Here is a 56,626-nt window from a genome sequence, read left to right as displayed (position 1 = left end):
GGAGGCATTCTGCTCATGGTCGGCGTGCAGGATGAAGATGCGGTCCATGGCCTTGGCCAGCACCGGGTTCACCTTCTTCTCCTCGCACGGGGTGTTGAACATCATGTGCAGGAAGTTTTCCGCGTAGCTCAGGTCGTTGCGCGGGTACATGATCGGCTGGCCGACCGAGTACTTGTAGGCCATGGCGGCCATGGTCGGCATCTTGGCGATCAGGCGGATCGCGGAGATCTCGCGGTGCTTCGGATCGTTATTGTCCAGCGAGTCGTGGTAGAAGGCGGACAGGGCGCCGACCAGGCCGCACATCACCGCCATCGGGTGTGCGTCGCGGCGGAAGCCGTTGAGGAACGACTTCATCTGCTCGTGAACCATGGTGTGGTTCTTCACCAGGCCGGTGAACTCGGCCTTCTGCGCAGCGGTCGGCAGCTCGCCGTAGAGCAGGGCGTAGCAGGTTTCGAGGTAGTCGGATTTCTCGGCCAGCTGCTCGATCGGGTAGCCGCGGTGCAGCAGGACGCCCTTGTCGCCGTCGATGAAGGTGATCTTCGACTCGCAAGCGGCGGTCGACATGAAGCCAGGATCATAGGTGAACACCCCCTGGCTGGTCAGGCTGCGAACGTCGATGACGTCCGGGCCCATGGAGCCAGAGAGAATGGGCAGCTCGACGGGGGCGGCGCCCTCGATGATCAACTGTGCTTTCTTGTCAGCCATAACCGGCCTCCTAAAATTGTGCTTGGCTTGAAATCATCTTTCTATACACGGCCCCCCAGGCAGGGCCCGTGCCACTATAGAGCGATAAAGGCGAAAGTCAATTTGTCCGAAAGTCGGTCGACACGCCTTCTGCGCGCGCATGTTCGCTCAAGTTCACGGCTATTTACTCCTTTCGGACGGGTGCGACAATCAGTCCTTTAGGCTAAGGCCGCGCGTTGTCAGGCCTGACCTAACTGTCTATACTGCGTGGCCGACCGCCAGAGGCTATGCCAGGCCTAGGTTCTGGCTGTTGTCACTACCTGGTGATGGGTACCTGACAAGTGCACTTCCCGACAACTTGCCCTGCTGGTTGGGGCTCTCAGTGTGAAAAAAGCCGTGAATAGCAAACGACCCGTAAACCTAGACCTTAGGACCATCCAACTCCCAGTCACTGCTTACACGTCCATCGCTCACCGTATCTCCGGCGTCATTCTGTTCCTGGGCATCGCTGTGCTGCTGTACGCACTCGACCTGTCCCTGGCGTCCGAGGAAGGCTTCGAGCAGGTGAAGGCGTGTCTGGCCAGCCCCCTGGCCAAGCTCGTGATGTGGGGTCTGTTGTCCGCGCTCCTGTACCACCTGGTAGCCGGCATTCGCCATCTGATTATGGATATGGGCATTGGCGAAACGCTGGAAGGCGGCAAGCTGGGCTCCAAAATCGTCATCGCCATTTCCGCGGTGCTGATCGTTCTTGCAGGGGTGTGGGTATGGTAACCAACGTCACTAACTTCTCCCGGTCGGGCCTCTACGACTGGATGGCCCAGCGGGTCTCCGCTGTGGTGCTCGCGGCTTACTTCCTCTTCCTGCTGGGCTACCTGGTCGCCAATCCGGGGCTGGGTTATGCCGACTGGCACGGTCTGTTCGCCCAGGGCTGGATGCGCATCTTCAGCCTGCTGGCCGTCGTCGCCCTGAGCGTGCACGCCTGGGTCGGCATGTGGACCATCTCCACTGACTACCTGACGCCGATGGCGCTGGGCAAGTCGGCCACCGCTGTGCGTTTCCTCTTCCAGGCAGTCTGCGGCATCGCCATGTTCGCGTTCTTCGTCTGGGGTGTGCAGATTCTTTGGGGTATCTGATCCATGGCTAGCATTCCTACTCTTTCCTTCGACGCCATCATCATCGGTGGTGGCGGTGCCGGCATGCGCGCCGCGCTGCAGCTGTCCCAGTCCGGTCACAAGACCGCCTGCGTGACCAAGGTCTTCCCGACCCGTTCGCATACCGTGTCCGCCCAGGGCGGCATCACCTGCGCCATCGCTTCGGCCGACCCGAACGACGACTGGCGCTGGCACATGTACGACACCGTCAAGGGCTCCGACTACATCGGTGACCAGGACGCCATCGAGTACATGTGTTCCGTAGGTCCGGAAGCCGTGTTCGAGCTCGAGCACATGGGTCTGCCGTTCTCCCGCACCGAGCAGGGCCGCATCTACCAGCGTCCGTTCGGTGGTCAGTCCAAGGACTACGGCAACGGTGGCCAGGCTGCCCGTACCTGCGCCGCGGCCGACCGTACCGGTCACGCCCTGCTGCACACCCTGTACCAGGCCAACCTGAAGAACGGCACCACCTTCCTCAACGAGTGGTTCGCCGTCGACCTGGTGAAGAACCAGGACGGTGCCATCGTCGGCATCATCGCCATCCGCATCGAGACCGGCGAGACCGTCTACATCCGCTCCAAGGCCACCGTGCTGGCTACCGGCGGTGCCGGCCGTATCTACGCCTCCACCACCAACGCCCTGATCAACACCGGCGACGGCGTGGGCATGGCCCTGCGTGCCGGCGTGCCGGTGCAGGACATCGAGATGTGGCAGTTCCACCCGACCGGCATCGCCGGCGCCGGCGTGCTGGTGACCGAAGGTTGCCGCGGCGAGGGTGGCTATCTGATCAACGCCCACGGCGAGCGCTTCATGGAGCGTTACGCTCCGAACGCCAAGGACCTGGCCGGCCGCGACGTGGTCGCCCGTTCCATGGTCAAGGAAGTGATCGCCGGCAACGGCTGTGGTCCGGACAAGGATCACGTGCTGCTGAAGCTCGATCACCTCGGCGAGGAAGTGCTGCACAGCCGCCTGCCGGGCATCTGCGAACTGTCCAAGACCTTCGCCCACGTCGACCCGGTGGTCGCGCCGATTCCGGTGATCCCGACCTGCCACTACATGATGGGTGGTGTGGCCACCAACATCCATGGCCAGGCCATCACCCAGGACGCCAACGGCAACGACAAGATCATCGAAGGCCTGTTCGCCGTGGGCGAAGTGGCTTGCGTGTCGGTGCACGGCGCCAACCGTCTGGGCGGCAACTCGCTGCTCGACCTGGTGGTGTTCGGCCGTGCTGCCGGTCTGCACCTGGAGAAGGCCCTCAAGGAGGGCATCGAGCACCGCGGCGCCACCGAGAGCGACCTCGAGGCTTCCCTCAAGCGCCTGTCCGGCGTCAACGAGCGCACCACCGGTGAAGACGTTGCCCCGCTGCGCAAAGAGCTGCAGCAGTGCATGCAGAACTACTTCGGTGTGTTCCGTACCGGCGAATACATGCAGAAGGGCATCGCCCAGCTGGCAGAGCTGCGCGAGCGCATCGCCAACGTCAAGATCGCCGACAAGAGCCAGGCCTTCAACACCGCGCGTACCGAAGCGCTGGAGCTGCAGAACCTCCTCGAAGTGGCCGAAGCCACTGCGATCGCCGCCGAGGTCCGCAAGGAGTCCCGTGGTGCCCACGCCCGCGAAGACTTCGAAGAGCGCGACGACGAGAACTGGCTGTGCCACACCCTGTACTTCCCGGGTGAGAAGCGCGTGGCCAAGCGCGGCGTGAACTTCTCGCCGAAGACCGTTCCGGCGTTCGAGCCCAAAGTGCGTACTTATTAAGGGAGGCTGATATGTCGCTTGGTAAAACTCTGCAAGTCAGCGTCTACCGCTACAACCCGGAGAAAGACGCTGCTCCGTTCATGCAGGATTTCAACGTCGAGATCGACGGCAAGGACCTGATGGTCCTGGATGTCCTGGCGCTGATCAAGGAGCAGGACGTGACCTTCTCCTACCGTCGCTCCTGCCGCGAAGGCGTTTGCGGCTCCGACGGCATGAACATCAGTGGCAAGAACGGCCTGGCCTGCATCACCCCGATCTCGCAGGTGATCAAGAACGGCAAGCTGGTGATCCGCCCGCTGCCGGGCCTGCCGGTCATCCGTGACCTGGTGGTCGACATGAGCATCTTCTACAAGCAGTACGAGAAGGTGCAGCCGTTCCTGCAGAACGACACTCCGGCTCCGGCCATCGAGCGTCTGCAGTCCCCGGAACAGCGCGAGAAGCTGGACGGTCTGTACGAGTGCATCCTGTGCGCCTGCTGCTCGACCTCCTGCCCGTCGTTCTGGTGGAACCCGGACAAGTTTCTCGGTCCGGCCGCCCTGCTGCAGGCCTATCGTTTCCTGGCCGACAGCCGCGACACCAAGACCGAAGAGCGTCTGGCGTCGCTGGACGACCCGTTCAGTGTGTTCCGTTGCCGCGGGATCATGAACTGCGTGAACGTTTGCCCGAAGGGTCTGAACCCGACCAAGGCGATCGGCCACGTGCGTAACATGCTGCTGCAAAGCGGTACCTGATGAGCCGCCGTGTGCGGTGAGTCAAAAGAATCTGCGCGGAGTGGCGGCTTGCCGGCACTCCGCGCAGTTGCAGAACCAGCCGTAGCCCACAAAGCCGCGGTTCTTGATTAAAAAACGACCAGCAGGGGCAACCGGGCTGGAGCCCGGACCATCAGCGGGATCCCAAGTGGCTTTGCCGAAGTCGCTGCTCTGGACTTTAAGCCACGGCGGTCTCCACGCCAGATGGTGTCCCCTTACCGAGGGTGACCTAGCATGCATGAAAGCGTAATGCAGCGGATGTGGAACAGTGCCCACCTGTCCGGTGGAAACGCTGCCTACGTCGAAGAGCTCTACGAGCTCTTCCTGCACGATCCCAACGCTGTGCCCGAAGAGTGGCGCACCTACTTCCAGAAGCTGCCGGCCGACGGCAGCCAGTCCCCCGACGTCTCCCATGCCACGGTCCGCGATCATTTCGTGCTGCTGGCCAAGAACCAGCGTCGCGCCCAGCCGGTGTCCGCCGGCACCGTCAGCAGTGAGCATGAGAAGAAGCAGGTCGAAGTGCTGCGTCTGATTCAGGCCTTCCGCATGCGTGGCCATCAGGCATCCAAGCTCGACCCGCTCGGCCTGTGGGAGCGCAAGGCGCCGGCAGACCTGTCGATCCATCACTACGGCCTGACCGACGCCGACCTGGATACCGTGTTCCAGACCGGCGAGCTGTTCATCGGCAAGCCGGAAGCGACCCTGCGCGAGATCCGCGACGCCCTGCAGGCGACCTACTGCGGCACCATCGGCGCCGAGTTCACCCACATCGTCGATTCCGAGCAGCGCAAGTGGTTCCAGCAGCGTCTGGAGAGCGTGCGTGGCCGTCCGCAGTACAGCAAGGAAGTCAAGGCGCACGTCCTCGAGCGTCTGACCGCCGGCGAAGGCCTGGAGAAGTACCTGGGCACCAAGTACCCGGGCACCAAGCGTTTCGGTCTGGAAGGCGGCGAGAGCCTGGTGCCGATGGTCGACGAGATCATCCAGCGCTCCGGCTCCTACGGCGCCAAGGAAATCGTCATCGGCATGGCCCACCGCGGCCGTCTGAACCTGCTGGTCAACGCCCTCGGCAAGAACCCGCGCGACCTGTTCGACGAGTTCGAGGGCAAGAAGCTGGTCGAGCTGGGCTCCGGTGACGTGAAGTACCACCAGGGCTTCTCCTCCAACGTCATGACCTCCGGTGGCGAAGTGCACCTGGCCATGGCGTTCAACCCGTCCCACCTGGAAATCGTTTCCCCGGTGGTCGAGGGTTCCGTGCGCGCCCGTCAGGACCGTCGCGGCGATGTCGCCGGCGACAAGGTGGTGCCGATCTCCCTCCACGGCGACTCGGCCTTCGCCGGTCAGGGCGTGGTGATGGAAACCTTCCAGATGTCGCAGATCCGCGGCTACAAGACTGGCGGCACCATCCACATCGTCATCAACAACCAGGTCGGCTTCACCACCAGCAACCCGGAAGACACCCGTTCCACCGAGTACTGCACCGATCCGGCGAAGATGATCCAGGCGCCGATCCTGCACGTGAACGGCGACGATCCGGAAGCCGTGCTGTTCGTCACCCAGCTGGCCGTCGACTACCGCATGCAGTTCAAGCGTGACGTGGTCATCGACCTGGTCTGCTACCGCCGTCGCGGCCACAACGAGGCCGACGAGCCGAGCGGCACCCAGCCGCTGATGTACCAGAAGATCGCCAAGCAGCGCACCACCCGCGAGCTGTACGCCGATGCCCTGGTCAAGGAAGGCAGCCTGAGCCAGGAAGAGGTGCAGGCCAAGGTCGACGAATACCGCACCGCGCTGGACAACGGCCTGCACGTGCTGAAGAGCCTGGTCAAGGAGCCGAACCCCGAGCTGTTCGTCGACTGGCGCCCCTACCTGGGCCATGCCTGGACCGCCAAGCACGACACCAGCTTCGACCTGAAGACCCTGCAGGAGCTGAACGCCAAGCTGCTGCAGATTCCGGAAGGTTTCGTGGTCCAGCGCCAGGTTGCCAAGATCCTCGAGGATCGCGGCCGCATGGGCGTCGGCGCCATGCCGATCAACTGGGGCTGCGCCGAGACCCTGGCCTACGCCACCCTGCTGGTGGAAGGTCACCCGGTGCGCATCACCGGCCAGGACGTCGGCCGTGGCACCTTCTCGCATCGCCATGCCGTGCTGCACAGCCAGAAGGACGCCAACCGCTACATCCCGCTGCAGAACCTCTACGAGGGCCAGCCGAAGTTCGACCTGTACGACTCCTTCCTCTCCGAGGAAGCCGTGCTGGCCTTCGAATACGGCTACGCCACCACCACGCCGAACGCGCTGGTGATCTGGGAAGCCCAGTTCGGCGACTTCGCCAACGGCGCCCAGGTGGTGATCGACCAGTTCATCAGCAGTGGCGAGACCAAGTGGGGCCGTCTGTGCGGTCTGACCATGCTGCTGCCGCATGGCTACGAAGGCCAGGGTCCGGAGCACTCCTCCGCCCGTCTGGAGCGCTACCTGCAGCTGTGCGCCGAGCACAACATCCAGGTCTGCATGCCGACCACCCCGGCGCAGGTCTACCACATGCTGCGCCGCCAGGTGATCCGCCCGCTGCGCAAGCCGCTGGTGGCCCTGACTCCGAAGTCGCTGCTGCGCCACAAGCTGGCCATCTCCACCCTGGAAGACCTGTCCCAGGGCTCCTTCCATCCGGTGCTGCCGGAGATCGACAGCCTCGATCCGAAGAAGGTCGAGCGTCTGGTCCTGTGCAGCGGCAAGGTCTACTACGACCTGCTGGAGAAGCGTCGCGCCGAGGGTCGCGAGGACACCGCCATCGTCCGCATCGAGCAGCTCTATCCGTTCCCGGAAGAGGAGCTGGCCGAGATCATGGCGCCGTACAAGCACCTCAAGCACGTGGTCTGGTGCCAGGAAGAGCCGATGAACCAGGGTGCCTGGTACTGCAGCCAGCATCACATGCGCCGCGTCATCGCCGCACACAAGAAGACCCTCGGCCTGGCCTACGCCGGTCGCGAGGCTTCCGCTGCGCCGGCCTGTGGCTACGCGTCGATGCACGCCGAGCAGCAGGAAAAGCTGCTGCAGGATGCTTTCACCATTTAATGCCTTCACACTGCGCTGCCGGACCCCGGGTCCGGCAGTCGCATGCCTGAAGAACCCGAATCCATAGGAAATGCACAGAATGGCTATTGAGATCAAAGCCCCGACTTTCCCGGAATCCGTCGCTGACGGTACCGTTGCCACCTGGCACAAGAAGCCGGGCGAAGCCGTCAAGCGTGACGAGCTGATCGTCGACATCGAAACCGACAAGGTGGTGATGGAAGTCCTGGCCGAAGCCGATGGCGTGCTGGCCGAAATCGTCAAGAACGAAGGCGACACCGTGCTGAGCGGCGAACTGCTCGGCACCCTGACCGAAGGCGCTGCCGCCGCTGCCCCGGCTGCAGCTCCGGCCGCTGCCGCTGCTCCGGCTGCCGCCCCGGCCGCCGCTGCCGAGGAAGCCATCCTGTCGCCGGCCGCGCGCAAGATCGCTGCCGAGAACGACCTGGATCGCAACGCGATTCCGGGCACCGGCAAGGGCGGTCGCGTCACCAAGGAAGACGCCGTCGCTGCCGTCGAGGCCAAGAAGGCTCCGGCTCCGGCTGCCAAGCCGGCCGCTCCGGCTGCCGATGCGCCGATCTTCGCCGTCGGCGACCGCGTCGAGAAGCGCGTGCCGATGACCCGCCTGCGCGCCAAGATCGCCGAGCGTCTGGTCGAAGCCCAGTCCACCATGGCCATGCTGACTACCTACAACGAAGTCAACATGAAGCCGATCATGGATCTGCGCAACAAGTACAAGGACCTGTTCGAGAAGAAGCACAACGGCGTGCGCCTGGGCTTCATGTCCTTCTTCGTCAAGGCCGCCACCGAGGCGCTGAAGCGCTTCCCGGGCGTCAACGCCTCGATCGACGGCAACGACATCGTCTACCACGGCTACTCGGACATCGGCGTTGCCGTCTCCAGCGACCGCGGTCTGGTGGTTCCGGTGCTGCGCAATGCCGAGCTGATGAGCCTGGCCGAGATCGAAGGCACCATCGCCGGTTACGGCCGCAAGGCGAAGGAAGGCAAGCTGACCATCGAGGAGATGACCGGCGGCACCTTCACCATCTCCAACGGCGGCGTGTTCGGCTCCCTGCTGTCCAGCCCGATCGTCAACCCGCCGCAGACCGCCATCCTCGGCATGCACAAGATCCAGGAGCGCCCGATGGCCGTCAACGGCCAGGTGGTGATCCTGCCGATGATGTACCTGGCGCTGTCCTACGACCACCGTCTGATCGATGGCAAGGAAGCGGTCAGCTTCCTGGTGACCATCAAGGACCTGCTGGAAGATCCGGCCCGTCTGCTGCTGGACGTCTGATCCCGCGCTTCTCCCACGACGGCCCCTGACAGAGGGGCCGTCCGGTTCATCCCAAAAGGATCGAGAGTTATGACCCAGAAATTCGACGTAGTGGTGATTGGCGGTGGCCCGGGCGGCTACGTGGCGGCCATTCGCGCAGCCCAGCTGGGCTTCAAGACCGCCTGCATCGAGAAGTACAAGGGCAAGGATGGCAAGACTGCCCTGGGCGGCACCTGCCTGAACGTCGGCTGCATTCCCTCCAAGGCGCTGCTGGACAGCTCCTGGAAGTACCACGAGGCCAAGGAAAGCTTCGGCGTCCACGGTATCGAGGTGAAGGACGTCAAGATGGACGTCCCGGCGATGATCGACCGCAAGGCGAACATCGTGAAGAACCTGACTGGCGGCATCGCCAGCCTGTTCAAGATGAACGGCGTGACCCTTATCGAAGGCCACGGCAAGCTGCTGGCCGGCAAGCAGGTCGAAGTCACCGGCGAAGACGGCAAGGTCGAGGTGCTGGAAGCCAGCAACGTGATCATCGCCTCCGGCTCCAAGCCGATCGACATCCCGCCGGCACCGGTCAACCAGGACACCATCGTCGATTCCACTGGCGCCCTGGAGTTCCAGAGCGTGCCGAAGAAGCTGGGCGTGATCGGCGCCGGCGTCATCGGCCTGGAGCTGGGCTCGGTGTGGGCCCGCCTGGGTGCCGAAGTCACCGTGATCGAGGCCCAGGACAAGTTCCTGCCGGCCATCGACGAGCAGGTCGCCAAGGAAGCCCAGAAGCTGCTGACCAAGCAGGGCCTGGACATCCGCCTGAACGCCCGCGTCACCGGTTCGGAAGTCAAGAAGAAGCAGGTCACCGTGTTCTTCACCGACGCCAACGGCGAGCAGCAGCTGACCTTCGACAAGCTGATCGTCTCCGTCGGCCGCCGTCCGGTGACCCAGGACGTGCTGGCTGCCGACAGCGGCGTGACCCTGGACGAGCGCGGCTTCATCTTCGTCGACGACCAGTGCGCCACCAGCGTGCCGGGCGTGTACGCCATCGGCGACGTGGTGCGCGGCCCGATGCTGGCCCACAAGGCCTCGGAAGAGGGCGTGATGGTCGCCGAGCGCATCGCCGGCCACAAGGCCCAGGTCAACTACGACCTGATCCCGTCGGTCATCTACACCCACCCGGAAATCGCCGCCGTCGGCAAGACCGAGCAGCAGCTGAAGGCCGAGGGCGTCGCCGTCAACGTCGGCGTGTTCCCGTTCGCCGCCAGCGGCCGCGCCATGGCTGCCAACGACACCCACGGTCTGATCAAGGTCATCGCCGATGCCAAGACCGACCGCGTGCTGGGCGTCCACGTGATCGGCCCGAGCGCCGCCGAGCTGGTCCAGCAGGGCGCCATCGCCATGGAATTCGGCTCCAGCGCCGAAGACCTGGGCATGATGGTGTTCTCGCACCCGACCCTGTCGGAAGGCCTTCACGAGGCCGCTCTGGCGGTGAATGGCCACGCCATCCACATCGCCAACCGCAAGAAGCGCTGACGCGCCTGGCGCCGGCTGACCCCTTCGTCAGCCGGCCCCGCAGCGGCCCCTGGCGGCGGAAGTCCGGTACTTCCGCTGCCAGGGGCCGTTGTCGTTTCGGGCGGTTGCGCGGAGCGGAAAGCCCATTCCAGAGCTCTAGCCACTGAAGTGCATTCCCGGTTAGGATTCGGTCGCCAATACTTACAACTAAAGTGGTATGGAAAGATGAATCTTCACGAATATCAGGGTAAGCAGTTGTTTGCCGAGTATGGGCTGCCGGTGTCCCGGGGCTACGCAGTCGATACTCCGAAGGAAGCAGCCGAGGCCTGTGACAAGATCGGCGGCAGCGAGTGGGTGGTGAAAGCCCAGGTGCATGCCGGCGGTCGCGGCAAGGCAGGCGGCGTCAAGCTGGTTCGTAGCAAGGATGAGGCCCGCGCGTTCGCCCAGCAGTGGCTGGACCAGCGCCTGGTGACCTACCAGACCGATGCCAACGGGCAGCCGGTCAGCAAGATTCTGGTCGAGGCCTGCACCGATATCGCCAAGGAGCTGTATCTGGGTGCGGTGGTCGACCGCTCCTCGCGGCGCATCGTGTTCATGGCCTCCACCGAAGGCGGCGTGGACATCGAGAAGGTCGCCCACGAAACCCCGGAGAAGATCCTCAAGACCACCATCGACCCGCTGGTCGGCGCGCAGCCGTTCCAGGGCCGCGAGCTGGCCTTCAAGCTCGGTCTCAAGGGCGATCAGGTCAAGCAGTTCGCGCAGATCTTCGTCGGCCTCGCCCAGCTGTTCCAGGACTACGACCTGGCCCTGCTCGAGGTCAACCCGCTGGTGATCAAGAAGGACGGCAACCTGCACTGCCTGGATGCCAAGCTCAACATCGACGGCAATGCCCTGTACCGCCAGCCCAAGCTGCGCGAGATGCAGGACCCCTCCCAGGACGACCCGCGCGAGGCCCACGCCGCCAAGTGGGAGCTCAACTACGTGGCGCTGGACGGCAACATCGGCTGCATGGTCAACGGCGCCGGCCTGGCCATGGGCACCATGGACATCGTCAACCTGCACGGCGGTCGCCCGGCCAACTTCCTCGACGTCGGCGGCGGCGCTACCAAGGAGCGAGTCACCGAAGCGTTCAAGATCATCCTCTCCGACAGCAACGTGCAGGCGGTGCTGGTGAACATCTTCGGCGGCATCGTGCGCTGCGACATGATCGCCGAGGGCATCATCGGCGCGGTCCGCGAGGTGGGCGTCAAGGTGCCGGTGGTGGTGCGTCTGGAAGGCAACAACGCCGATCTGGGCGCCAGGGTACTGGCGGATAGCGGTCTGAACATCATCGCGGCGAGCAGCCTGACCGACGCTGCGCAGCAGGTCGTCAAGGCCGCGGAGGGCAAGTAATGAGCATCCTGATCAACAAGGACACCAAGGTCATCTGCCAGGGCTTCACCGGCAGTCAGGGCACCTTCCACTCCGAGCAGGCCCTCGAGTACGGCACCCGCATGGTCGGCGGCGTGACTCCGGGCAAGGGCGGCACCACCCATATCGGCCTGCCGGTGTTCGATACCGTCAAGGATGCCGTGGCCGCCACCGGCGCCACCGCGTCGGTGATCTACGTGCCGGCGCCGTTCTGCAAGGACTCCATCCTCGAGGCGGCCTTCGGCGGCATCCAGCTGATCATCTGCATCACCGAAGGCATCCCGACCCTCGACATGCTCGAGGCCAAGGTCAAGTGCGACGAGCTGGGCGTTCGTCTGATCGGCCCGAACTGCCCCGGCGTGATCACCCCGGGCGAGTGCAAGATCGGTATCATGCCCGGCCATATCCACCTGCCGGGCAAGGTCGGTATCGTGTCGCGTTCCGGCACCCTGACCTACGAGGCGGTGAAGCAGACCACCGACGCCGGTTTCGGCCAGTCCACCTGCGTGGGCATCGGTGGTGACCCGATCCCGGGTTCGAGCTTCATTGATATCCTCAAGCTGTTCGAGGCCGACCCGCAGACCGAGGCGATCGTCATGATCGGCGAGATCGGCGGCAGCGCGGAGGAGGAGGCGGCGGCCTTCATCAAGGCCAACGTGACCAAGCCGGTGGTGTCCTACATCGCCGGCGTCACCGCGCCGCCCGGCAAGCGCATGGGCCATGCCGGCGCCATCATCTCCGGCGGCAAGGGTACCGCGGACGAGAAGTTCGCCGCCCTGCAGGATGCCGGGGTGAAGACCGTGCGCTCGCTGGCCGATATCGGCAAGGCGCTGGCCGAAGTGACCGGCTGGACCATGAAATAAGCTCCGGTGGAGCGGGCTTGACGGAAGGAGCCACCTGCGGGTGGCTCTTTTCGTTGTGCCTGGCGCCGGATTCCGTTCCCACTTTCTGGTTGTGTGCATGAATCATTTGAAAACCGTCGATGTCCTGGGTCTGGGCTTCATGACCTTCGCGCTGTTCCTCGGGGCGGGCAACATCATCTTCCCGCCGAGCGCCGGCCTCGCCGCTGGCGAGGCCATGTGGAGCGCGGCCCTGGGCTTCCTGCTCACCGGCGTCGGCCTGCCGCTGCTCACCGTGGTGGCCCTGGCCCGGGTGGGCGGCGGCATGGCGCAGCTCACTGCGCCGCTCGGCAAGAGCGCCGGCCTGCTGTTCGCCGTGACGGTCTACTTGGCGATCGGTCCGCTGTTCGCCACGCCGCGTACCGCGGTGGTGTCGTTCGAGATGGGCATCGCGCCGCTGGCCGGCAGCGGCAGCCTCGCGCAGGCCCTGTATACCCTGGTGTATTTCGCCCTGGTGCTGTTCCTCGCCCTCAATCCCGGGCGTCTGCTCGAGCGCGTCGGCAAGCTGATCACCCCGGTGCTGATCGTCGCCCTGCTGGTGCTCGGCGGCGCGGCGGTGTTCGCCCCGGCCGGTACGGTCGGCGCCACCGCACCCGACTATCAGGCGGCGCCACTGATGCAGGGCTTCCTGCAGGGCTACCTGACCATGGACACTCTCGGTGCGCTGGTATTCGGCATCGTCATCGCCACTGCCATCCGTGACCACGGTGTGGACATGGCGCACCGGGTCACCCGCTATTCGATCCTCGCCGCGCTGATCGCCGCCATCGGCCTGGCGCTGGTCTACCTGGCGCTGTTCCGTCTCGGCGCCACCAGTCACGCCATCGCCGGCGATGCGCAGAACGGCGTGCAGATCCTCACCGCCTACGTGCAGCACACCTTCGGCATGGCCGGCAGCCTGCTGCTGGCGCTGGTCATCACCCTGGCCTGCCTGACCACCGCCGTCGGCCTGATCACCGCCTGCGGCGAGTTCTTCAGCAACCAGTTCCCGGTGTCGTATCGCACGGTGGTGATCGTGGTCAGCCTGTTCAGCCTGCTGGTGGCCAACCTCGGCCTGACCCAGCTGATCAGCTTCTCGGTGCCGGTGCTGGTCGGCCTGTATCCGCTGGCCATCGTGCTGGTGCTGCTCAGCCTGACCGACGGCCTGTGGCTGCATCCGCCGCGGGTGTTCCGCCCGGTGATGGCGATGACCCTGGTGTTCGGCGTGTTCGCCGGCCTGGACGCCGCCGGCCTGAAGGCCCTGGTGCCGGGCTGGCTCGGCAGCCTGCCGCTGGCCGAGCACAGCCTCGGCTGGCTGCTGCCGGCGTTGCTGACCCTGCTGGGCGCGATGATCTTCGACCGCCTGCGGGGCTGCCCGCCGGTGCGCGCGTAATCCGGCTGGTGCCTCCGGCAAGGGTGCCGGAGGCACAGGCGCAGCATACAAGGAGTTGTCATGACCATCGACGCGCACTACCTGCCCCATGTGGCCGCCCTGGCCTGGTTCATCCTCTGCTGGCTGGGCTACACCCGCTACGCGATCTGGAAGGGCAAGGACACCCCCTGCCTGGCCAGCGTGATGCACCTGTACCGCGAGGACTGGATGCGCCGCCTGCTGATGCGCGACAACCGCATCGCCGACGCCAACGTGATCGGCAACCTGGAGCGCAACGCCTCGTTCTTCGCTTCCAGCACCCTGATCATCCTCGCCGGCGTGCTGACCGTGCTCGGCTCCACCGAGCGGGCGGTGTCGGTGCTGGAAGGCCTGCCGTTCGTGCAGGAGGTCAGCCGCGAGCTGTCGGAGATCAAGATCATCTGCGTGGCGCTGGTGTTCATCTACTCGTTCTTCACCTTCAGCTGGTGCATGCGCCAGTACAACTTCGCGGCGATGATGGTGGGGGCGGCGCCGATGATCTCCGAGCGCAACGTCACCGAGGCGGAGCGGCGCGCCTTCGCCGAGCGCACGGCGCGGGTGATCTCGCTGGCCGCCAACCAGTTCAACCTGGGGCTGCGTTCCTATTATTTCGGACTGGCGACCCTGGCCTGGTTCATCAATCCCTGGGTCTACATGCTGGCCACCGCCGGGGTGGTGTTCGTGCTGTACCGGCGCGAATTCCATTCCGACGTGCTGGAGGTGATGGCCTACAGCCCGGCACCGCTGGGCGAGCCGGCCAGGGACAGGATGGAGTAGCGCAGGGAGGAGGAGCGCCGCCCCGCCCGGTCGCGCAGACCGGGCGGGCGGCAGGGTGGGGGTTACTGCTGCTTCTGTTCTTCGGCAGGGGCGGCCTCTCCAGCCTTGTCCTGCATGGCGGCGCCTGCATCCTGCATCGTCTTGCCGGCTTCCTCGACGGCAGCGCCTGCCTTCTCGGTCATTTCGGCTGCCTTCTCCTCGACGGCAGCGCCTGCCTCCTTGGCAGCCTCGCCAGCCTTCTGCACGGCGGTGGCGGGCGCCTGGGCGGCGGAGCCGCTTGCCGACTCCACCTTGTCTTCAGGCTTGTCGCCACAGGCCGCGAGGCCGAGGGTGGCGGCAAGCAGCAGGGCGTAAGTCAGGGGCTTTTGCATGTTGGTGCTCCTTGGGAGTATCCGAATCAGGTGAAAGGCGAATGCCGGTCAGATTCAGGTGTAGTGCAGCATCGGGAGGCTGGCAAATCGCCTGCCGAGGCTCGTCCTGCACGGCTTTCCCCGTTCCTCGCAACAACTGGGACGAGTATCGGGGAAGCTCCATTCGCTCATCCGATGAGAGTGCCATTTCGGGCAAAGGTTCCGGGCCGAACCCCGATGTATCGGCGCTTGGGCTGCTGTCGTCGAAGCGGGTATCATGCGATGCCGTTCGTCCGCCAGAATGCCGGCGGGGTTTCCTAGCAGACAAGGTCCTTCGATGAGTCAACTTCTCGTGCTTGAGCGCGGCAACCGCTTCACGGTCGACCAGCCATGATGTCTTCTTTCCCCTCCCGCCACCTGCGGAAGCCTGCCTGATGGATTCCTTGCTGATAGTCGCTGGCCTGCTGCTGATCCTGTCCGGCCTGTTCTGGCTGGTGGCCAGTGCCTTCGCCACTAGTCTGCTGTGGGGGTGCGGCAGCCTGCTGCCGCCGCTGCCGCTGTTGTTCATCCTGCGCCACTGGCGCCGCGCGCGCAGCGCCGTGATGCTGATGGGCCTGGGCTGCATTCCGCTGGTGGTGGGTTTCACCATGCTGGCCGGCCACGATCCCGACCGCCTGGCCGCCATCCTCAGCCTGCGCTGGCTGGAGCCCGAGCCCAAGGCCGCTGGCGGCCTGGAGATCCGCCTGGGCGGCGAGTTCAACGGCAAGCCCTTCGCGCCGGATCTGGGCGAACTGATCGATGGCGCCCTGGTGCTGCGCGAGGGCGACGATTCCTTCGCCCGGCGCGAGCTGCGCATCCGCCTGCCCGCCCATGACGGCGGCGAGCTGCGCGTCGACGTGCTGCCGGAGGATCACGGGACGCTGCCGGAAATCGAGCTCGACTGGCTGCTGCCCGACCAGGACCAGCCCGAGTCTCGGCGCATCGTCGACGGCTACACCCTGCATCTCGACCTGCGGCCGGTACCGCCCAACCGGCTGCGTGGCGACTTCCACCTGGTGCTGCCGCCGGCCTTCCGAACCTCGCTGAGCGGCGAGGTCGAGCTGTACACCGACCGCCTGCGCTACCGCGACGGGCGCGTGGATACCCGCCACAACACCGAGGAAACCATCGCCTGGCTGGTCACCGACTACCTGCAGCGCAGCACCCGGCAGCGCGACCTGGTGCTGGAGCCGCTGCCGGCGCTGGACCTGGACGGCGAGCAGCTGCAGCTGGAAGTGCTGGCGCGGGTGGGCGGGGTGCTGCGCCGCTTCGACGTTGCCCTGCGGCGCAGCGAGCTGCAGGGCTGGCATGTGCAGGGCGACCAGGCGCCGGCCCTGCCGCGGCCCAGCGAGGAGGAGCTGCGTCGCACCGCGCCGGTTCCCACCACTGTGGTACGCGGAGAGCCGCGCCCGCTCGACCGGCGCATAGGCTTTTCGCTCGAGCGCCTGCTCACCTCGCCGAGCCGCTACCAGGGCGTTCGTGTCCACGTGGTCACCGAGCGTGGCCGCAGTGCCGAAGGGCGATTCGACGGACTCAACCCCGAAGGGCGTCTGGTGATCCAGCATTCGCTGGGGGGCCAGGGCGAAGCCAGCTTCATCCTGCGGCCGAGCGAGGTGGCGCAGATCCAGCTGCTCGAGCCCTGAATCCGGGCTTTCGCGGCAAGCCCTTGAAATTCCGGGCGAAGTCTCCATATCCACGGCATTCGCCGCAGACGCGGCTTTGTCATCCGTGGAGTTCGCATTCATGAGCGTGGAGACTCGCAAAGAGACCCTGGGTTTTCAGACTGAAGTGAAGCAACTGCTTCACCTGATGATCCATTCCCTGTATTCGAACAAGGAGATCTTCCTGCGCGAGCTGATCTCCAACGCCTCCGACGCCGCCGACAAGCTGCGTTTCGAGGCGCTGGCCAATCCGGCGCTGCTGGAAGGCGGCGATCCGCTGAAGATACGCCTGAGCTTCGACAAGGAGACGCGCACCGTCACCCTCGAGGACAACGGCATCGGCATGAGCCGCGACGAGGTGATCGCCCACCTCGGCACCATCGCCAAGTCCGGCACCGCCGACTTCCTGAAGAACCTCTCCGGCGACCAGAAGAAGGACTCCCAGCTGATCGGCCAGTTCGGCGTGGGCTTCTACTCGGCGTTCATCGTCGCCGACCAGGTTGACGTCTACACTCGTCGCGCCGGCGCCGCTGCCAGCGAGGGCGTGCACTGGAGCTCGAAGGGCGAGGGCGAGTTCGACATCGCCAGCATCGACAAGGCCGAGCGCGGCACCCGCATCGTCCTGCACCTGAAGGCCGACGAAACCGAGTTCGCCGACGGCTGGCGCCTGCGCAACATCGTCAAGAAATACTCCGACCACATCGCCCTGCCCATCGAGTTGCCGAAAGAGCAGTTCGGTGAAGAAAAGCCGGCCGAACCCGAGTGGGAAACCGTCAACCGCGCCAGCGCGCTGTGGACCCGCCCGCGCAGCGAGGTCAAGGACGAGGAGTACCAGGAGTTCTACAAGCACGTCGCCCATGACTTCGAGAATCCGCTGTCCTGGAGCCACAACAAGGTCGAGGGCAAGCTCGAGTACACCTCGCTGCTCTACGTGCCGGGCAAGGCGCCGTTCGACCTCTACCATCGCGAGGCGCCCAGGGGCCTCAAGCTCTACGTGCAGCGCGTGTTCATCATGGACCAGGCCGACCAGTTCCTGCCGCTGTACCTGCGCTTCATCAAGGGCGTGGTCGACTCCAACGACCTGTCGCTGAACGTCTCCCGCGAGATCCTGCAGTCCGGCCCGGTGATCGACTCGATGAAGTCGGCGCTGACCAAGCGCGTCCTCGACATGCTGGAGAAGCTGGCCAAGGACAAGCCGGAGGACTACCAGGCCTTCTGGAAGGCCTTCGGCCAGGTGCTCAAGGAAGGTCCGGCGGAAGACTTCGCCAACAAGGAGAAGATCGCCGGCCTGCTGCGCTTCGCCTCCACCAGCGACGCCAGCGGCGAGCAGAGCGTGGCGCTGGCCGACTACCTCGGCCGCCTGAAGGAAGGCCAGGACAAGATCTACTACCTCACCGGCGAGAGCTACGCCCAGGTCAAGAACAGCCCGCACCTGGAGGTGTTCCGCAAGAAGGGCATCGAGGTGCTGCTGCTCACCGACCGCATCGACGAGTGGCTGATGAGCTACCTGCCGGAGTTCGATGGCAAGCAGTTCGTCGACGTCGCCCGCGGCGATCTCGATCTCGGCAAGCTGGACTCGGAAGAGGACAAGAAGGCCCAGGAAGAGGTGGCCAAGGCCAAGGAGGGACTGATCGAGCGCCTCAAGGGCGCGCTGGGCGAGCAGGTCGCCGAGGTGCGCGTCTCCCACCGGCTGACCGACTCGCCGGCGATCCTCGCCATCGGCGAGCAGGATCTCGGTCTGCAGATGCGCCAGATCCTCGAGGCCAGCGGGCAGAAGGTGCCGGAGTCCAAGCCGATCTTCGAGATCAACCCGCAGCACCCGCTGATCGAGAAGCTGGATGCCGAGCCCGACGAGGACCGTTTCGCCGACCTGTCGCACATCCTCTTCGATCAGGCCGCACTGGCCGCCGGCGACAGCCTCAAGGACCCGGCCGCCTACGTGCAGCGCCTCAACAAGCTGCTGGTGGAGCTGTCGGCCTGAACGGCTGAACCCCGCCCGCGCTGGTCCTGAAGATGCCGCTCGCCTGTCATGGGCGAGCGGCATTTTTCATCGCGGCGGAAAGACACGAGCGTCATCGCTTCGTCATGAAAAGGTCATAGGCTCGCCGCATCGCAACGAAGGAGAGCCACATGCGACTGTTCAAGATGGGGGCGCTGGCGGCGCTGGGGTTGGTGTCCGGTCTGGCCATGGCCGAGGTGCGGGTCGAGGGGCCGGTGGAGTACGGCGTGTTCGCGACGCCCGAGCGCGAGGTGCAGCCGGGCGAGCGGGTGCTGCTGCGCAACAACCAGCAGATCCGGCAGACCGCCGAGATCCCGGCCCGGCTCGGCACCAGGTTCGGCCTGCGCCTGACCCTGAGCGGCAAGCAGGCCGACGACGTGCCGCTGACCCTGCTGTACCTCACTCCCGGGGTGGTGACGCCGGACGGCCAGCGCCACGACCGCTTCGAGGTGGTGCAGAAGCTGGCGCCCGGCGCCAGCCAGGAGGTGATGGCCTTCGAGTTCAGCGAGCCGCACGAGGTGGTTCCGGGCGAGTGGCACTTCCTGGTGTTCCAGGGCGACCGCAAGCTGGCCGAGCAGCGCTTCAGCGTGCGCTGAGCACGCATCCACGCAGCCCGACAATGGCCGGGCTGCGGCGTTTCCGGGGTCAGGCCAGGCTGGTCAGCAGGTCGGTGCCGTGCAGCAGGTTGTCGGCCAGCGGGCAGCGCCGCTCGATCTCCCTGAGCACCGCCTGCTGCTCCTCGCGGCCGAGGTCGCAGTCCATCTCCACCCTGACCCGCAGTGCCTGGAAGCCCGGACGTACGTCGCTGCGCCGCCCCAGCAGGCCGTCGGGATCGTAGTCGGCCTCGATCTCGAAGCGCATGCCACGCAGCTCGAACTTGCGCTGGTGGGCGATGAAGCGGCCGATGGTGCCGAAGCAGCCGGCCACCGCGGCGAGGATGAGCTCCAGCGGCGTCGGTCCCAGGTCCTGGCCGGCGGCGTTCTTCGGCTGGTCCATGCGGATCACGTGGTTGCCGGCGGCCACGGTGATGGTGAAGGCGTTATCGAGGCTGCCGCTGGCGCGGATGGTCTTCAGGGCCATGGGATGTCCTTGCGTTCGGAAGGGAGTCATCACTCTATACCCTGAGGGGTATGTGCTGCCAGCGGCAGGGAAGTGGCGGAGGGCGGAAACGACGACGGCACCCGAAGGTGCCGTCGTGGATGGTGCGGGAGCGGCTTACTCGCCGGTCCAGCGCTTCAGGACCAGGGTGGCGTTGGTGCCGCCGAAGCCGAAGCTGTTGCTCATCACGGTGTTGAGGGTGACGTTCTCGCGGGTCTGGGTGACGATCGGCAGATCGGCCACTTCCGGGTCCAGTTCCTCGATGTTGGCCGAGCCGGCGATGAAGTTGCCTTCCATCATCAGCAGGGTGTAGATCGCTTCCTGCACGCCGGCGGCGCCCAGCGAGTGGCCGGACAGGCTCTTGGTCGAGCTGATCGCCGGGGCCTTGTCGCCGAACACGGTGCGCACGGCCTTGGCTTCGGCGACGTCGCCGACCGGGGTCGAAGTGCCGTGGGTGTTCAGGTAGTCGATCGGGGTGTCGACGGTGGCCAGCGCCTGCTGCATGCAGCGCACCGCGCCTTCGCCGCTCGGGGCGACCATGTCGTAGCCGTCGGAGGTGGCGCCATAGCCGACCACCTCGGCATAGATCTTCGCGCCGCGGGCCAGGGCGTGGTCGAGGGCCTCGACCACCACCATGCCGCCGCCGCCGGCGATGACGAAGCCGTCACGCTTGGCGTCGTAGGCACGCGAGGCCTTCTCCGGGGTAGCGTTGTACTGGGTGGACAGCGCGCCCATGGCGTCGAACAGGAAGCTCTGGCTCCAGTGCTCCTCTTCGCCTCCGCCGGCGAACACGATGTCCTGCTTGCCCATCTGGATCTGCTCCATGGCATTGCCGATGCAATGGGCGCTGGTGGCGCAGGCGGAGGAGATCGAGTAGTTGACGCCCTTGATCTTGAATGGGGTCGCCAGGCAGGCGGACACGGTGCTGCCCATGGTGCGCGGCACGCGGTACGGGCCGACGCGCTTGACGCCCTTCTCGCGCAGGGTGTCCAGGGCTTCCATCTGGTTGAAGGTGGAGGCGCCACCGGAGCCGGCGATCAGGCCGGTACGCGGGTTGGAGATCTGTTCCTCGGACAGGCCGGCATCCTTGATCGCCTGCTCCATGGACAGGTAGGCGAAGGCGGCGGCGTCACCCATGAAACGGTAGACCTTGCGGTCGATCAGGGCTTCGAGGTCGAGGTTGACGGAGCCGGAAACCTGGCTGCGCAGCCCCATGTCGGCGTACGACTGGTTGAAGCGGATGCCGGATTTGCCGGCGCGCAGGTTGGCGGAAACGGTCTCTTTGTCAGTGCCGAGGCAGGACACGATGCCCATCCCGGTGATTACGACGCGACGCATGCGGGTAACCCTTAGAAGCTGTCAGTGGAAGTGAACAGGCCGACGCGCAGGCCTTCGGCACTGTAGATCTCGCGGCCATCGACGCTGACGGTGCCGTCGGCGATGCCGAGGATCAGCGAGCGACTGATGGTGCGCTTGATGTGGATGTTGTAGGTGACCTTCTTGGCGGTCGGCAAGACCTGGCCGAAGAATTTCACTTCGCCCGAGCCGAGGGCGCGGCCGCGGCCGGGGTTGCCCTGCCAGCCCAGGTAGAAGCCGACCAGCTGCCACATGGCGTCCAGGCCCAGGCAGCCGGGCATCACCGGGTCGCCCTCGAAGTGGCAGGCGAAGAACCACAGGTCCGGGTTGATGTCGAGCTCGGCCACGATTTCGCCTTTGCCGTACTTGCCGCCGGTCTCGCTGATGTGAACGATGCGATCGATCATCAGCATGTTGGGGGCGGGCAGTTGCGCGTTACCCGGGCCGAACAGTTCACCGCGGCTGCAGCTGAGCAGTTCTTCCCGAGTGAAGGCGTTTTGTTTGGTCATGCGAGCTCCTCGACGGTCCCTGAGCGCAGGGGGCAGATCTTTTCTGGCCTCGCCCCTCCCGGGGGGAGCGCGGCTTTGGTCTGGTTATAGACTATGGCCAGGTGATGAAAGTCACAGGCCGACCGGGGGCATTCTGCGACGAATGACTGCCAGCCAAGACTGTGCGGGTGCAAGCCTGCCGCATTTCGCACCTTTTCGCCAGCCGTCTATGGTCGGTTGTGCACCCAGCGCTGCAGGATGGCCCGCAGGTCCGAGCGCTTGAAGGGCTTGGCCAGGTAGTCGTTCATCCCGGCTGCCAGGCAGGCCTCGCGGTCGCCCTGCAGGGCATTGGCGGTCAGGGCGATGATCGGCGTGTGGCGGTTCGGTCCGTCGCTGTCACGGATCTGCCGGGTGGCGCTGAGACCGTCGAGGTCGGGCAGCCGGCAGTCCATCAGGATGGCCGCGAAGGGCTGCTCGGCGACGGCCTGCAGCGCCTGCCGGCCGCTGCCGACCAGCTGGGGAGTGAAGCCGAGGCTGCGCAGGATGGCCTCGATCACCGTCTGGTTGACCGGGTTGTCCTCCACCAGCAGCACATGCTGGCCGCCGCCCTGTGTCGCCTCGCTGTCCAGCAGCACCTGCTCGTCGGCATGGCGGTAGCGCCAGGGCAGGGGCAGTTCCAGGGTGAAGGTCGAGCCCTCGCCGATGGTGCTCTCCGCATGCAGGCCGCCGCCCATGTGCTCGGCCAGGGTGCGGGCGATGGACAGGCCCAGGCCGGTGCCGCCGTAGCGGCGCGAGGTGGAGGTGTCGGCCTGCTCGAAGGCGTCGAACATGTGCTGCAGGCGTTCGGGGGCGATGCCGATGCCGGTATCGCGCACGGCGATGGTCAGCCAGAGCATCTGCTGCTGGTCGAGCACCTGCCAGCGTGCGGTCACGCCGACGTGGCCCTGCTCGGTGAACTTCAGGGCGTTGCCGATCAGGTTGACCAGGATCTGCCGCAGGCGGGTGGGGTCGCCGCGGACCTCGAACTGCTCCAGGCCGGGCTGGATGTCCAGATGCAGCTCCAGGCCGCGCTGCTGGGCGCTGGGGCGGAACACCTGCACCGAGTTGGTGAGCAGCTCGTCCAGCGGGAAGGGAATGTGCTCCAGCTCCAGCGAGCCACGCTCGATGCGCGAGAAGTCGAGGATGTCGTTGATCACCTTGAGCAGGTGTTCGGTGGACTCGGTGGCCAGCGCGGTGTACTCGGCCTGCTCGCCGGTCTGCGTGGTGGTCTCCAGCAGCTGCAGCATGCCCAGCACGCCGTTCATCGGCGTGCGCAGTTCGTGGCTCATCATCGCCAGGAAGTCCGACTTGGCGCGGCTGGCCTGCTCGGCTTCCTCGCGGGCGGCGACCAGTTGGGCGATGCTGCGCTGCTGCTCGATCTGGGCCTGCTCCAGTCCGGCGGCCAGCAGGTTGATGTGGCGCGCCAGATCGCCGATCTCGCCATGGTCGGCCACCGGCAGTTCGGCCTGGTAGTCGCCTTCCTTGATCGCCTGCAGCGCCCGGCCCATGGCATGGATCGGCTCCGACAGGCTGCGCGCCAGGCGGTAGGCGAGCAGCAGGGTCAGCGTCAGCGCCAGCAGCGCCAGCAGGCCGGCGCGCAGGAAGATCTGTGTCTGGCGGCGGTCGAAGGCCTCGTCGGTCATGCCGACCACCACCCGGCCCAGGCGCTCCTCGGCCGGTTCGCGCGCCGCCAGCGGCGGGCTGAGCAGGAAGGGATCGTCGAGGCGGACCTGCTGGCGGAGGATGTCGGCCTCGAACACCTCGATCCGCGCATCGCGCCCACCCTGGGCGCGCTCGACGTAGGCGAGCACTTCGCCGGTCCGGTCGTGCACCTCGATGAAACGCACATGGGGGATGTCGAGGCTGGCCCGCAGCAGGCCCTCGAGGATCGGGATGTTGCCGGAGATCACCCCGTACTCGGTGGCCGGGGCCAACTGGTCGGCGATCAACTGGCCGGTCTGGGTCAGCTCGGCGTGCAGGTCCTGCAGGCGCGAGTAGGCGAGGTAACCGGTCAGCAGCAGGGTCAGCAGCAGCGCAGGGCCGAGGCTGATGGCCAGGGTGCGGGTACGGATGTCGCTGTGGCGCCAGCGCAGCATCATGGCAGGCTCTCCCATTGCTGCAGGCGCAGCGCCTGGTCGCGGTCGTCGCTGAGTTCCACGCCCAGGGAGCGTGCCACCTGCGGGTTGCTGAGCACCTTGAAGTGCTGCGGGTAGGCCTCGCGCGGCCAGTGCTGCGGCGCCAGCGAGAGCAGTCGGTCGAGCTCGTTGAGCCAGTCCTGCTGGTCGCTGTAGCTGCTGCTCAGGCTGCCGGCGCGGATGAACGCCGCGGTCGGGCCGATCAGCGCCAGTCGGCGCCCGTAGCTGGCCAGCAGCACGCCCTTGATGGTGCCGGGGTTGTACAGCGCGGGGTCGTCGACGCCCAGCAGCACGTCGCTGCCGTCGAGCAGTCGGTTGAGAGGGCGGCTGTCGCGGGTGTCCGGCCAGTACCAGGTGGTGATGGCTAGGCCCTGGGCGGCGGCCAGGCGGCGCAGTTCGTTGACCAGGAAGCGGCTGTCATCGCCGTACAGCAGGCCGACCCGGCGTGCCTGCGGCAGCAACTGGCGGATCAGGCGCAACTGGCGGGACGGGGGCGGATCGCTCCACAGCAGGGTCAGGTGGGGCGGACGGCTGTCGCCGAGACGCCGGAAGGCCTGCACCCGGCTGATCTGCATCACCAGGGTCGGTGGTCCGCCCGGCGTGCCGAGCCGCCAGTCCAGCGCATCGGCGCCGAGCAGCACCAGGCGGCTGTCGGCGGGCAGGGACTCCGGGCTGGTCAGCGCCGAGGTATGCACGAAGCGCACCCGGTCATCCGGGCGGCGTGTCGCCAGGTCGTCGACGAAGCGCTGCAGGGCCGGGGTGTCGTTGCTGGCGGCGACCAGGATATCGGTCGCCTGGGCCAGCGCCGAAGCGGCCAGCAGGCAGAGGAGGGCGAGCGCTTGCAATAATCTCATCCTTGAGTACGGGCGCACGGGTCAGAGCTCGAATCCGGCGGAGAGCCAGAATACGCGGCGCTCATCATACATATTGTCGGACCAGCCGAGGGGCTCGTCGTCCAGGCGTTGTTGCACGACACCGGCCAGCTCCAGCTGGCTGCTGCCCAGCTGCAGGCGCTTGGCCAGGCGCAGGTCGAGGCGCTCGAAGCGGTATTCGTTGAGCAGGTCGGCGCCGTAATAGAAGGCGGAACTCGACCAGCCGCGGCCCCAGTCGTGCAGCCAGCCGGCCGAGCCGCTGTGGCGCGGGGTCAGGCGCTCGTCGTGGCGATGGCTGGCCTCCAGTTCGATGTAGGCCTGGCTCAGGCGCAGGCGGTCGCGCAGCCCCAGGCGCCAGTCCAGCTCGCTCTCGATGCCGCGCAGGCGCAGACGGTTGTCGTTGCTCGGCTCGAACCGCTCGAGGGTCAGGGTCTCGCTGATCAGGCCGCCGATCTCGTCGTGGAACAGCTTCACGTCCAGGTTCAGGCCGAGGTCGGCAAAGTGGCCGTGGTAGCCCAGCTCGCGCGAGCGCATGTGCTCCTGGCCGAGCTCGCCGGTGCCGCGGGCGCTGGCGAAATACAGCGCCTCGCCCATGCCCAGGGCGGCCGGACGCAGGTCCCGGACCCGGTAATGCCAGTCGGCGTGGTTCTCGAACATGTCCGGCGAGCGCACCGCCTCGGAGTAGACGGCGCGCAGGCTGTGCGCCGGGGTGATCAGGTAGTTGAGCGCCAGGCGCGGCGACAGCGAGTCGCCGGCGCTGCTGTCGTGCTCGTAGAGGGCGCCGCCTTGCAGCAGCCAGTGGCGGTCGAGCTGCCACTCGAACTGGCCGAAGCCGCGGGCTATGTCCTTGCTGCGCCGGCCGCCCAGGTAGGTCTCGCTGTCGGCGCTGTCATGACGATAGCTCAGGCCGCTGACCAGGCGCAGGCTGTCGGACAGGCTGAGGGTGTCCTGCAGTTCGAGGTCGAAGCGGTTTTCCCGGGTGTCCTCGTTGATCAGGCCGCAGCTGTGGGCCACGGTGCCGGTGGCGGGATCGAAGGTGCTCGCCACCTGGCCGATGAACTGGCTGGCCAGGGTCGTCTGCTCGGGGGTGCCGGGCGGCGGAGTGAAGTCGTTGCGCGCCAGGTTTCGGAACAGCGCCTTGACATAGGCCGGCGAGGAGGCCCACAGCTGGTGCAGTTGCGGGCTGAAGCCGACCTGGGCCTCGCAGGCGCGCCACTCGCGCAGGCGCTCCCAGTGCTGCAGCGAGCTCTGCATCTGCAGGCGGTGGCCGGCGTTCAGGTCGAGGTTCCAGCGCAGGCTGGCGGCATAGTCGCGGGCGCGCACGTCGGCCGCCTCGTCGGCCTCGCCCGGCTGGGCGGCGATCGGGAACACCGACTCGTAGCTGTTCGGCGCCTGGTTGGTGCCTTCCTTGAGCGCCAGCTGCCAGTCCAGCGACTGGCGCGGATCGAGATCCTGCTGCACGCGCAGGTTGAGGCGATTGAGGCGGCGATCGTCGCGCGCCGGGCTGCCGTCGCGCTCGTGGTCGAAGCCCTCGTCCTGCCAGCCGGACAGCGACAGGCGCAGGTTGCCGCCGTCCCAGCCGTTGCCCTGGCTGGCATACCAGTCGGCGATGCCGCGCTCGCCGCGGGTGATCTTCAGGCGGGTGCCGTGGGTGTCGCGCGGTGCGCGGGTGAAGATGCTGACCACCGCCATCAGCGCGTTGGCGCCATAGCTGACCGTGTTGGGGCCGCGGAACACCTCGATGCGCTCGATGTCCTCAATGGCCACCGGGATGTCGCTCCAGTCGACCCGGGCCAGGCCCGAGTGGTACACCGAGCGGCCATCCACCAGCACCTGCAGGCGGCGGGCCTGGGCGGCGTTGCTGCCATGGTAGTTGACCGTGGTCAGGTTGCCGTCCGGCACCACCAGCATGCCCGGCACCAGACGCAGCAGTTCCGGCAGCTCGCGGGCGCCGCTGGCGCGGATCAGCTCGCGGTCGAGCACGGTGACGCTGCCGGGGACCTCGGCGGGCGACTGCTGCAGGCGCGTGGCGGTGAGCACTTCCGGCAGGTCCGCCGCGCCGACGAACAGATCCTCGGCCGCCGCCGAGCCGGCGAGCAGGCCGAGAGATAGCGCCAGCGTTGTGCGCAGGGGGGCGGACACGTGCGGTGTCTCCATTCGGACTCGAGCGGCGCGCATGTTACCCGAGGGCGCGCGTTCTGCCAGCACGACCTCGTCACGGTGTGCTGGTCGACCGGCGGTCGCCCCGTATAATGCAGCGATTGCCGAGTGGCGACCCGATATGGATGGAACATGACTGAGCAGCAACCGATTGCCGTGCTCGGCGGCGGCAGCTTCGGCACCGCCCTGGCCAACCTGCTGGCGGAGAACGGCCAGCGCGTGCGCCTGTGGATGCGCGACGAGGCCCAGGCCGAGGCGATCCGCAGCACCGGCGAGAATCCGCGCTACCTCAAGGGCATCAAGGTGCACGCCGTGGTCGAGCCGGTCAGCGACCTGGCCGCCACCCTGCAGGCCTGCGAGCTGGTGTTCGTCGTGCTGCCGTCCTCGGCCCTGCGCGCCGCGCTGCAGCCGGTGGCCGGCCTGCTCGCCGGCAAGCTGCTGGTCAGCACCACCAAGGGCATCGAGGCGGATACCTTCAAGCTGATGAGCCAGATCCTCGAGGAGATCGCCCCGCAGGCGCGCATCGGCGTGCTGTCCGGGCCGAACCTGGCGCGCGAGATCGCCGAGCATGCGCTCACTGCCACGGTGATCGCCAGCGAGGACGAGGAGCTGTGCCGGCGCGTGCAGCAGGTGCTGCACGGCCGTACCTTCCGCGTGTATGCCAGTCGCGACCGCTTCGGCGTCGAGCTGGGCGGGGCGCTGAAGAATGTCTACGCCATCATGTCCGGCATGGCCGCCGCGCTGGGCATGGGCGAGAACACCAAGAGCATGCTGATCACCCGCGCGCTGGCGGAGATGACCCGCTTCGCCGTGCGCATGGGCGCCAACCCGATGACCTTCCTCGGTCTGGCCGGGGTGGGCGACCTGATCGTCACCTGCTCCTCGCCGAAGAGCCGCAACTACCAGGTCGGCTTCGCGCTGGGGCAGGGGCTGAGCCTCGAGGAGGCGGTGTCGCGTCTGGGCGAGGTGGCCGAGGGGGTCAACACCATCCGCGTGCTCAAGGCCCGCGCCGACCAGCTCGGCGTCTACATGCCGTTGGTCGCCGGCCTGCATGCCATACTTTTCGAGGGCCGCACTTTGCAGCAGGTGATCGGCCTGCTGATGTCCGGCGAGCCGAAGACCGATGTCGATTTCATTTCCGCCAGTGATTTCTGAGGGAGCGCGTTGCATGTCCGATGACAAACAGAGTCGTGAAGGCCTGATCCTGCGGGTGCTGTGGATGGTGCTGTTCGCCATCGTCTGGCAGCTCGCCGAGCTGGTGCTGGTGGCCGTGGTCCTGCTGCAGCTGGCCCTGCGCCTGATCAACGGCGCGCCCAGCCGCGCGCTGATGGATTTCGGCGATGGCCTCAGCCAGTACCTGGCGCAGATCGGCCGTTTCGGCTGCTTCCACAGCGACGAGAAGCCCTGGCCGTTCGCCGACTGGCCGGCACCCCGCGAGGCGCAGGGCGAGGGTGCCCGGCCGCTGACCCCGGCTCCTGCCGTGGCGCCGGCGGCTGCCGCATCCGCAGCCGTTGCCCCGGTTGCGGCCAGTGCGCCGGCCGAGGCGCCGGTTGCCGAGTCCGCTGCCGAGGCCGCCGAAACGCCGTCCGGGACGGACCAGGCCGCTCCGGCTCCCGAGGCCGGCAAGGCGGACGGCCCGGATGCGCCGGCGGAGCCCCGGGCATGAGGCTGTGGCTGCTGCGCCACGGCCAGGCCGGCCCCTACGTGCGCACCGGCGACCACCTGCGCGAGCTGACCGAGCGCGGCCGCACCGAGGCCCTGCATGCCGGCGGCCACCTGCTCGGCGAGCCGCTGGATGCCATCCTGGTCAGCCCCTACGTGCGCGCCCAGCAGACCGCCGAGCTGGTGCACGAGGCCCTCGGCCGCGAGCCGGCGCTGCATACCGTCGACGGCATCACCCCCGACGACGACCCGCGCGCCGCCCTGGCCATGCTCGCCGGACGCCGCGAGCAGAACCTGCTGGTGGTCACCCACATGCCGCTGGTCGGTGCCCTGGCCGGCCTGCTGGTGCACGGCCACCTGCAGCAGCCGGTGACCTTCAATACCGCCAGCCTGGCCCTGCTCGAGGGCGACATGGCCCTGGCCGGGCTGATGGACCTGCGCGCCCTGTACCATCCGCCGGAGCGCTGAGACGACCATGACCGTCGCCGTCGAGGAAATCCGCCTCAACCTGCCGCACATCGAACTGGCCGCCCATCTCTATGGTCCCGAGGACGGCCAGCCGGTGCTGGCCCTGCACGGCTGGCTGGACAACGCCATGAGCTTCGCCCGCCTGGCGCCGCGTCTGCCCGGCCTGCGCATCGTCGCCCTCGACCTGGCCGGTCATGGCCACTCCGGGCACCGTGCTGCCGGTGCCAGCTACCAGCTGTGGGACTACGCGCTGGACGTGCTGGCGGTGGCCGACCAACTCGGCTGGCAGCGCTTCGCCCTGCTCGGCCACTCGCTGGGCGCCATCGTCGCCACCCTGCTGGCCGGCGCCGTACCCGAGCGCATCGAGCGGCTGGCACTGATCGACGGCATGTTCCCGCTGACCCACGAGCCGGAACAGGCGCCGCACCAGCTCGGCGAGGCGCTCCGGGCCCAGCTGGCGCTGCGCGACAAGCGCCGCCCGGTGTACGCCAGCGTCGAACGGGCGGTGGAGGCGCGCCTGCGCGGCGGCTCCCCGCTCAGCCGCGAGGCCGCCGAACTGCTCGCCAGCCGCGGCCTGACGGCGGTGGCCGGCGGCTATACCTGGCGCACCGATCCGCGGCTGACCCTGCCTTCGCCGCTGCGCCTGACCCGAGCCCACGCCGAGGCCTTCGTGCGCGCCGTGCGCTGTCCGGTCGACCTGGTGATTGCCGAACAGGGTCTGCCGGTGCAGCGCGGCGAATGGCTGGCGCTGCTCGACAGCCTTCCGGTGCGCGTGCACCGAGTGCCGGGCGGTCATCACCTGCACCTGGACGACGAGGCCGGCGCGCAGGCGGTTGCAGACTGTTTCAAAGCCCTGTCCGCCGCGCCTTGACTTGTGCCGGCCAACTGTCGAGGCTGAGCGGCATCGCAAGGGAGAAACTGCATGACCGAGCTGTACACCGCTGCGCCGGCCGGCGCGGGCGGGTCGCCGAGGGGCGCCTGGCGCCGCCTGCCGCTGATCGCCAGTCTGGCCATCCTGCCGGCCTGGGCCATCTTGCCGGCCTGGGCCGAGGTGCCGGGCAGCCAGGACCTGGAGATCCTGCCGCGTTTCCCGCGCGCGGAGATCGTCGACTACCGGGTGCAGGACAACGTTGAGCGCATCTATCCGCAGAGCGCCCTGCGCCGCATCAGCGGCCGCCTGCGCGTGGATGCCGAGATCGATGTGGTCGGCCGCCTCAGCGCGCTGACCTACGAACTGCCGCAGGGCCACGGCAGCGCCGACGCCTTCGCCCAGGCGCGCACCGCCCTGCTGGCCCAGGACGCGCGTCCGCTGCACTGGTGCGAGGGGCGCGAGTGCGGCGCCAGCAGCCTGTGGGCCAACAACGTGTTCGGCAACGCGCGCCTGTACGGCCCGGACGAGCAGCAGGCCTATCTGCTGCTGCAGCTGGCCGCGCCGCGCCAGGACAGCCTGCTGGCGCTGTACGCCATCACCCGCGGCACCCGCCGCGGCTACCTGCACGTCGAGCTGCTGGAGGCCAATGCGCCGCAGGGCGAGCATCTGCCCAACGCCGAGACCCTGCTGCGCCAGCTCAAGGATGCCGGCGTGCTCGAGCTGGCGCAGCTGCCCGCCGAGCCGGCCGATCCCTGGCTGGCGCTGCTGGCCAGGGCGCTGCGTCTCGATACCGGCGTGCGCCTGCTGCTCACCGGCCAGGCCGCTCCGGCCTGGCGCGAGGCGCTGGTCGAGCGCGGCACCCGCGCCGCGCGCCTGGAAAGCGCGCCGGGCGAGACGCCGGGACTGCGCCTGGAGTGGCTGCGTTGAGCCCTGAGCCTGTGCGGATCCCCATTGCTCTGCCACCTGCGCCGGCCGGCGCCCTGCTGCAAGGGAAGGTCCGATGATCGAGCATGACCGTTTGCTGGTGCAGATCCTCATGCTGGGGCTGCTGGCCGCCTGCCTGTGGGTGCTGGCGCCGTTCTGGTCGGCGCTGTTCTGGGCCGCAGTGCTGGCCTTCGCCAGCTGGCCGCTGATGCGCGGCCTGACCCGCCTGCTGCGCGGGCGTACCTCGGCGGCCGCCGGCGTGCTGACCCTCGGCTGGATGCTGCTGGTGGCGGTGCCGCTGGTCTGGCTCGGCTTCAACCTGGCCGACCACGTCCGCAGCGTCGTGGCCCTGCTCAAGGATCTGCAGGTCGAAGGCCTGCCCGAGCCGCCTGCCTGGCTGGCCGGAGTGCCGCTGTTCGGCGCGCAGCTGGTGGGCCTGTGGAACAAGCTCGACGTGCAGGGCGCGGCGCTGCTCGCCGCGCTCAAGCCGTATCTGGGCGAGGTCGGCAACTGGCTGCTGGCGCGCAGCGCGCAGATCGGCGGCGGCGTGCTGGAGCTGGCGCTGAGCCTGGTGCTGGTGTTCTTCTTCTACCGCGACGGGCCGCAGCTGGCCGACTATGCGCGCAGCCTGCTGGAGCGCCTGATGAGCGGGCGCGCCGATCACTACCTGGAACTGGTTGCCGGCACCGTGCAGCGGGTGGTCAACGGCGTGATCGGCACCGCCGCGGCGCAGGCGGTGCTGGCGCTGATCGGCTTCCTGATCGCCGGGGTGCCGGGCGCCCTGGTGCTGGGCATCCTCACCTTCGCCCTCAGCCTGATCCCCATGGGCCCGCCGCTGGTGTGGATTCCGGCCAGCGCCTGGCTGATCTGGCAGGAGCAGTACGGGATGGGCTTGTTCCTCGCCATCTGGGGCCTGGTGGTGATCAGCGGCGTGGACAACGTGCTCAAGCCCTACCTGATCAGCCGCGGCGGCAACCTGCCGCTGGTGGTGGTGCTGCTCGGAGTGTTCGGCGGCATCCTCGCCTTCGGCTTCATGGGCCTGTTCCTCGGTCCGACCCTGCTGGCGGTGGCCTACAGCCTGATCGGCGACTGGATCGCCAACCAGCCCCACAAGCGCCATGCACCGCGTCCCGGAGACTCCGGCTGAGCCGGCGCCATTCTCCTTCACTCAATGGAAGAGTCGACATGCACAAGACAGGAATCGCCCTGGGTCTGATCCTCGCCGCGGGCGCCGCGGTCACGCTGCCGCCCTGGTATAGCGGCACGCAGCTGGAGGGCACGCTGCAGGCCGCGCTCGAGCGCGGCAACCAGCAGCTGCGCGAGGCGCTGCCCGGGCAGGGCGCCAGCCTCGAACTGGTGGCCCTCGAGCGCGGGATCTTCTCCAGTACCGCTCGCTACCGGATCGCCTTCGGCGAGGCCGAGGGCGCCGATGGCGACCCCGCCGAGCTGCTGTTCAGCGACCGGATCGAGCATGGCCCGCTGCCGCTGTCGCGCCTGGCGTCCTTCGAGCTCGCGCCGGTCCTGGCGGTCAGTCGCTTCAGCCTCGAGCGCAGCGCGGCGGTCACGCCCTGGTTCGCCGGCGCGGGCGGGGCGGTGCCGCTGAGCGGCTACCTGGTGCTGGGCTATGACGACAGCGTGACGGGGCGGGTCAGCCTGCACCCCCTGGAGCTGGCTTCCGACCAGGGCCGGTTGCGCTTCTCCGGCATCGACCTGGCCCTGACGCTGGGCGCGCAGGCGCAAACCGTGCAACTGTCCGGCGGCATGGACAGCCTGACCTTCGATTTCCCCCGCGACGGGGAGGTGGCGCAGGTCCGCCTCTCCGGCCTGAGCCTGAACAGCGAGCACCGCCTCGGCGCTTCCGGCTTCTATGTCGGCGGCAGCCGCCTGGCCCTGGCCCGCGTCGAGCTGCTCGACGCGGACCGCCCGGGGCTGCTGGTGGAGAACTTCGTGCAGACCGACCGGATCGAGGAGCAGGGCAGCCGCCTGAGCGCCGCGCTCGACTACGAGGTCGGCAGCCTCGGCTACGGTGGCAAGCCGCTGGGTTCGGCCAGCCTCGGGCTGACCCTGGGCAATCTCGACGTGGCCGCCCTGCAGCGGCTGGAGAGCTGGTACAAGGAGCTGCTCGCGCGCATGAATGAGCCGCAGGCGCAGCCCGTCGCATTGACCGACAGCGACGAAAGGCGCCTGCGCGATGGTCTGGAGGCGCTGCTCGCCGGCAAGCCGAGCGTGTCGCTCGATCGGCTGGCTCTGAGGACCGCCAGCGGCGAGAGCCGCTTCGACCTGCGGGTCGAGCTGGACAGGCCGCAGTCCTACGAGTTGCCGCCCGCGGAGCTGGCCCGGCAACTGATCGGCAGGCTGGAAGCGCACCTGGTGCTGGGCAAGCCGACGATCCGCGACCTGATGAACTTCCAGGCGTCCCTCGACCCGGACGCCGATCAGGGCGCGGCGGCCCTGCAGGCCGAGGAGGTGGCCGAGCTGGCCGCGATGATCGCCACCAGCATGCAAGTCGGCCGGGTGGAGGGGGAGGACATCGTCAGCCGCCTGAGCTATGCCGGCGGGCAGGTCGACTTCAACGGCCAGGCCATGCCAGCCGAGGAGTTCGTCGCCATGCTCGCCGGCATGGCGCCAGGATCGCCCCTGGAGCTGATGCCGGGAGTCGTCGACGGGGAAGGCGAACTGGCCGGTCTGGAGGAAGAAGCGGGCGAGGGCTACGACCTGGAGTCCGTGTCGGAAGGCGGTGCGCCCGGCGGCGAGTGAGCGGCCGGGCGGATGCTGGCAGCGGGCGCGGCTGCCTCAGTCGTGGTGCTGCTCGTACTTGTCCAGCGCGTCGCCGGCGATCTGCCGGCCGAGGGCGATCAGCTCCGGCGCCTTGTAGAACTCGAAGAAGCGGCACACCCGCTTGGGCACGTTGACCAGGATATCCGGCGGATAGCCGGCGATCTTGTACTGGGCCAGCGAGTTCTGCATCACGTCGATGCTCTGGTTGATCATCTCCAGCAGGCTGTCCGGCGCCTCGTTCTCCACCACGTGCAGGTGAGTGGCCTTGGCCGCGGCGACGCCGTGGGTGGAGCCGCCCGCCAGCTGCGCCTCGTGTCCCTCGAGCAGCACCGGCAGTTCCGGCCCGCCGCGCCGGCGGAACGGCAGGCGCGCGCCGAGGGCGCCGATCGACGTCATCATCTGGTCGAGACGGTTCTTCATCGCCTGCGGCCGCTCGATCACCGGCAGCTCGTACTGCAGCTGGTTGCTGGCGTTGACGTTGACCGCGACTATCAGGTCGCAGCGACTGGACACCACCGGCACGATCGGGATCGGGTTGAGCAGGCCGCCGTCGACCAGCACCCGCGAGCCTTGCACCACCGGGGTGAACAGGCTGGGAATCGCCGCCGAGGCGCGCATCGCCTGGTGCAGGCAGCCTTCCTGGAACCACACTTCCTGCTGGTTGGTCAGGTCGGTGGCCACCGCGGTGTAGGGGATCGGCAGGTCCTCGATGTTGATTTCGCCGAGAAAGGCGCGGATGCGCCCGAACACCCGCTCGCCGCGGATCGCGCCCATCGAGAAGCTGACGTCGAGCAGGCGCAGCAAGTCCAGGTAGTCGAGGGTTTCCACCCAGCGGCGGTATACCGGCAGCTTGCCGGCGGCGTAGATGCCGCCGATCACCGCCCCCATCGAGCTGCCGGCGACGCAGGCGATGTCGTAGCCGCGTGCCTCCAGCTCCTCGATCACCCCGATGTGCGCATAGCCGCGCGCGCCGCCCGAGCCGAGCACCAGTGCGACAGTCTTGCCCATGATCCTATCCCCCTGTCCTTGCGGGCCGGACAGCAGTGCCTGCCCAGGGCCCTGTTTCCAGTATGGCCCCGAACGACCCCGCAGGTCTTGCCCCGTAGCGTTTGCTAGAATCGCCGCCATCGCGAATTCCCCGGAGTGACTCATGAGCGAACCGATCCGCCTCACCCAGTACAGCCACGGCGCCGGCTGCGGCTGCAAGATCTCCCCCAAGGTGCTGGAAGTGATCCTCGCCGGTAGCGGCGCGCAGAACCTCGACCCGAAACTGTGGGTCGGCAACGCCTCGCGCGACGACGCCGCGGTGTACGCCATCGACGAGGAGCGCGGCGTGGTGTCCACCACCGACTTCTTCATGCCCATCGTCGACGATCCGTTCGACTTCGGTCGCATCGCCGCCACCAACGCGATCAGCGACATCTACGCCATGGGCGGCGACCCGCTGATGGCCATCGCCATCCTCGGCTGGCCGGTCAACGTGCTGGCGCCGGAAGTGGCCCGCGAGGTGATCCGCGGCGGTCGCGCGGTGTGCGACGAGGCGGGCATCCCGCTGGCCGGCGGCCACTCCATCGACGCCCCCGAGCCGATCTTCGGCCTGGCGGTCACCGGCATCGTCGACAAGCGCTTCATGAAGCGCAACGACACCGCCACCGCGGGCTGCCGGCTGTACCTGTCCAAGCCGCTGGGCATCGGCATCCTCACCACCGCCGAGAAGAAGGGCAAGCTGCGCGCCGAGGACGTGGGCCTCGCCCGCGACTGGATGTGCACCCTGAACAGGCCGGGCGCGCGCTTCGGCAAGCTGGAGCAGGTGAAGGCGATGACCGACGTCACCGGCTTCGGCCTGCTCGGCCACCTGGTGGAGATGGCCGACGGCAGCGGCCTGACCGCGCGCATCGACTACGCCGCGGTGCCGCGCATCGCCGGTGTCGAGCACTACCTCGATGAGGGCTGCGTGCCCGGCGGCACCCTGCGCAACTTCGACAGCTACGGCGAGCGCATCGCCCCGCTGCCGGAAGCGCAGAAGCTGCTGCTGTGCGACCCGCAGACCAGCGGCGGTCTGCTGATCGCCGTGGCGTCGGAAGGCGAGGCCGAGTTCCTCGCCGTCGCCGCCGAGCTGGGCCTCGCGCTGGCGCCGATCGGCGAGCTGGTCGCCCGACAGAGCCACGCGGTAGAGGTGCTCTGATGCGTCCCAACAGTGCCCATTACCGCGACATCTTCCTCAACGACCTGCCGCTGATGGACGTGCGCGCCCCGGTGGAATACACCAAGGGCGCCTTTCCCCACACGGTCAACCTGCCGCTGATGAACGACGTCGAGCGGCAGAAGGTCGGCACCTGCTACAAGCAGCACGGCCAGGCGGCCGCCATCGAGCTGGGCCACCAACTGGTGCGCGGCCCGCTCAAGGCCGAGCGCATCGAGGCCTGGGCCGCCTTCGCCCGCGCCAACCCCGACGGCTACCTGTACTGCTTCCGTGGCGGCCTGCGCTCGCAGATCACCCAGCAGTGGCTCAAGGAAGAGGCTGGCATCGACTACCCGCGGGTGATCGGCGGCTACAAGGCGCTGCGCAACTTCCTGATCGACACCACCGAGGCTGCGGTCGCCGAGTGCGACTTCGTCATCGTCGGCGGCATGACCGGCACCGGCAAGACCGAAGTGCTCGCCCAGCTCGGCAACGCCGTCGACCTGGAGCAGCACGCCAACCACCGCGGCTCCAGCTTCGGCAAGCACGCCACCGGGCAGCCGGGGCAGATCGACTTCGAGAACCTGCTGGCCATCGACCTGCTGAAGAAGCGTGCGGCCGGCATGCATTCCTTCGTCCTTGAGGACGAGAGCCGGCTGATCGGCAGCTGCTCGCTGCCGCTGCCGCTGCACCAGGGCATGCAGGAGTACCCGCTGGTGTGGCTGGAGGACAGCCTGGAAGGGCGCGTCGAGCGCATCCTCGGCGACTACGTGATCGACCTGTCCGCCGAGTTCGTCGCCCTGCACGGCGAGGAACAGGGCATGCTCGCCTTCGCCGAGCGCCTGCAGCAGAGTCTGAAGAACATCGTCAGGCGCCTGGGCGGCGAGCGCTACCAGCGCCTGGCGGCGATCATGGACGAGGCGCTGGCCGAGCAGCAGCGCAGCGGTAAGGTCGACCTGCACCGCGGCTGGATCGAGGGGCTGCTCGGCGAGTACTACGACCCGATGTACGCCTACCAGCGCGAGAGCAAGGCCGCGCGCATCGAGTTCAGCGGCGACCAGCAGGCGGTGGTCGACTACCTGCGCCAGCGCGCCCGGCGCTGAGCTTCCCGCCGTGCAACGGGAAGGGGGCGCAGCTGGCCGGCTACGCCCCTTTCGCGTTCCTGGGGATCGCTCAGGCCGGCACGCCGAGGATCGCGCTGGATGCCTCGATCACCGCGCCTGGCTGCACGGAGGCGACGCTTCCCTCGAAGACGTTGCCTGCGCCGATTTCCATGACGCACTCCTGCCGCGAGTCATGTAGGGTCTGCAACATTCGCTATGTCGCTTGTGACATAGCGAATATCGGTAAGCCGGTGGCAGGCCCATGGGCAACAGCGTAAGGGCGCGGCTTTTGGCCGTTCAACCATAGGAAAGACGGTTTGGCATGCAGGTTGCCTTGTATGAATCCGTGAATACAGATAACCAGGTAGCAACCGCCATGACCACGACCGCCACCCGTTTCCTGGCGCGCATGTCGCTGGATACCGACGTCGGTACCGCGCTGTCCGATACCCGCATCCGCCTGCTCGAGGCCATCGAGCGCGAGGGCTCGATCAACCGCGCGGCCAAGGCCGTGCCGCTGTCCTACAAGGCGGCCTGGGACGCCATCGACACCCTCAACAACCTGGCCCCGGAGCCGGTGGTGGTGCGCGTGGCCGGCGGGCGTCAGGGCGGCGGCACGCAGCTCACCGAGTACGGACGGCGCATCGTGGCCATGTACCGTGCCCTGGAGATCGAGTACCAGGGCGCCCTCGATCGCCTGTCGGCGCGCCTCGGTGATGTCGGCGGCGGCGACATCCGGTCCTTCCAGCGCCTGATGCACTCGATGAGCATGAAGACCAGCGCGCGCAACCAGTTCGCCGGCACCGTCAGCGGCCTGCGCGTCGGCGGGGTGGACTACGAGGTGCGCATCCGCCTGGACGCGCAGACCGAGATCGCCGCCATCATCACCCCGGCCAGCGCCGACAATCTCGGCCTGGCCATCGGCAAGGAGGTGTTCGCCCTGGTCAAGTCTTCCTCGGTGATGCTGGCCACCGAGCGCGGCATCCGGCTCACCGCGCGCAACCAGCTGTGGGGCGAAGTCGCCGCCGTCCACCAGGGGCCGGTGAACAGCGAGGTGACCCTGGCCCTGCCGTCCGGGCGCAGCGTAACCTGCGTGGTCACCGCCGAGAGCTGCGCGGCGCTGGGCATCGCCCCCGGGGTGGAGGCCTGCGCCTTCTTCCAGTCCTCCAGCGTGATCCTCGCCGCCTGGGACTGATCTTTCGACAAGGAGTCCAACCATGAGCCTTTCGCTGTCCCGCCTGTCCGTTGCCCTGGGTTCCGTCCTGCTGGCCTGCGCCGCCCGGGCCGGTGAGGTGCAGGTCGCCGTCGCCGCCAACTTCACCGCGCCGATCAAGGAGATCGCCAGCGCCTTCGAGAAGGACACCGGCCACAAGCTGGTCGCCTCCTTCGGGCCCACCGGCGGTTTCTACGCGCAGATCCACAACGGCGCGCCCTTCGAGGTACTGCTCTCCGCCGACGACGGCACGCCGCAGAAGCTGGAGGAGGAGGGGGCCGGCGTGCCGGGTTCGCGCTTCACCTACGCCATCGGCAAGCTGGTGCTGTGGTCGGCCAGGCCGGACTACGTGGACGGCCGGGGCGAGGTGCTCAGGCAGGGCGGCTTCAGGCACCTGGCCATCGCCAACCCGAAGACCGCGCCCTACGGCCTGGCCGCCACCCAGGTGCTGGACAAGCTGGGGCTCAGGGCGACGCTGGCGCCTAAGCTGGTGGAAGGTGCCAACATCGCCCAGGCGCACCAGTTCGTCGCCACCGGCAATGCCGAGCTCGGTTTCGTCGCTCTGTCGCAGGTGTACAAGGATGGCCGGATCACCGGCGGCTCGGCCTGGCTGGTGCCGGCGGAGCTGCATGAGCCGATCCGTCAGGATGCGCTGATCCTCGCCAAGGGCAAGGACAACCCGGCAGCCCGGGCGCTGGTCGACTACCTCAAGGGCCCGCAGGCCGCCGCGGTGATCCGCGCCTACGGCTACGACCTCTGACCCGGAGCTGCGGCCATGCCACTGACCGCCCAGGATCTCGCCGCCATCCGTCTGACCCTGGAACTGGCGTCGTTGACCACCGTGCTGCTGCTGCTGATCGGCACGCCGATCGCCTGGTGGCTGGCGCGCACGCGCTCGCCGCTGAAGGGGCCGGTGGGGGCGGTGGTGGCCCTGCCGCTGGTGCTGCCGCCCACGGTGCTGGGCTTCTACCTGCTGGTGACCCTGGGACCGCACGGCCCGGTCGGCCAACTGACCCAGGCGCTGGGCCTCGGCACCCTGCCGTTCACCTTCGCCGGCCTGGTGGTCGGCTCGGTGTTCTATTCCATGCCCTTCGTGGTGCAGCCGCTGCAGAATGCCTTCGAGGCGATCGGCGAGCGTCCGCTGGAGGTAGCGGCGACCCTGCGCGCCGGCCCCTGGGACACCTTCTTCAGCGTGGTGCTGCCGCTGGCCCGGCCCGGCTTCATCACCGCCAGCATCCTCGGCTTCGCCCACACGGTGGGCGAGTTCGGCGTGGTGCTGATGATCGGCGGCAACATTCCCGAGCGCACGCGCACCGTGTCGGTGCAGATCTTCGATCACGTCGAGGCCATGGAGTACGCCCAGGCCCACTGGCTGGCCGGTGGCATGGTGCTGTTCTCCTTCCTCGTGCTGCTCGCGCTCTATTCCAGTCGCCGCGTCAAGGCGGGGCTGGGCTGATCCGGTGGAGGATTCTCGGATGTCCGCAGCTCTGGAACTCGCCGCCGCCAACAGCGCCAACACGGCCAGCGCGCCGGCCGATGGCATCCGTGCCCGTTTCCGCCTGGACTATGCCGGCTTCGTGCTGGATGTCGACCTGCAGCTGCCCGGCCGTGGCGTCACCGCGCTGTTCGGTCACTCCGGCTCGGGCAAGACCACCTGCCTGCGCTGCGTCGCCGGCCTCGAGCGGGCGAGCGTGGCGCATCTCGAGGTCAACGGCGAGCTGTGGCAGGACAGCGAGCGCGGCCTGTTCGTGCCCACCCACCGCCGCGCCCTGGGCTATGTGTTCCAGGAGGCCAGCCTGTTCCCGCACCTGTCAGTGCGGCGCAACCTGGAGTACGGGCTGAAGCGCATCGACAAGGCGACGCAGCGGGTCTCCTGGGAGCGGGTCATCGAGCTGCTCGGCATTGGCCACCTGCTCGAGCGCATGCCCGGGCGGCTGTCCGGCGGCGAGCGGCAGCGGGTCGGCATCGCCCGCGCGCTGCTCACCAGTCCGCGCCTGCTGCTGATGGACGAGCCGCTGGCGGCGCTGGACCTCAAGCGCAAGCAGGAGATCCTGCCCTACCTGGAGCGCCTGCACGACGAGCTGGACATCCCGGTGCTCTACGTCAGCCACTCGCCGGACGAGGTGGCGCGGCTGGCCGACCATGTGGTGCTGCTCGATCAGGGCCGGGTGGTCGCCCAGGGCCCCCTGCAGCAGACCCTGGCGCGCCTCGACCTGCCCACCGCCCTCGGCGAGGACGCCGGGGTGGTGATCAAGGCGCGGGTGGCCGACCACGATCCGGCCTACCACCTGACCCGCCTGGTCTTCCCCGGCGGCGCGGTGCTGGTCGCCCGGCGCCCCGAGGCGGTCGGCCACAAGCTGCGCTTTCGCGTGCATGCCCGCGACGTCAGCCTGGCGCTCAGCCGCTGCGAGGACAGCAGCATCACCAACGTGCTGGCCGCCACGGTGTGCGAGCTGGCCGAGGCCGACACCCCGGCCCACGTGCTGGTGCGCCTGGACGCTGGCGGCACGCCGCTGCTGGCGCGCATCACCCGCCGCTCCAGCGACCATCTCGGCCTGGCGCCGGGGTTGCAGCTGTGGGCGCAGATCAAGGCGGTGGCGCTGCTCGGCGAGGGGGGATGAAGGGGGCGTGTCCGCATGCGTGGCATTCATGCCCTAGACTTGGCGTATTTCCCCGTGCTGGAGACGTGCCAATGAAGAGCTGGATAGTGCTGCCGGTACTTGCCCTGACCCTGGTCGGTTGCGCCGGCAAGACGCAGAATCGCGATGGTTGCGCCTACTCGGTAGATGCCGCCTGGAAGGAGCTGGACATCGCCAAGGCCGAAGGCTTCGCCGGCACGGTCAGCTATTCCAAGGCCCTGTCGCTGATCACCGCGGCCAAGACCCAGCAGCAGTTCGAGGCCTACGACAGCTGCGTGAAGAAGGCCGAGCGGGCGCGCTACTACATCCGCGAGTCGCGCGCCGGGCGCTGACCGTTCAGTTGTCGGCGGCCACCTTGCGCCCGGTCATGTGGCGCAGGTAGGCCAGCAACTGGTCGAGCTGCGTCTCGCTCAGCGCCGCCTCGCCGAAGCCGGGCATGCGTGCCTGCGGCCAGTGGCGCAGGGCCTGCGGGTCGCGGATGTAGCGGCGCAGCAGGTCGGCGCGCAGGTACTCGGTGGGGTTGTAGGGCACGTTGAGGTCGGGGCCGAAGGCGGCGTCGCCTTGTTTGTTCAGGCGGTGGCAGGCCAGGCAGTGCTTCTGGAACTGGGCGAAGCCGAGGTTGACCGGATCCTCCGCCGCCAGCGCAGGGTCCGGGCGCAGCGCCGGGAAGCGCTCGGCCACGGCGGGGAGCACGCGCAGGCGCACCATGCGGAACGGCCATTGCTCCGGGCCGATCTGCTCGGTCTCGGGATTGGTCCATACCAGATAGAAGGGGCCGGCGCTCCTGCCGGCCTTGCCCAGGGCCGGCCAGGGCGCTGCCGGGTCCTCCACCGCCAGCCAGGCGCGCGCGCCGGCGGCGTCGAGCAGCGCGGCGGCGGGCAGTTCCGCAGCGAAGCCATCGTCGGCCACCGCCTGCAGGTGCTCGCCGGGCCGCACGCCCGGTAGCAGCTCGGCCACCGGCAGCGCGCGGTAGCGCATGGCGCGCTTGTAGCTGACGTCGGCGGGAATCTCGATCTCGCGGCTGGCCGGGTGGGCGAGCAGTTCGGCGCTGCCGTAGCGGCGCGGGCCGTCTGCCAGCTCGACCAGCAGTTCGGCGGCGCCGGCCAGGGGCGCGAGCAGGACCAGCAGCAGCGGCAGGAGGCGCATGGCAGAGCTTCCGACAGGGGGACGATGACGCGCAGCCTAGCAAACTTGGCAGGGCGCGTCCCCGGCGCGTAGCATCGGCTTCTTTTGCGCAAGGACAGGACATGCTGGCCGAGTTGTTCGCCGTGATGGCGCCGGTGCTGATCGTCGCCGGGATCGGATATGGCTGGGTGCGTTCGGGACAGGGCTACCCCACCGACTTCGTCGCCCGCCTGGTACTCAACGTCGGCACGCCCTGCCTGGTGCTGTCGACCCTCAGCCGCACCGAGGTGGACGTCCAGGCCTTCGGCCAGATGGCTTTGGCGTGCGTGGCGGTGTCGCTGGTCATGGGCCTGATCGGCCTGGCCCTCAGCCGCGCCATGGCCCAGGACTGGAAGGTGCTGGTGCCGGCCTACCTGTTCCCCAATACCGGCAACATGGGCCTGCCGATCAGCCTGTACGCCTTCGGCGAGCAGGGCCTGGCGCTGGCGGTGGCGTTCTTCCTGATGCTCTCGGTCGGCCACTTCACCCTCGGCATGATCCTCTCCGGTGCCGAGCGCTCGTGGCGCAGGCTGCTGGTCAACCCGATCATCCTCAGCCTGTGTGCGGCGCTGGCGGTGATGCTGCTGGACCTCGAACTGCCGCGCTGGCTGGCCAACACGGTCAACCTGCTGGGCGGCCTGGCGATCCCGATGATGCTGATCACCCTCGGCGTGTCGCTGGCGAGCATCCGCGTGCAGCACATCGGTCGCGGCATCCTGCTGGGCGCGCTGCGGATTCTCTGCGGGGCGGCGGTGGGCTGGGGGATGGGCGTGGCGCTGGGCCTCTCGCCGCTGGCGCACGGGGTGCTGGTGCTGCAGTCGGCGATGCCGGTGGCAGTGTTCAACTACCTGTTCGCCGTGCGCGCCAACCGCTCGCCGGAGGCGGTGGCGAGCCTGGTGATGTGTTCGACAGTGCTGTCGTTCGTGCTGCTGCCGCTGCTGCTGGCCTGGTGGATGCCGATCGCGCGCTGAAGCGACGCTCGGCGCCGTTTCAGCCGATCATTCGACTCAGGTTAGGCAGTACCAGCAGGAGGGTGATGGCGAATACGGCCAGGGCAGCCTGACGCCATTTGGTATTGAACTTGATCATTTCGGGGCCTGTTGTTTTTGTTGGCCTGTCGTTATCCACGCGGTCTGGCGTTGTCGCTCGAGTCCTGGTGCACCGCGCAAAGTTTGTCAGTGCCACTCTAGATGCAGAATGCACGCCAGATTAGATGTTTTCGATGCAAAAAGTTTCCCGAGCTGCCAGCTGGGTTATCGGCTGGTCCGCAGATGCCTGCCGAGGCCTGATGCAGAGCCGTTGCGCTGCCGCAGCGGGGTGAGCTGCGGCGCTTTGACCGTTGGTCGGGATTTTGGCGGTGCGGCACGCTTGTCCGTTTTCCGCCGCGCGATGTGCGGGCGAATGTTACCACAGGTAGCGGTGACGACGGCGTGACGGCTGCGCCCCCAGTCCGTGCGGAGGCGCGGCCAACCGCCGCACTTGCGGGGCGGTCCGCTCCATGCAGGAGTTCGCGCGTGTTGCAGGCGTGGGGCGGCCAGGCTCAGCGCATGCCGACCGCCGCGAGCAGGTCGCTCGGCCCGGTCTGCTCGGCATTCTGACGGGCTGCTGCCACCTCGCCGATCACCAGGATCGCCGGGCTCTGCAGGCGGAAGGCGGCGGCGTCCTGCTGCATGGCGCCGAGGCTGCTGCGGCACTCGCGCTGCTGTGGCAGCGAGGCGTTCTCGATCATTGCCACCGGCATGGCGGCGGGCATGCCGCCGGCCAGCAGGCCGTCGCGGATGTCGGCCAGCTTGGCCACGCCCATGTAGACGACGAGCGTGGTGCCGCCCTGGGCCAGCGCCGGCCAGTTCAGGCTGCTGTCGTCCTGGGTGTGGGCGGTGACCAGGGTCACGCCGCGGGCCACGCCGCGCAGGGTCAGCGGGATGCCGCATTGGGTGGCGCCGGCGAGTCCTGCGGTGATGCCGTTGACGATCTCGCTGGCCACGCCGCGTTCGGCCAGCCAGTCGGCCTCCTCGCTGGCGCGGCCGAAGATGCACGGGTCGCCGCCCTTCAGGCGCGCCACGCACTTGCCCTGGCGGGCGTAGCGCAGCATCAGGCGGTGGATGAACTCCTGTGGGGTGGAGCGGCAGCCGCCGCGCTTGCCGACGCCGATGACCCGGGCCTGTGGGCAGTGCTCGAGCACCGCCGGGTTGACCAGGTCGTCGATCAGCACCACCTCGGCCTCGCCGAGGGCGCGCACGGCCTTGAGGGTCAGCAGTTCCGGATCGCCCGGGCCAGCACCGATCAGCCAGACTTTTGCGCTCATGTTCACCACCTCTCTCGTGTCGCTTGTCGGCGTTGCCACGCCGGCGGGGCATTCATCGATCTGCGTAGGGTGGGTTAGCCGCCTCGCGGCGTAACCCACCATCGATGCCGTCAGGCATCGCGATTGCCGGCCTCGTGGCCGGTCGGTGGGTTACGACCTGCGGTCTAACCCACCCTGCGGTTCGTCACTGGTTCAGGCCGGGGCCTTGGCCAGCAGCCGCTTGATCTCCGGTACGCAGGAGCCGCAGCTGGTGCCGCACTTGAGTTCCTGCTTGAGGCCGTCGAGGTCGAGGCCGCGGGCGATGCCGCCCTGGATCGCCGCCTCGCTGACGTTCATGCAGCTGCACAGCGTCTTGCCCTTGCACGCCCCGGCGTTGCCCGGCGGGGTGCTCAGCGGGGCGAGCAGCCAGCGGCGCAGCTCGGCGTCGGCCTGGCCGTCCTCCCACAGCGCCTTCAGCCAGTCGCGCGCGGCAGTCTCGCCGGCCAGGCGGATGGCGGTGATGCGCCCGTCCTCGATGCGCACGCGCTTGCCGACGGTGCGTCGCGGGTCGTCGTAGGCCAGCACCGGGCCCTGGTCGAGGTCGAGCAGGGCGTCGATGCGCGCCAGCAGGGCGGCGTCGGGAGCCACCGCGCTGGCGGCCTTGACCAGCAGCGCCGGGCGCTCGCGACCGGTGAGGGTCAGGCTGGCGTAGGCGAAGTCGTCCAGCAGCGGGCGCAGCGCGGCGAAGCGCTGCTGCACGTCGCCTTCGACCAGGGCGAACAGCTGCCAGGGCAGCTCGACCTTCTCCGCCTCGACGCCGGCGTGCTTGAGTTCCGGCTGCTTGGACAGCGGGTCGTAAGCCGGCAGGGTCAGCACGTTGATGCCCAGGCCCTTGAGGAAACGGTCGCCCCAGTGCATCGGCAGGAAGGCCTGGCCGGGACGCACGCCCTCGTCGGCCTGCACCGGCACGATCAGCGAGCCGCGGCGGCTGCGCAGCCTGACCAGGTCGCCGCTGGCCAGACGCCGGCGGCGCAGCTCCTCCGGGTGCAGGCTGAGCACGGCCTCCTCGACGTGGCCGAACAGCCGGGCGACGGTGCCGGTGCGGCTCATGCCGTGCCACTGGTCGCGCAGGCGGCCGGTGTTGAGGGTCAGCGGATAGCGCGCCTCGCGCTTCTCCTGCGGTGCGCGGTACGGATCGGCGACGAAGTTGGCGCGGCCGCTGGCGGTGGGGAACACCCCGTCGGCGTACAGGCGCGGCGTGCCGGCGATGGCGCCGGCCGGGAACGGCCACTGCTGCGGGCCGAGGTCGTCGAGCAGCGCATGGCTGAGGCCGGACAGGTCGAGGTCGCGGCCGGCGGTGAGCAGCTTGTACTCCTCGAACAGCGCGGCCGGGCTGGCGAAGTCGAACAGGCTGGGCTGGCCGGGGCGCAGCTGGCGCTCCAGGCGGCGGGCGAAGTCGCAGACGATCGCCCAGTCCGGCCGGGCTTCGCCGGCGGGCGGTACGGCGCGGCGCACGTGGCTGACGCGGCGCTCGGAGTTGGTCACCGAGCCTTCCTTCTCGCCCCAGCCGGCGGCGGGCAGCAAGAGGTCGGCGTAGCGGCAGGTCTCGGTGGTGGCGTAGGCCTCCTGGACCACCACGAACGGGCAGTTGCTGAGGGCCTCGTGGATCTTCTGCTGGTCGGGCATCGACTGCGCCGGGTTGGTGCAGGCGATCCACAGCGCCTTGACCTTGCCGATCCTGACCGCCTCGAACAGCTCGACGGCGCTCAGGCCGGGCGCCTCCGGCAGGGCGTCGACGCCCCAGTAGCCGGCGACCTCGGCGCGGTGCCCGGTGTTGCCGGCCTCGCGATGGCCGGGCAGCAGGTTGGCCAGGCTGCCGGTCTCGCGCCCGCCCATGGCGTTGGGCTGGCCGGTCAGCGAGAAGGGGCCGGCGCCCGGCTTGCCGATCTGCCCGGTGGCCAGGTGCAGGTTGATCAGCGCGCTGTTCTTGGCGCTGCCGCTGCTCGACTGGTTGAGGCCCATGCACCACAGCGAGAGGAACGACGGCGCCTGGCCGATCAGTTCGGCGCACAGTTGCAGGTTTTCCACGGAAATGCCGCAGATGTCCGCTACCGCCGCCGGGGTGTAGTCGCGCACCAGTTTCTTCAGTTCGTCGAAGCCCTCGGTGTGGGCGTCGATGAAGGCGCGGTCGATCCAGCCTTCCCACAGCAGGATGTGCAGGATGCCGTGGCACAGCGCCACGTCGGTGCCCGGCAGGATCGCCAGGTGCAGGTCGGCCAGCTCGCAGGTGTCGGTGCGCCGCGGATCGACGACGATGATCTTCATCTCCGGGCGGGCGACCTTGGCCGCTTCCAGGCGGCGGAACAGCACCGGGTGGGCGTAGGCCATGTTACTGCCGGCGATCAGCAGGCAGTCGCTCTGCTCGATGTCCTCGTAGGAGCAGGGCGGGGCGTCGGCGCCGAGGCTGCGCTTGTAGCCGACCACCGCCGAGGACATGCACAGCCGCGAGTTGCTGTCGATGTTGTTGGTGCCCACCAGTGCCCTGGTCAGCTTGTTGAAGGCGTAGTAGTCCTCGGTCAGCAGCTGGCCGGAGATGTAGAAGGCCACGCTGTCCGGGCCGTGCGCGCGGATGGTCTCGGCGAACACGTTGGCGGCGTGGTCGAGGGCGCTGTCCCAGTCGCTGCGGGTGCGCGCCAGAGCCTTGCCCAGGCGCAGCTCGGGGTGCAGGGCACGGGCGGCCAGGTCGCCGGTCAGGTGCAGGGTCGAGCCCTTGCTGCACAGGCGGCCGTAGTTGGCCGGGTGCGCCGGGTCGCCCTGTACGCCGGTGATCCGCTCGCCGTCGTGCTCGATCAGCACGCCGCAGCCGACGCCGCAGTAGCAGCAGGTGGAGGCGGTGGTCTGGGTCGGCCGGGTCATGGCTGTCGCTCCGTCGTGGTTCAAGCGTAGGGTGCGCCGTGCGCACCGGATGGGCGTGTCTGGGGTGCGCGCGGCGCACCCTACGGGTCAGGCGCAGTCCTTCAGCGCCAGCAGCACGCGGCCGCCCTCGACCTTGACCGGGTACTTGTGGCTGCAGCCGACGTCCGGCTCCAGGGCCTCGCCGCTTTCCAGGTCGATCTGCCAGTTGTGCAGCGGGCAGGCCACGCGCTTGCCGTAGATCAGCCCCTGGGAGAGCGGGCCGCCCTTGTGCGGGCAGCGGTCGTCAATGGCGAACACTTCATCTGCGGAAGTCCTGAACAGCGCGATGTCGCCCTTGGGTCCGGCGACGATGCGCGCGCCGAGCACGTTGATCTCTTCCAGGGCACAGATATCCAGCCAGTTCATGTCGTTTCTCCTCAATCTCGTTCGGTCGCTCGCGGTGTGGGTGGCAGGTGCCGGTCCTGCCGGTGCGGCGCTTTCCTGGACGCCGACCGGCAGGACCCGCCCCTGGCAGGCGGGGTCAGGCGGGTTCCATCACCCTGACCGGGATGCGCTCGAACTCCTTCTTCAGCGCCGGGGTTTCGATCTGCTGCTTCCACGGGTCCTGTTCGAAGGTCAGGGCGAACAGCAGGCGCTGGTGCAGTTCCTTGCGGCGCGCCTCGTCGCCGAGGACGATCTTCTTGATGTGCTCCAGGCCGACGCGGTGCATGTAGTGCACGGTGCGCTCCAGGTAGAAGGCCTCCTCGCGGTACAGCTGCAGGAAGGCCAGGCTGTATTCCATGACTTGCTCGGCAGTCTTGACCTTGGTGAAGAACTCGCCGGCTTCGGTCTTGATGCCGCCGTTGCCGCCGACGTACAGCTCCCAGCCCGAATCGACACCGATGATGCCGACGTCCTTGATGCCGGATTCGGCGCAGTTGCGCGGGCAGCCGGAGACCGCCAGCTTGACCTTGTGCGGCGACCACATGCCGAACAGCGCGTGCTCCAGGTCGATGCCCATCTGCGTCGAGTTCTGCGTGCCGAAGCGGCAGAACTCGCTGCCGACGCAAGTCTTCACGGTGCGGATGGACTTGCCGTAGGCGTGGCCGGAGGGCATGTCGAGGTCTTTCCACACCCCCGGCAGGTCGTCCTTCTTCACCCCGAGCAGGTCGATGCGCTGGCCGCCGGTGACCTTGACCATCGGGATCTGGTACTTGTCGGCGACGTCGGCGATGCGGCGCAGCTCGGACGGGTTGGTCACCCCGCCCCACATGCGTGGCACCACCGAGTAGGTGCCGTCCTTCTGGATGTTGGCGTGGGCACGCTCGTTGATCAGGCGCGACTGGGGATCGTCCCTGGCTTCGCCCGGCCAGGTGGAGATCAGGTAGTAGTTGAGCGCCGGGCGGCAGGTGGCGCAGCCGTTGGGGGTGCGCCACTCCATGAAGGCCATGGTGTCGGCCAGCGAGGTCAGGTGCTGCTCGCGGATGGTCTTGCGCACCTGGCCGTGGTTGTAGTCGGTGCAGCCGCACACCGGCTTCTCGCTCTTGGGCTTGACGTCGGCGGCGCCGCCGACGGTGTTGATCAGGATCTGCTCGACCAGGCCGGTGCACGAGCCGCAGGAGCTGGCCGCCTTGGTGTGCTTCTTGACTTCGTCGAGGCTGAACAGGCCGTGCTCCTGGATGGCCTTGACGATGGAGCCCTTGCACACGCCGTTGCAGCCGCACACTTCCATGTCGTCGGGCATCGCCGTGGCCTTGTCCTGGCCCTGGTGGCCGGCGTCGCCCAATGCATTTTCACCGAACATCAGGTGGTCGCGGATCTCGGCGACGTTGTGGTTCTCGCGGATCTGCCGGAAGTACCAGCTGCCGTCGGCGGTGTCGCCGTACAGGCAGGCGCCGACCAGCACGTCGTCCTTGATCACCAGCTTCTTGTATACGCCGCCGATCGGGTCGGCGAGGGTAATGGTCTCGGTGCCGTCCGCGCCCATGAAGTCGCCGGCGGAGAACAGGTCGATGCCGGTGACCTTGAGCTTGGTCGAGGTCACCGAGCCCTCGTAGCGGGCGAAGCCGAGCTGGGCCAGGTGGTTGGCGCACACCTTGGCCTGCTCGAACAGCGGGGCGACCAGGCCGTAGGCGATGCCGCGGTGGCTGGCGCACTCGCCGACCGAGTAGATGCGCGGGTCGAAGGTCTGCAGGGTGTCGTCGACCAGGATGCCGCGGTTGCACGGCAGGCCGGCACGCTCGGCCAGCTCGGTGTTGGGGCGGATGCCGGCGGCCATCACCACCAGGTCGGCGGGGATCACATCACCGTCGGCGAACTGGGCGGCGCATACCCGGCCCTCGCCGTCGTCGAGCAGGGCGGCGGTCTGGGTGCTCAGGCGGAACTGGATGCCGCGCGCCTCCAGCGCGCTCTGCAGCAGCTGGCCGGCGGTCCTGTCGAGCTGGCGCTCGAGCAGCCAGTCGCCGAGGTGCACCACGGTGACGTCCATGCCGCGCAGCTTCAGACCGTTGGCGGCCTCCAGGCCGAGCAGGCCGCCACCGATCACCAGCGCGTGCCTGTGGGTCCTGGCGGTGTCCATCATCATCTGGGTGTCGGCGATGTCGCGGTAGCCGATCACGCCGGTCAGGTCCTTGCCGGGAATCGGCAGGATGAACGGGTTGGAGCCGGTGGCGATGATCAGGCGGTCGTAGCCGACCTCGCTGCCGTCCTCGGCGATCACCTTGTGGGCGTGGCGGTCGATGTCCACCACCTTGCAGCCGATGCGCAGGTCGATGCCGTTGTCCCTGTACCAGTCGAGGTCGTTGAGCACGATCTCCTCGAAGGTCTGCTCGCCGGCCAGGACGGGGGAGAGCAGGATGCGGTTGTAGTTGGGGTGCGGCTCGGCGCCGAACACGGTGATGTCGTACATGTCCGGCGCGAGCTTGAGCAGCTCCTCCAGGGTCCGCACCCCGGCCATGCCATTGCCGACCATCACCAGCTTGAGCTTGTTCATGGTTTCTCTCCCATCGCGGAAACCGACCTGCGAAAAACAAAAAAGGCGTCCTGCCGTTGCCAGCAGGACGCCTTTGTCCGGATCCCGAATCGCTCGGGGAGCGCGCCCCTCGCCGTTGAGGGTTACGCTCGATGAATTGTCGAATTCTCTAAAGCAGATAACGTGCCAGATTCTCTGATGCGGCTATTGGTGGAGTTTGCGCCGGGGAGTGCCTAATCGAGCGCATGGATCGGCACCGCTTTGATGCGGCTTGCGTCGTTATGGTGCGTGCCTCCTCCCGTCAGCCGGCCGGCTCGCCGAGCAGCGCCGCAATGGTCCGCTCGCCCAGCGCCGGGCCGACGCTCATGCCGAGGCCCGTATGCATCAGCATGGCGGTGACGCCCTCGGCGGCTTTCGTGACCGAGAACGGCGCCGGTCCGCGCCCGCCGTACACCCCCTGCCAGCGCTCGACCACCCGCAGCGGGGTGGCCAGGGTGTGCTCGGCCAGTTGCAGCAGCAGCCGGTCGACTTCCTCGGCGTTGAACGGCGAGGCGTCCTGGCCGTAGTCGTGGGAGTCGCCGATGATCAGCTCGCCACTCGGCGTCGGGCTGACCAGCAGGTGGATGCCGAAGCGCTCCAGCGCCGGGCACTCGCGGCGGATCTGCTGGCGCACCGCCTCGGCTTCCGGCAGGTCGGCGAAGGCGCCGTAGTGCACGCCGGACAGGCCGGTGAGCACCGCATGCTGCAGGTCCAGCGCCTGCTGCGGGGCGACGCGCAGCATCTGCAGGCGGCAGACCTGCGGCTCCAGCGCGCGCAGCTGCTCGGCGAGCAGGGTCAGGTAGTCGTGACCGGAGCAGACGACGATCTGCCCCGCCTGGAAGCGCCCGGCGGTGGTGTGCAGCAGGCCCGGCTCGACGTCGCGCACCAGGGTGGCGAAATGGAACTCCACGCCGTGCTCGCGGGCCAGCCAGGCGGCCAGCGCCGGCAGCGCCTCGCGCGAGTACAGCTGCTGGTCGTCGAAGCCGTGCAGGGCGGCGCGGTGGTGGCGGAAGCGGCCGGCATAGATGCTGCCCAGCGCCTCACGGCCGAGCAGCTCGACGCGGTAGCCGTGCGCGCGGGCGCGGCCGGCGCAGAACGCCTCCAGCAGCCGTTCCTCGGCCTCGCTGCGGGCGAACAGCAGCGAGCCCTCGCGCTTGACCGCAAAGCCCGCGGCCTGCGCCCAGCCGGCCCAGATCGGCCGGCTGGCGCGGGCCAGCTCGAGCATCGGACCGGGCGCCTGGCCGGTGATCAGGCCCATGCCGAAGTTGCGCACCGAGGCGCCGAGGGCGCGCTCGCTGCGCTCGAACACGCGCACCTTGAGGCCGCGACGGGCGGCGGCATAGGCGTGAGCCAGGCCGAGGATGCCGGCGCCGACGATGGCGATGTCGCAGTGGTTGCTCATGCCGGGCTCCTCACTGCTTCTCGGACTTGCCGTCGTAGCGCTGGCGCCACTCGGCGAGGATGCGCTCGCGCTCCTTCGAGGCCCAGGCGAAGTCGTTGGCGATCAGGCGCTGCTCGTAGTCGGCCGGCAGCTCGCTGATGCGCTGGGCGATGCCCGGCTGGGCCAGCACGGCGAAGTTCTTGCTGTACAGCTGCATGGCCTCCGGACTGGCGGCGAAGTCGGCGAGCTTGCGCGCCGCCTCCCCGGCATCGCTGCCCTTGAGGATGGCGGTGGCCTCCACCTCCCAGCCGAGACCCTCCTTGGGCAGCACGATGTCCAGCGGCGCGCCCTGGCGCTGCAGCTGGATGGCGGGGTACTCGAAGGAGATGCCGATCGGGAACTCGCCGGCGGCGGCCAGCTTGCACGGCTTGGAGCCGGAGTGGGTGTACTGGCCGATGTTGGCGTGCAGCTTGTCCATGAACGCCCAGCCCTGCTGCTCGCCGAAGGTCTGCAGCCAGGCGCTGACGTCCAGGTAGCCGGTGCCGGAGGAGGCCGGGTTGGGCATGACGATCTTGCCCTGGTACACCGGGTCGGTGAGGTCCTCCCAGCGTACCGGCTTGGGCAGGCCCTGCTTTTCGGCCTCGACGTGGTTGAAGCACACGGTGGCGGCCCACACGTCCATGCCGACCCAGCTCGGCGGATTGGCGGCGTCGCGGTACTTGGTATCGATGTTGGCGAGGTTCTGCGGCGCGTAGGCCTCCAGCATGCCCTGCTGGTCGAGGATCGCCAGGCTGGAGGCGGCCAGGCCCCAGACCGCGTCGGCCTGCGGGCGATCCTTCTCGGCCAGCAGCTTGGCGGTGATGATGCCGGTGGAGTCGCGAACCCAGCGGATCTCGATGTCCGGGTGCTTTTTCTCGAAGGCTTCCTTGTAGGCCTTGAGCTGCTCCACCTCGAGGGCGGTGTAGACGGTCAGTTCGGTGGCGGCCTGGGCCTGCAGGCTGAGGCCGGCGGCTACGGCGATGGCGAGGGCGAGACGTTTGAGCATGGTGGTTCTCCGGGAGTGAGTCAGGGATTCGGGTCCTGGCGCCAGGCCTGGCTGCGGCGCAGCAGGCCGCGCGAGGCGGCGGCCAGCAGCAGGGACACGGCGGCGGAAGTGAGCAGGATCAGGGTGGACATGGCGGCAGCGCCGCCGACGTTGCCGGCGTCGTCCATGTTCAGCACGGCGATGGCGGCGAGCATGCTGTCCGGGCTGTAGAGGAAGATCACCGCCGACACCGTGGTCATCGCCGAGACGAACAGGTAGCGGACGATGTCCAGCAGCGCCGGCAGGCATAGCGGCAGGGTGACGCGCAGGTAGTGGCGGAACAGCGGCACGCGCAGTGACAGGGCGGCGGCCTCGAACTCGCCGTCGAGCTGGCGCAGCGCGGTGCTGGCGGTGATCTGCGCGGTGCTCAAAAAATGCGCCACGGTGCACAGGGTGAGCAGCAGCAGGCTGCCGTACAGGCCGCCGAGCGGGTTGCCCGGCAGGTTGAAGAAGAACACGTAGCCGAGGCCGAGCACGAGACCGGGCACCGCCATGGGCACGAAGCACAGCAGGCGCAGGACCTGGGTGAGGGCGTCCTGGCGGGTCTTCTCCAGCAGCCAGGCGCCGGTGAAGATCAGGAAACCGCCGATCAGCGCGCTGGCGGAGGCCATCAGCAGGCTGTTGAAGTACGGCTGCCAGCCGCCGGGCAGGTCGGCGAAGGCGTAGTGGCGCAGCGACAGCGACAGGTTGTACGGCCAGAAGGCGACCAGCGACGAGTACACCGCCATGCCGAACACCAGCAGGAGCAGGCTGCACAGGGCGATCACCACGGCGAGGAAGGCGGCGTCGCGGCGCGGTGCAGGCTGCGGGCGGAACACCTGGGCGCGACCGCTCATCGCCTCGCGCTGGCGGCGGCGCAGCCAGGCGTCGACCGCGAAGCTGAGCAGCGCCGGCACCAGGAGCACCAGGCCGATCAGCGCGCCGCGGCCGAACTGCTGCTGGCCGACCACCGCCTTGTAGGCCTCCAGCGCCAGCACCTGGTAGTCGCCGCCGATCACTACCGGCACGCCGAAGTCGGTGATGGTCAGGGTGAACACCAGACAGAAGGCGGCGAATACGCCCTGGCGGCTGCCCGGCCAGGTGATGCTGCGGAACGCCTTCCAGGGACTCGCGCCCATGCTCGCCGCGGCGTCGAACAGCCGCGCGTCGGCCAGCGCCAGCGCCGAGAGCAGGATCATCAGCGCGTGGGGGAAGGTGTAGATCGCCTCGCCGAGGACGATGCCCCAGAAGCCGTAGATGTTGTCGTCCAGCAGCTCGCGCAGCAGCCCCTGGTTGCCGAACAGGTAGATCAGCGCGATGCCCGGCAGCATCGACGGCGCCAACAGCGGCAGCAGGGAGATGCCGCGCCACAGGCCCTTGGCCGGGATCAGGGTGCGCTGCAGGGCGTAGGCGAACAGGTAGGCCAGCGGCACCACGATCAGCGCCACGGTCAGCGCGACCTTGAGGCTGTTGCCGAGCAGCCAGCGGAAGTTGGCGCTGGCCAGCAGCTCGGCCGCAGCGGCGAGGCCGCCGCCCTGGCCCGGCTCGCCGGCAAAACCGCGCCAGAGCATGGCGGTCAGCGGCAGCAGCACGGCGAGGACGAGGAGGGCGAGCATCAGCCACTTGCCGCCGTCGACGAACAGGCGGTCGGCGCGGGCGCAGCGCAGGCCGGCGCGGGCGCCGGCGGGGAGGGAGAGGGTGCTGTGCATGTCAGGCGAACACCTGCAGGCGGTGCGGCGGCAGGGCGACCCACAGCTCGCCGGCCGGGTGCGGCAGCGCCTCGGGGGCGACCTCGGCCTGCAGGGCGTGGCCAGGCAGCTCGGCCAGCTCGAAGCTCAGCCGGCAGCGGTTGCCGAGGAAGGTGATCTCGCGCATCTGCGCGCGGCACAGGTTCGGCTCGTGCACCGGCGGGTTGATGACGATGGCCTCGGGGCGGCAGAACAGCCGGCCGCGCTCGGCGCCGGCCGCCACCGGCAGGCGCAGGTCGAGGTTGCCGACCCGGGCGAAGCCCTCGCCGCTGCGCTCGAACGGCAGCCAGTTGCCCTGGCCGACGAACTCGGCGACGAACGGGCTGGCCGGCTGGGCGTAGATCTCCCTTGGGGTGGCGTACTGCTCGACGCGGCCGTGGTTCATCACCGCGATGCGGTCGGCCATCAGCATGGCCTCGTCCTGGTTGTGGGTGACCATCAGGGTGGTGATGCCGAGCTGGCGCTGCAGGGCGCGCAGCTCGGTGCACAGGTGCTCGCGCACGCGGGCGTCGAGCGCCGACATCGGCTCGTCAAGCAGCAGCAGCGAGGGCGCCGGGGCCAGCGCGCGGGCCAGGGCGACGCGCTGCTGCTGGCCGCCGGAGAGCTGGCCGGGATACTTCTTCTCGCTGCCGGTCAGGCCGACCAGCTCGAGCATCTGCGCGACCCGCGCGCGGATCGCCTCGCGCTCGCTGCCGGTCAGGCCATAGGCGATGTTCTGCTCGACGGTCAGGTTGGGGAACAGCGCGTAGGACTGGAACAGGATGCCGTAGTCGCGGGCCTGCGGCGGCAGCGCGGAGATGTTGCGGGCACCGATGTGCAGGGTGCCGCCGTCCTGGCGCTCGAGGCCGGCCACGCAGCGCAGCAGGGTAGTCTTGCCGCAGCCGGAGGGGCCGAGCAGGCAGACCAGCTCGCCGGCGGCGATGTCCAGGGACACGCCGTCGAGGGCGGTGAAGCTGCCGAAGCGCTTGCGCAGATCGTGCACGCGCAGGTGCGGGGTGGACGTGGGGAGCATGATGCGTTCCTCGTGGAGCGGTATGACGCGACGAGGGTCATGCTAGGCGGACTGTGCGAAAGCCCTGTGGCAGTTGGGCAAAACCTGCCGATGGATGCATCGGGATTTTTGTGAAGCCGGGTTTTCAGTCCGGCTGTGCGGCGGCCTCGCGGGCCACGGCGAGGAAGGCCGCCGGCAGGCGGGCCAGGCGGCGTTCCTTCAGGCAGTACAGGTATTCGACGATCTGCGGCGCGCCCTCCAGCGCCAGCACGCGCAGCTCCGGGCTGTGCGGCACCTCGTGACGGGCGATGATGCTGACGCCGATGTTGCGCAGCACCGCCTCGCGGATCGACTCGCGGCTGCCGATCTCCAGCAGTGCCTGCGGGCGCACGCCGGCATCCATGAGCATCCGCTCGGTCAGTTCGCGGGTGGTGGAGCCGGCCTCGCGCATCAGCAGGCAGTGGCGGGCCAGGGCGGCCAGCGGCACGCTGCTCAGCGCCGCCAGCGGATGCTCGCGGTGCACCGCCAGCACCAGTGGGTCGCGGCCCAGTTCCAGGCGCACCAGGCGCGGATCGTCGAGGCGCTGCGAGGAGGCGGCGAGGTCGACGCGGAACTCGTCGAGCGCCTCCAGCACCTCCTGGGAGTTGCCGATCTGCACCGCCACCTCGACGCTGGGCAGGCGCTCGCGGAAGCGCTTGAGCAGGTCGAGCACGTAGTAGGGCGCGGTGGCGCCGAGGCGCAGGCTGCCCTGCTGCTGGCCGCTGTTGCGCAGGAAGAACTCGATGTCGGCTTCCTGCTGCAGCAGCGCGCGCACCCTGGGCAGCAGCTCGGCGCCGGCATCGCTGAGGGTCAGCCGGCGGCCGCCGCGGTAGAACAGCTCGATGCCGTAGCGCGCCTCCAGCTGGCGGATCTGGGTGGTCACCGTCGGCTGACTGAGGCCGAGCTTCTTCGCCGCCTGGGTGATGCTGCCCAGTTGCGCCACCTGGTAGAAAGCCTTCAGTTCGCTGCTCAACGCCGTCGCTTCCGGGGATTGGGGGTTCATTTTAATGCCAGCCGTACTCCACTGGCAGCGGGAGAGCGGTCTGACCGGGCAACTGAGCGGCCCGGGGCTGCCGAAGTCGCGGCCGGAGCGCGGGGCATGGAAAAAAAGCGCGGCCGAAGCCGCGCTGTGAAGAGGTGCTGCCGGAAACTGAGGGAAACCGGCAGCCACCCCGGACGGCTCCGACCTGCCGACCCTTGCGTCGGGGCGCGTGGAGAACGGCAGGGTCAGAAGAAGCCCAGCGGCTTGATGTCGTAGCTGACCAGCAGGTTCTTGGTCTGCTGGTAGTGGTCGAGCATCATCTTGTGGGTCTCGCGGCCCACGCCGGACTTCTTGTAGCCACCGAAGGCGGCG

Annotated in this window: 48 protein-coding genes and 1 pseudogene (1 of these 49 cut by a window edge); 29 read left to right on the top strand and 20 right to left on the bottom strand. The window is 68.3% G+C overall.

Annotated features, from left to right (window positions below; genetic code table 11):
- Window positions 1-705, bottom strand: the 5' portion of a protein-coding gene (gltA, locus tag RA210_RS11885; RefSeq protein WP_136489004.1) for a citrate synthase. The gene continues 582 nt to the left of window position 1, outside the view; only the first 705 of its 1,287 coding nucleotides appear in the window; it begins with the start codon at window positions 703-705; the stop codon falls past the left edge of the window.
- A 363-nt stretch (window positions 706-1,068) separates the two neighbouring features.
- Here gltA and sdhC point away from each other — a divergent pair, with 363 nt between their 5' ends.
- The 11 genes from sdhC to RA210_RS11830 all read left to right on the top strand — a co-directional run bounded on the left by sdhC (window position 1,069) and on the right by RA210_RS11830 (window position 14,660).
- Window positions 1,069-1,455 carry a succinate dehydrogenase, cytochrome b556 subunit gene (sdhC, locus tag RA210_RS11880; RefSeq protein ID WP_178084045.1) on the top strand — a complete coding sequence of 129 codons (387 nt, stop codon included), beginning with the start codon at window positions 1,069-1,071 and terminating at the stop codon, window positions 1,453-1,455.
- Window positions 1,449-1,817, top strand: coding sequence for a succinate dehydrogenase, hydrophobic membrane anchor protein (gene sdhD / locus RA210_RS11875; protein WP_136489002.1), 369 nt, complete (start codon window positions 1,449-1,451; stop codon window positions 1,815-1,817). The genes sdhC and sdhD overlap by 7 nt, the downstream gene beginning before the upstream one ends.
- Before the next feature lie 3 nt (window positions 1,818-1,820).
- Window positions 1,821-3,593, top strand: coding sequence for a succinate dehydrogenase flavoprotein subunit (gene sdhA, locus RA210_RS11870; protein WP_136489001.1), 1,773 nt, complete (start codon window positions 1,821-1,823; stop codon window positions 3,591-3,593).
- A gap of 11 nt (window positions 3,594-3,604) precedes the next feature.
- On the top strand, window positions 3,605-4,324 hold the full coding sequence (locus RA210_RS11865) for a succinate dehydrogenase iron-sulfur subunit (protein WP_136489000.1): 720 nt from the start codon (window positions 3,605-3,607) through the stop codon (window positions 4,322-4,324).
- 252 nt (window positions 4,325-4,576) lie between these two features.
- Complete coding sequence (locus RA210_RS11860) at window positions 4,577-7,408, top strand: 2-oxoglutarate dehydrogenase E1 component (protein ID WP_201486585.1); 2,832 nt, start codon at window positions 4,577-4,579, stop codon at window positions 7,406-7,408.
- Window positions 7,409-7,487: 79 nt separating this feature from the next.
- Window positions 7,488-8,699 (top strand): 2-oxoglutarate dehydrogenase complex dihydrolipoyllysine-residue succinyltransferase, encoded by a 1,212-nt coding sequence (odhB, locus tag RA210_RS11855; RefSeq protein ID WP_136488998.1) that lies wholly within the window; start codon window positions 7,488-7,490, stop codon window positions 8,697-8,699.
- 69 nt (window positions 8,700-8,768) lie between these two features.
- Window positions 8,769-10,205, top strand: coding sequence for a dihydrolipoyl dehydrogenase (lpdA, locus tag RA210_RS11850; RefSeq protein WP_136488997.1), 1,437 nt, complete (start codon window positions 8,769-8,771; stop codon window positions 10,203-10,205).
- Window positions 10,206-10,409: 204 nt separating this feature from the next.
- Window positions 10,410-11,576: an ADP-forming succinate--CoA ligase subunit beta gene (gene sucC, locus RA210_RS11845; protein WP_136488996.1), complete on the top strand. Its 1,167-nt coding sequence runs from the start codon at window positions 10,410-10,412 to the stop codon at window positions 11,574-11,576.
- Window positions 11,576-12,457, top strand: coding sequence for a succinate--CoA ligase subunit alpha (sucD, locus tag RA210_RS11840; protein ID WP_136488995.1), 882 nt, complete (start codon window positions 11,576-11,578; stop codon window positions 12,455-12,457). The genes sucC and sucD overlap by 1 nt, the downstream gene beginning before the upstream one ends.
- A 97-nt stretch (window positions 12,458-12,554) precedes the next feature.
- Window positions 12,555-13,865 carry a branched-chain amino acid transport system II carrier protein gene (brnQ, locus tag RA210_RS11835; RefSeq protein WP_201486584.1) on the top strand — a complete coding sequence of 437 codons (1,311 nt, stop codon included), beginning with the start codon at window positions 12,555-12,557 and terminating at the stop codon, window positions 13,863-13,865.
- 60 nt (window positions 13,866-13,925) lie between these two features.
- Entirely contained in the window at window positions 13,926-14,660 is a 735-nt protein-coding gene (locus tag RA210_RS11830; RefSeq protein WP_136488993.1) for a DUF599 domain-containing protein, read from the top strand.
- A 62-nt stretch (window positions 14,661-14,722) separates the two neighbouring features.
- On the opposite strand, the gene RA210_RS11825 is transcribed toward RA210_RS11830, so the two are convergent.
- Window positions 14,723-15,031: a hypothetical protein gene (locus RA210_RS11825; protein WP_136488992.1), complete on the bottom strand. Its 309-nt coding sequence runs from the start codon at window positions 15,029-15,031 to the stop codon at window positions 14,723-14,725.
- A gap of 413 nt (window positions 15,032-15,444) precedes the next feature.
- Here RA210_RS11825 and RA210_RS11820 point away from each other — a divergent pair, with 413 nt between their 5' ends.
- The 3 genes from RA210_RS11820 to RA210_RS11810 all read left to right on the top strand — a co-directional run bounded on the left by RA210_RS11820 (window position 15,445) and on the right by RA210_RS11810 (window position 19,305).
- Window positions 15,445-16,692 (top strand): MFS transporter, encoded by a 1,248-nt coding sequence (locus RA210_RS11820; protein ID WP_136488991.1) that lies wholly within the window; start codon window positions 15,445-15,447, stop codon window positions 16,690-16,692.
- A 100-nt stretch (window positions 16,693-16,792) separates the two neighbouring features.
- Window positions 16,793-18,691, top strand: a complete 1,899-nt coding sequence (gene htpG, locus RA210_RS11815; protein ID WP_201486583.1) for a molecular chaperone HtpG — start codon at window positions 16,793-16,795, stop codon at window positions 18,689-18,691.
- Window positions 18,692-18,840: 149 nt separating this feature from the next.
- Complete coding sequence (locus RA210_RS11810; protein ID WP_136488989.1) at window positions 18,841-19,305, top strand: DUF3859 domain-containing protein; 465 nt, start codon at window positions 18,841-18,843, stop codon at window positions 19,303-19,305.
- A gap of 49 nt (window positions 19,306-19,354) precedes the next feature.
- On the opposite strand, the gene RA210_RS11805 is transcribed toward RA210_RS11810, so the two are convergent.
- From RA210_RS11805 to RA210_RS11780, 6 genes are all read right to left on the bottom strand, one after another.
- A complete protein-coding gene (locus RA210_RS11805) occupies window positions 19,355-19,789 on the bottom strand; it encodes an OsmC family protein (RefSeq protein WP_201486582.1) in 435 nt (144 codons plus the stop codon).
- A gap of 135 nt (window positions 19,790-19,924) precedes the next feature.
- Window positions 19,925-21,145: a beta-ketoacyl-ACP synthase I gene (gene fabB, locus RA210_RS11800; RefSeq protein ID WP_201486581.1), complete on the bottom strand. Its 1,221-nt coding sequence runs from the start codon at window positions 21,143-21,145 to the stop codon at window positions 19,925-19,927.
- A gap of 11 nt (window positions 21,146-21,156) precedes the next feature.
- Window positions 21,157-21,672: a 3-hydroxyacyl-[acyl-carrier-protein] dehydratase FabA gene (gene fabA / locus RA210_RS11795; RefSeq protein ID WP_136488986.1), complete on the bottom strand. Its 516-nt coding sequence runs from the start codon at window positions 21,670-21,672 to the stop codon at window positions 21,157-21,159.
- A gap of 206 nt (window positions 21,673-21,878) precedes the next feature.
- Entirely contained in the window at window positions 21,879-23,783 is a 1,905-nt protein-coding gene (locus RA210_RS11790) for an ATP-binding protein (protein WP_236574728.1), read from the bottom strand.
- Between the two features lie 2 nt (window positions 23,784-23,785).
- The gene (locus tag RA210_RS11785) at window positions 23,786-24,679 is read right to left on the bottom strand and encodes an ABC transporter substrate-binding protein (protein WP_201486580.1); all 894 of its coding nucleotides are present in this window, start codon (window positions 24,677-24,679) and stop codon (window positions 23,786-23,788) included.
- Window positions 24,680-24,700: 21 nt separating this feature from the next.
- Window positions 24,701-26,839, bottom strand: coding sequence for a TonB-dependent receptor plug domain-containing protein (locus RA210_RS11780; RefSeq protein WP_236574727.1), 2,139 nt, complete (start codon window positions 26,837-26,839; stop codon window positions 24,701-24,703).
- A gap of 150 nt (window positions 26,840-26,989) precedes the next feature.
- Between RA210_RS11780 and RA210_RS11775 the strand changes: the two genes are divergently transcribed.
- The 7 genes and pseudogenes from RA210_RS11775 (at window position 26,990) to RA210_RS11745 (ending at window position 33,539) form a co-directional block, all read left to right on the top strand.
- Window positions 26,990-28,012 (top strand): NAD(P)H-dependent glycerol-3-phosphate dehydrogenase, encoded by a 1,023-nt coding sequence (locus tag RA210_RS11775; protein WP_136488982.1) that lies wholly within the window; start codon window positions 26,990-26,992, stop codon window positions 28,010-28,012.
- Window positions 28,013-28,025: 13 nt separating this feature from the next.
- Window positions 28,026-28,334 (top strand): annotated as a pseudogene (locus RA210_RS21795) (DUF4389 domain-containing protein); the annotation flags it as partial.
- A gap of 185 nt (window positions 28,335-28,519) precedes the next feature.
- On the top strand, window positions 28,520-28,987 hold the full coding sequence (gene sixA / locus RA210_RS11765) for a phosphohistidine phosphatase SixA (RefSeq protein WP_201486577.1): 468 nt from the start codon (window positions 28,520-28,522) through the stop codon (window positions 28,985-28,987).
- Between the two features lie 7 nt (window positions 28,988-28,994).
- On the top strand, window positions 28,995-29,858 hold the full coding sequence (locus tag RA210_RS11760; protein ID WP_201486576.1) for an alpha/beta fold hydrolase: 864 nt from the start codon (window positions 28,995-28,997) through the stop codon (window positions 29,856-29,858).
- A 51-nt stretch (window positions 29,859-29,909) separates the two neighbouring features.
- Window positions 29,910-30,785 (top strand): DUF4892 domain-containing protein, encoded by an 876-nt coding sequence (locus RA210_RS11755; RefSeq protein WP_201486575.1) that lies wholly within the window; start codon window positions 29,910-29,912, stop codon window positions 30,783-30,785.
- Window positions 30,786-30,858: 73 nt separating this feature from the next.
- Window positions 30,859-31,929: an AI-2E family transporter gene (locus RA210_RS11750; RefSeq protein WP_136488977.1), complete on the top strand. Its 1,071-nt coding sequence runs from the start codon at window positions 30,859-30,861 to the stop codon at window positions 31,927-31,929.
- Between the two features lie 38 nt (window positions 31,930-31,967).
- Window positions 31,968-33,539 carry a YdgA family protein gene (locus tag RA210_RS11745; RefSeq protein WP_201486574.1) on the top strand — a complete coding sequence of 524 codons (1,572 nt, stop codon included), beginning with the start codon at window positions 31,968-31,970 and terminating at the stop codon, window positions 33,537-33,539.
- A 36-nt stretch (window positions 33,540-33,575) separates the two neighbouring features.
- On the opposite strand, the gene RA210_RS11740 is transcribed toward RA210_RS11745, so the two are convergent.
- Window positions 33,576-34,568, bottom strand: a complete 993-nt coding sequence (locus tag RA210_RS11740) for a patatin-like phospholipase family protein (RefSeq protein WP_201486573.1) — start codon at window positions 34,566-34,568, stop codon at window positions 33,576-33,578.
- Between the two features lie 142 nt (window positions 34,569-34,710).
- On the opposite strand from RA210_RS11740, the gene selD reads away from it, so the two are divergent.
- The 7 genes from selD (at window position 34,711) to RA210_RS11705 (ending at window position 41,029) form a co-directional block, all read left to right on the top strand.
- Complete coding sequence (gene selD / locus RA210_RS11735; protein WP_201486572.1) at window positions 34,711-35,745, top strand: selenide, water dikinase SelD; 1,035 nt, start codon at window positions 34,711-34,713, stop codon at window positions 35,743-35,745.
- Window positions 35,745-36,845, top strand: coding sequence for a tRNA 2-selenouridine(34) synthase MnmH (gene mnmH / locus RA210_RS11730; protein WP_136488973.1), 1,101 nt, complete (start codon window positions 35,745-35,747; stop codon window positions 36,843-36,845). Before selD ends, mnmH begins: the two co-directional genes overlap by 1 nt.
- Before the next feature lie 376 nt (window positions 36,846-37,221).
- The gene (locus RA210_RS11725; protein WP_201486571.1) at window positions 37,222-38,040 is read left to right on the top strand and encodes a TOBE domain-containing protein; all 819 of its coding nucleotides are present in this window, start codon (window positions 37,222-37,224) and stop codon (window positions 38,038-38,040) included.
- 22 nt (window positions 38,041-38,062) lie between these two features.
- Complete coding sequence (gene modA, locus RA210_RS11720) at window positions 38,063-38,818, top strand: molybdate ABC transporter substrate-binding protein (RefSeq protein WP_136488971.1); 756 nt, start codon at window positions 38,063-38,065, stop codon at window positions 38,816-38,818.
- A gap of 15 nt (window positions 38,819-38,833) precedes the next feature.
- Window positions 38,834-39,514 carry a molybdate ABC transporter permease subunit gene (gene modB / locus RA210_RS11715; RefSeq protein WP_136488970.1) on the top strand — a complete coding sequence of 227 codons (681 nt, stop codon included), beginning with the start codon at window positions 38,834-38,836 and terminating at the stop codon, window positions 39,512-39,514.
- Between the two features lie 19 nt (window positions 39,515-39,533).
- On the top strand, window positions 39,534-40,679 hold the full coding sequence (gene modC, locus RA210_RS11710; RefSeq protein WP_201486570.1) for a molybdenum ABC transporter ATP-binding protein: 1,146 nt from the start codon (window positions 39,534-39,536) through the stop codon (window positions 40,677-40,679).
- Between the two features lie 71 nt (window positions 40,680-40,750).
- Window positions 40,751-41,029: a hypothetical protein gene (locus RA210_RS11705; protein ID WP_136488968.1), complete on the top strand. Its 279-nt coding sequence runs from the start codon at window positions 40,751-40,753 to the stop codon at window positions 41,027-41,029.
- Between the two features lie 4 nt (window positions 41,030-41,033).
- Here the strand turns inward: RA210_RS11705 and RA210_RS11700 are convergent, their stop codons facing one another.
- Window positions 41,034-41,843: a cytochrome c gene (locus RA210_RS11700; RefSeq protein WP_201486569.1), complete on the bottom strand. Its 810-nt coding sequence runs from the start codon at window positions 41,841-41,843 to the stop codon at window positions 41,034-41,036.
- 101 nt (window positions 41,844-41,944) lie between these two features.
- On the opposite strand from RA210_RS11700, the gene RA210_RS11695 reads away from it, so the two are divergent.
- Window positions 41,945-42,832: an AEC family transporter gene (locus RA210_RS11695; RefSeq protein ID WP_201486568.1), complete on the top strand. Its 888-nt coding sequence runs from the start codon at window positions 41,945-41,947 to the stop codon at window positions 42,830-42,832.
- Window positions 42,833-43,401: 569 nt separating this feature from the next.
- Here RA210_RS11695 and cobA read toward each other — a convergent pair.
- The 10 genes from cobA to RA210_RS11645 form a co-directional block, all read right to left on the bottom strand.
- Window positions 43,402-44,166, bottom strand: a complete 765-nt coding sequence (gene cobA / locus RA210_RS11690; RefSeq protein ID WP_201486567.1) for a uroporphyrinogen-III C-methyltransferase — start codon at window positions 44,164-44,166, stop codon at window positions 43,402-43,404.
- A 192-nt stretch (window positions 44,167-44,358) separates the two neighbouring features.
- The gene (locus RA210_RS11685) at window positions 44,359-47,061 is read right to left on the bottom strand and encodes a nitrate reductase (RefSeq protein WP_201486566.1); all 2,703 of its coding nucleotides are present in this window, start codon (window positions 47,059-47,061) and stop codon (window positions 44,359-44,361) included.
- Between the two features lie 87 nt (window positions 47,062-47,148).
- Window positions 47,149-47,466 carry a nitrite reductase small subunit NirD gene (gene nirD, locus RA210_RS11680; protein ID WP_136488963.1) on the bottom strand — a complete coding sequence of 106 codons (318 nt, stop codon included), beginning with the start codon at window positions 47,464-47,466 and terminating at the stop codon, window positions 47,149-47,151.
- Between the two features lie 115 nt (window positions 47,467-47,581).
- The gene (nirB, locus tag RA210_RS11675; protein ID WP_201486565.1) at window positions 47,582-50,032 is read right to left on the bottom strand and encodes a nitrite reductase large subunit NirB; all 2,451 of its coding nucleotides are present in this window, start codon (window positions 50,030-50,032) and stop codon (window positions 47,582-47,584) included.
- A 280-nt stretch (window positions 50,033-50,312) separates the two neighbouring features.
- Window positions 50,313-51,452: a TIGR03364 family FAD-dependent oxidoreductase gene (locus RA210_RS11670; protein ID WP_201486564.1), complete on the bottom strand. Its 1,140-nt coding sequence runs from the start codon at window positions 51,450-51,452 to the stop codon at window positions 50,313-50,315.
- A 10-nt stretch (window positions 51,453-51,462) separates the two neighbouring features.
- Window positions 51,463-52,476, bottom strand: coding sequence for a putative 2-aminoethylphosphonate ABC transporter substrate-binding protein (locus RA210_RS11665; protein WP_201486563.1), 1,014 nt, complete (start codon window positions 52,474-52,476; stop codon window positions 51,463-51,465).
- 20 nt (window positions 52,477-52,496) lie between these two features.
- Window positions 52,497-54,203 (bottom strand): putative 2-aminoethylphosphonate ABC transporter permease subunit, encoded by a 1,707-nt coding sequence (locus tag RA210_RS11660; RefSeq protein ID WP_201486562.1) that lies wholly within the window; start codon window positions 54,201-54,203, stop codon window positions 52,497-52,499.
- A gap of 1 nt (window position 54,204) precedes the next feature.
- Window positions 54,205-55,254: a putative 2-aminoethylphosphonate ABC transporter ATP-binding protein gene (locus RA210_RS11655; protein WP_201486561.1), complete on the bottom strand. Its 1,050-nt coding sequence runs from the start codon at window positions 55,252-55,254 to the stop codon at window positions 54,205-54,207.
- 124 nt (window positions 55,255-55,378) lie between these two features.
- Window positions 55,379-56,245, bottom strand: a complete 867-nt coding sequence (locus RA210_RS11650; protein ID WP_236574726.1) for a LysR substrate-binding domain-containing protein — start codon at window positions 56,243-56,245, stop codon at window positions 55,379-55,381.
- 254 nt (window positions 56,246-56,499) lie between these two features.
- On the bottom strand, window positions 56,500-56,626 hold a 127-nt coding region (locus tag RA210_RS11645; protein ID WP_201485342.1), incomplete at its 5' end, for an aldehyde dehydrogenase family protein.

Source organism: Pseudomonas sp. OF001, from assembly GCF_904426495.1.
Taxonomy (GTDB): Bacteria; Pseudomonadota; Gammaproteobacteria; order Pseudomonadales; family Pseudomonadaceae; genus Geopseudomonas.
Note: the sequence above shows the minus strand (reverse complement) of the source record. Positions and strands in the feature narration are given on the sequence as shown.

Coding starts and splice junctions, on each gene's coding strand:
- sdhD (WP_136489002.1), top strand. CDS start 1,449: ATGGTAACCAACGTCACTAACTTCTCCCGGTCGGGCCTCTACGACTGG.
- sdhA (WP_136489001.1), top strand. CDS start 1,821: ATGGCTAGCATTCCTACTCTTTCCTTCGACGCCATCATCATCGGTGGT.
- RA210_RS11865 (WP_136489000.1), top strand. CDS start 3,605: ATGTCGCTTGGTAAAACTCTGCAAGTCAGCGTCTACCGCTACAACCCG.
- RA210_RS11860 (WP_201486585.1), top strand. CDS start 4,577: ATGCATGAAAGCGTAATGCAGCGGATGTGGAACAGTGCCCACCTGTCC.
- odhB (WP_136488998.1), top strand. CDS start 7,488: ATGGCTATTGAGATCAAAGCCCCGACTTTCCCGGAATCCGTCGCTGAC.
- lpdA (WP_136488997.1), top strand. CDS start 8,769: ATGACCCAGAAATTCGACGTAGTGGTGATTGGCGGTGGCCCGGGCGGC.
- sucC (WP_136488996.1), top strand. CDS start 10,410: ATGAATCTTCACGAATATCAGGGTAAGCAGTTGTTTGCCGAGTATGGG.
- sucD (WP_136488995.1), top strand. CDS start 11,576: ATGAGCATCCTGATCAACAAGGACACCAAGGTCATCTGCCAGGGCTTC.
- brnQ (WP_201486584.1), top strand. CDS start 12,555: ATGAATCATTTGAAAACCGTCGATGTCCTGGGTCTGGGCTTCATGACC.
- RA210_RS11830 (WP_136488993.1), top strand. CDS start 13,926: ATGACCATCGACGCGCACTACCTGCCCCATGTGGCCGCCCTGGCCTGG.
- RA210_RS11825 (WP_136488992.1), bottom strand. CDS start 15,031: ATGCAAAAGCCCCTGACTTACGCCCTGCTGCTTGCCGCCACCCTCGGC.
- RA210_RS11820 (WP_136488991.1), top strand. CDS start 15,445: ATGGATTCCTTGCTGATAGTCGCTGGCCTGCTGCTGATCCTGTCCGGC.
- htpG (WP_201486583.1), top strand. CDS start 16,793: ATGAGCGTGGAGACTCGCAAAGAGACCCTGGGTTTTCAGACTGAAGTG.
- RA210_RS11810 (WP_136488989.1), top strand. CDS start 18,841: ATGCGACTGTTCAAGATGGGGGCGCTGGCGGCGCTGGGGTTGGTGTCC.
- RA210_RS11805 (WP_201486582.1), bottom strand. CDS start 19,789: ATGGCCCTGAAGACCATCCGCGCCAGCGGCAGCCTCGATAACGCCTTC.
- fabB (WP_201486581.1), bottom strand. CDS start 21,145: ATGCGTCGCGTCGTAATCACCGGGATGGGCATCGTGTCCTGCCTCGGC.
- fabA (WP_136488986.1), bottom strand. CDS start 21,672: ATGACCAAACAAAACGCCTTCACTCGGGAAGAACTGCTCAGCTGCAGC.
- RA210_RS11785 (WP_201486580.1), bottom strand. CDS start 24,679: ATGAGATTATTGCAAGCGCTCGCCCTCCTCTGCCTGCTGGCCGCTTCG.
- RA210_RS11775 (WP_136488982.1), top strand. CDS start 26,990: ATGACTGAGCAGCAACCGATTGCCGTGCTCGGCGGCGGCAGCTTCGGC.
- sixA (WP_201486577.1), top strand. CDS start 28,520: ATGAGGCTGTGGCTGCTGCGCCACGGCCAGGCCGGCCCCTACGTGCGC.
- RA210_RS11760 (WP_201486576.1), top strand. CDS start 28,995: ATGACCGTCGCCGTCGAGGAAATCCGCCTCAACCTGCCGCACATCGAA.
- RA210_RS11755 (WP_201486575.1), top strand. CDS start 29,910: ATGACCGAGCTGTACACCGCTGCGCCGGCCGGCGCGGGCGGGTCGCCG.
- RA210_RS11750 (WP_136488977.1), top strand. CDS start 30,859: ATGATCGAGCATGACCGTTTGCTGGTGCAGATCCTCATGCTGGGGCTG.
- RA210_RS11745 (WP_201486574.1), top strand. CDS start 31,968: ATGCACAAGACAGGAATCGCCCTGGGTCTGATCCTCGCCGCGGGCGCC.
- RA210_RS11740 (WP_201486573.1), bottom strand. CDS start 34,568: ATGGGCAAGACTGTCGCACTGGTGCTCGGCTCGGGCGGCGCGCGCGGC.
- selD (WP_201486572.1), top strand. CDS start 34,711: ATGAGCGAACCGATCCGCCTCACCCAGTACAGCCACGGCGCCGGCTGC.
- mnmH (WP_136488973.1), top strand. CDS start 35,745: ATGCGTCCCAACAGTGCCCATTACCGCGACATCTTCCTCAACGACCTG.
- RA210_RS11725 (WP_201486571.1), top strand. CDS start 37,222: ATGACCACGACCGCCACCCGTTTCCTGGCGCGCATGTCGCTGGATACC.
- modA (WP_136488971.1), top strand. CDS start 38,063: ATGAGCCTTTCGCTGTCCCGCCTGTCCGTTGCCCTGGGTTCCGTCCTG.
- modB (WP_136488970.1), top strand. CDS start 38,834: ATGCCACTGACCGCCCAGGATCTCGCCGCCATCCGTCTGACCCTGGAA.
- modC (WP_201486570.1), top strand. CDS start 39,534: ATGTCCGCAGCTCTGGAACTCGCCGCCGCCAACAGCGCCAACACGGCC.
- RA210_RS11705 (WP_136488968.1), top strand. CDS start 40,751: ATGAAGAGCTGGATAGTGCTGCCGGTACTTGCCCTGACCCTGGTCGGT.
- RA210_RS11700 (WP_201486569.1), bottom strand. CDS start 41,843: ATGCGCCTCCTGCCGCTGCTGCTGGTCCTGCTCGCGCCCCTGGCCGGC.
- RA210_RS11695 (WP_201486568.1), top strand. CDS start 41,945: ATGCTGGCCGAGTTGTTCGCCGTGATGGCGCCGGTGCTGATCGTCGCC.
- cobA (WP_201486567.1), bottom strand. CDS start 44,166: ATGAGCGCAAAAGTCTGGCTGATCGGTGCTGGCCCGGGCGATCCGGAA.
- RA210_RS11685 (WP_201486566.1), bottom strand. CDS start 47,061: ATGACCCGGCCGACCCAGACCACCGCCTCCACCTGCTGCTACTGCGGC.
- nirD (WP_136488963.1), bottom strand. CDS start 47,466: ATGAACTGGCTGGATATCTGTGCCCTGGAAGAGATCAACGTGCTCGGC.
- nirB (WP_201486565.1), bottom strand. CDS start 50,032: ATGAACAAGCTCAAGCTGGTGATGGTCGGCAATGGCATGGCCGGGGTG.
- RA210_RS11670 (WP_201486564.1), bottom strand. CDS start 51,452: ATGAGCAACCACTGCGACATCGCCATCGTCGGCGCCGGCATCCTCGGC.
- RA210_RS11665 (WP_201486563.1), bottom strand. CDS start 52,476: ATGCTCAAACGTCTCGCCCTCGCCATCGCCGTAGCCGCCGGCCTCAGC.
- RA210_RS11660 (WP_201486562.1), bottom strand. CDS start 54,203: ATGCACAGCACCCTCTCCCTCCCCGCCGGCGCCCGCGCCGGCCTGCGC.
- RA210_RS11655 (WP_201486561.1), bottom strand. CDS start 55,254: ATGCTCCCCACGTCCACCCCGCACCTGCGCGTGCACGATCTGCGCAAG.